Origin of the sequence: Amycolatopsis sp. NPDC051071, from assembly GCF_040682875.1 — a bacterium.
In the GTDB taxonomy this organism is placed as follows: domain Bacteria; phylum Actinomycetota; class Actinomycetes; order Mycobacteriales; family Pseudonocardiaceae; genus Amycolatopsis.
Window position 1 is genome coordinate 1 of the sequence record NZ_JBFBBY010000045.1, and the last position, 52,239, is coordinate 52,239.

Below are 52,239 nucleotides of genomic sequence, written 5' to 3' on the forward strand. Positions count from 1 at the left end.
GTACTTGGCGGCGCCCCGGGCCGCGGCTCCGGCGGGGCCCGGTTTCTCGTGTGTTTTTGGCGTCTTACCCCCCACCCAAAACACTCACGAGACAGGCCGCCTGCGAGTGGTGCGGCTGAAGTCGACCACGACGCTCGGGCCGCCTCCCGGCACTCGCCCCCTCTGTCGAACGAGGGGACCGCGGATCGACACGGCCACGGAGAACTCCTTCGTCGCGACGCGGCACAGTACCTCTCACACGGCCTCAGGACCCTCTACTTCGGCTGTTGCTTCTTGTCCTCCTCGGCCCAGGCGGCCTCCGCCTGCGACTGGATGTCGGTGAGGCCGCGGTCGACCTGGACGACGGTCTTGCCTCCCCAGCCGACGTAGTTCTTCGAGCTCTTGGCGTCGGAGAGGGCTTTCAGCATCGGGTAGTAGTCCGGTGCCTTCTTCTTCAGCCAGTCGTCGACCCACTTCATCTTCTTGTAGCTGTCACCGAATTTGGTCTTCAGCCAGTCTTCGTGCTTCTTGATCATCGGGATGTCGTAGTCGCTCAGGTACGACTTCGGCGGCGGCTTGGGAGCGGGTGCGGGCGGCGGGTCCGCGGGCTTCGGCAGTGGCCGTGAGAAGTTCGGGGTGGTGCCGTCGCCCGGCGGCCGGGTGCTGGGCGTGGGGCCCCCGGTGACGGGCGGGCCGTCGTGAGTGACCGCGGTGCCCGGTGGGGGCAGCGGCCGCGAGAAGTTGGGTGTCGTGCCGTCGCCCGGTGGCCGGGTGCCCGGCGGCGGTGGCAGCGGCCGGGAGTAGTTCGGCACGCCGCCGGGACGCGCGCCGCCGGGCAGGTTGGTCATCTCGTGGCCCGGGGCGCCTGCCTTCGGCTTGACCAGCTTCGACAGCTGGGTGAGCCGGGCGAGGGTCCGGCCGGCGTAGGCGACGACCTTGGCGAGTTTGGCCAGCATCGCCGCCACCTGCACCGAGACCGTCACGACGACCTTCCCCACCCCGACGACGATCGACGCGCCGAAGGTGAACGCGGCCATCGCGAGCGCGATCAGCATCGTGGCGATGATGTCGCCGAGGATCGTCGTGATGATGTCGCGGATCAGCGTGCGGACGGCGGCGATCAGGGCCCCGGTGGTCTCGACCAGGTAACCCGCGACGTCGGATGCCTTGGCGTTGGCGTCGATCCAGCCCTTCCGGTCGTTGATCGACTTCACGAAGCTGTCGTGGCCCTCGCCCTGCCACTGGGTGATCGTCGACTTGAGGGTGGCGTCGAGGTCGGAGCCGGTGTTACGCAGCCCTTCGCCGATCTTGTGCAGCTCGTTGGCCAGCTTCGTGACTTCCGCCGGGTTACCCGCGACCTGGTCCAGCGGCCACTTCAGGAACGAGACGTGCTCGATCAGCCAGCCGAGACCGGCCGCGATCAGCTTCGCGAACGGGTCCATGACAAACGCGACGGTGTCGAGTGCGGCGCTGATGATGTTGATGCCCAGCTCCACGCTGACGGCCGCGAGGTCGCCACCGTGCGCGTTCTGGACCTTGCCGATCGAGTCGGCCACCATATGCCAGCTGTCGAACACCCCGGCACCGGTCGTGGAGTTCGCGGACGTGATGGGAACGGTCACTGGCCCAGCTCCGTCTTGAAGGTGCTCAGGGTCTGGGCCGCGTCCGAGTCCTGGTTCGCGTACAGGTCGGCGGCCTTCTTCACGTCGGCGGCGGACTTCTCGATGTCCCCGGCGAGTTTGTTGATCTCCCCGGTGATCACGGCCATCGTGATCCGCGACGGCACCGCGAGCACCTGCGCGAGCAGGAAACCGAACGCGGCGTTGTCGAATCCGTTGGCGGCCTGCATCCGGTTCGCGGCGTCCTTCACCGCGGGCTGGGTGGTGCCGGACAAGAATTGGCTGAACTTCTGCAACTCGGCCGGGTCGACCGAGAAACCTGCTCCGGAAACCACTGGTTTCTCCTTCGTACTACCAGGGGTTGCTCTCGCCGTTGTCCTCTTCCGGTGTGGGCCGGGGACGACGACGCGGCTGACCATGCTGCGGGGACTGTGGGCTCGGCGGCTGGTTCGGCGGGGGAGTGGGTGGCCGCGGCGGGCGGTCCTGTGCCTCCTGTTCCGGTATGAACCTGCCGCCGTTGTCCGGAGGCGTTCCGTCGTCCTGTTCGGGCTCCGGCAGGAACTCGGAAAGCAGTTCACGGGCGGCCGAGCTCTCGCCGACCATGCCGCTGAACGCGTCCGCGACCTCGGTCGACACCTTTTGCTGCGCACGGCCGATCAGCTGCATCACCAGACTGGAAAGGGCTTGCGGGGAACGCTCGTACGCGCGGGGGCCGAACCGGAGATCCTGCAGGATCCCGCTCGGGCCGACGGTCACCGAGACCGCCCCGTCCGGCGCCTGCACGGTGGCGACGGCGGACCGGAGTCTTTCCTGTGCCGCCGCGGCCTTTGCCTGGATTCCCTCAAGCTCGGCGGTGAACGCGGCCAGCGGATCGCCGGCACCGCCGCCGGGAGGCACGGACTGTGTCAATTTGTCCTCATCGCGAGAAGGTGGTGAACGACCAGAGTCAATCAGCGCCCTTCAAACAACAGATGACCTGAACGGAGCCGCCAGCTGAACGTGATGCCTGCCCTGGCAAGGAATCAGGGGCTATTTCGCCAGACGCCCTGGCTACCCCTCGCCCCCGGCGGTGCGGTCGATGATGGCGGCCAGTGTCGTGGCGGCCTCTTCGGGAACCCAGTGGCTGACGCCGGTCAGGATCTCCAGCCGGTAGCCGCCATCGGCGTACTGTCCGGCGAGTTCGGCGCCACGACGGGAAAGTGCCGTGTCACCGTCACTCCAGACGTGCGTGGTCGGCACGGAAACCCGGGTACGCGGGGCCGCCGGGTTCTGCAGGAGCATCGCGCGATACCAGTTCAGCCCGCCGGTCAAGGCTCCGCCAAGGAGGATCTCTTGGTGGACCCGGTCGATCTGGGCCGTTGTCATCCCGGTTTTCGCGAGCATGCGGTCCACTACCCGCGGCCCGAGCCGGATGGCGAGTTCAGGCAGCCAGGGGATCTGGAAGAAGAACATGTAGTAAGACCGGATGAGCTGGTCGCTGGTCAGCATCGAGCGCAGGAACGCCGAGGCGTGGGGGACCGACACGCTGGTCAGTGACCTGACCAGGTCCGGCCGCTGTGCCGCGGTCGCCCAAGCGACGTTGGCGCCCCAGTCGTGCCCGGCCAGATGGACCGGTCCGGCTCCGATGGCGTGGATCAGCGCGACGGTGTCGGCCACGAGACGGCTCGACCGATAGGCGTAGCGGCCCCGTGGCCGCGCACGGGGTGAATAGCCGCGCTGATCGGGTGCGATCGTGCGGTATCCCCGCTCGTTGAGCAGCGCGGCGGTCTCGGCCCACGAAGCACTGGTCTGCGGGAATCCGTGCAGCAGAACGACGACCGTGCCGTCCAGCGGGCCGGTGTCACGCACGTCGAAGGTGAGCCCGTCGTGATCGAAAGAGCGGAGGCGGCGAGGCGTGGTCATGATCGGTCTCCTCGTTGGTCGTGGGAGTCGCGGTCGCCCGCACTCGCGACGATGCCGGACCGCGTCCGCATAGTCCCCAATAGGTGTTACCTGAAGTAACAGTTATTGGGTGGTAAGTCAACCGGGCGTGATGCCCGGCCTCGCCGTGACCGGCCTGGGCTCAAACCCGTAACTCGCGTGCTCGGGAACGGAACTCGCGTGCTTGAAGCCGGAACTCGGTGTGCGGAGTTTAAGCACGCGTGTTACGCCTTCAAGCACGCGAGTTACGCCTTCAAGCACGCGTGTTACGCCTTCAAGCACGCAAGTTACGTCTTTACGCACGCGAGTTACGTCTTTGAGCACGCGAGTACGGGTCAGGTGGTGAACCGGGCCGCTTGGTTGTCGATGAGGTTTTGCGCGCGTTCGAGGGTGTGTGAGCTGTAGGTGCCACTGGAGCGGGCGTCGAGGAGGGCGTTCTGCTGTGCGTCGATGAGGAGGCGTCGCAGTTCTCGTCGTTGGTGCAGCGGGCTGTCGGGGTCGCGTTCGTTCAGCGTCTTGTCGATGGCGTCGGTGGTGGCGAGCACGCGTTCGCGGGTCCGGTCGAGAATCGTTTCGTCGAAGGGGTCACCGTTGTCGCGGCGCAGTGCCGGACTGTCGAGGAGTGCCTGCGCGGCGCCTTGGATCTCGTTCGCCAGGCGGGCGAGTTCGCGATGTTCGTGTTCCGCGTCGGTGCCTTGGATACCGAGCCGTTTGACCAGGATCGGGAGGGTGCCGCCTTGCAGGAGCAGGGTGACGATCGCGACGGTGAAGGCGATCAGCACGAGCTCGGCCCGGTGGGGTACGTCGGTGGGGAGCGTCTGCGCGGCGGCCACGGTGACGACGCCCCGCATCCCGGACCAGGCGAGGACACCGCCGCCTCGCCAGCCGAGTCCTTCGCTGGCGTAGAAGGCGGAATCGGCGTGGCGACGGCGGAGGACGCGGTTCACCGTCGCGTATCTGCGTTGCTTGCCGGGGTGGGGTCCTCGTGCGGTGAGCCCGTCCAGCGCCGCCTCGATCCGGCCGGTGACCTCGCCCGCTCCGCGTTGTTGCCGCCGCAGGGCCGCGATGAGCGGGACGACGAACGTGGCACGCAGGAGGATGAGGGTGATCGTCGCGAGCAGGCCGAGGCCGACGGTGGCCTCTACACCCTGCCCCGACGCGTGGACGTCCGCGACGACCGCGGTGATCTCGAATCCCACCAGCAGGAAAACGCCGTTCTCCAGTAGCAGCTGGATCGTCCGCCAGTTGGTGCGTTCGGAGATGCGGTCGTGTGCGGTGAAGCGTTTCGCGCTCTGGTGGCCGGTGATGAGGCCGGTCGTCACGACCGCGATGACACCCGAGGCATGCAGTTCCTCCGCCGGGATGAAGGCCAGGAACGGGACCACAAAGGAGATCGCCGTCGTCAGGACGGCCTGATCGCGGATCCGGGAGCGGGCCCGGACCGACACGACGCCGACGACCACCCCGACCGCTATGGCGACGAACACGGCGAAGGCGAAGTCGCCGACCGCGCCCCAGAAGGAGACGGTGCCCGCGATCGCGGCGACCGCGGTCCGCAGCAGCACGAGCGCGGTGGCGTCGTTGACCAGCCCCTCGCCTTCGAGAATGGTGACGAGCCGGGGCGGGAGGCCGAGGCGTTTGCCGATCGAGGTCGCGGCGACCGCGTCCGGCGGGCTGATGACCGCGCCGAGCGCGACGGCGGTGGCGAAGCCGAGGTCGGGGATCAGCCACCAGATCAGCAACCCGGTGCCGAACGCGGAGACGACGACCAGCAGCACCGACAGCGCCCCGATCGTGCCGAGGTCCCGGCGGAAGTCCATGACCGGCACGTTCACGGCCGTCGCGTAGAGAATCGGCGGCAGCACGAGCACGAGGATCAGATCGGGTTCGACGGACAGCTCCGGGGCACCGGGAATCAGGCTGCACGCCATCCCCACCACCACCAGCAGTACGGGTGCCGCGACCCCGAGTTTCGGCGCGGCGTACGAAACCACGACGATGATCAACACCGCCACCACGGCGAGCAACGCCAATTCCTGCATGCCGTATCTCGCCTTCCTCGCACCTCGGTTCCGATCGAGTGCAGCTTGCCCGACCGCGACCGGTCGCGCCGCGTTCTACTCGATGGTGGGTGCGTCGCGATCGCCGGGTGCACGGCATACCGGAGTCTATTGTGGACGGTGTGGCGCCACGCCTCAGCCGTCGACCTTGACCTGCATGCGTACGGTGCCGCCGCGATGCGACCCGAAGTAGGTCTGGAGCTGGACACTGCTCGCCGTGCACCCGGCGCTGGTCCGGTCGTTCTCGGCGGCGGAGCGCAGCACGACGGAACACTTGGCCAGGTAATTGTCGCGGTCGGGCAGCAAAATGTAGAACGTCGCCGATCCGGCGCCCGCTCCTCCGGCGTTGAGGAAGACCGCGCTCATCGAGCACCAGCTGTCCCCGCACGGGCCGTCCCATTGCGAGGAACGCACGCGAAAATCGGGCTGTGAAGGCGGAGTCGTCTTGGTGGTCTCGGACGACTCGGTGGTTTCGGTGCTGGTCTTTGTCGACTTGTCCGCTTCCTCGGTGGCCGACGTCGTCCGGCGGGGCGCCTCCGCCTCCGAAACCCTCAAGCTCGACGTCGGCGGAGAATGCGACGTGGAACTGGCCGGGGGCATGATGTCCTTCAGCGGATTGAAGCCGGTCAGGGTGTTGATCGCGGCAAGGATGGCGAAAATGGCGCTGAACGCGCCGAGGACGACGGCCCATTTCTTGTAGTCGGGCTCGTCATCGGGCTTTTCCGGCGTGCTCCCCTCGCCTGCCATGGTTTCGATTCTACTGGGTGACTCACCGAGAGGGAGAACCAAATTCGGGCCAGGGCCTTCGCTGGATACCGGCCCGGCCGCAGGGCATTCCCCCGAACAGCCTAACTTCGCTATGAAAGCCACACACGCGGTTGGTGAAGGCCGCACTGTCGCGGCCGGGACGAACGCAGAGATCAGTCATGAGACAGGTCCGATGCGACCACTGCCGCGACGCACTCGATCTCGACCCGGACGCCCAGCGGCAGGGCGCCGGCCTGGACGGTGGTCCTCGCCGGGTAGGGCTCGCCGAAGTACTCCGCGTACACCTCGTTGACCGCGGCGAAGTCCGCGATATCGCTGAGAAAGATCCGGCACTGCACTACGAGGTCCGGCCGGGATCCGGCCCGCCGCACCAGGTCGGTCAGATTGTCCAGCGCCGCCTTGGTCTCCTCGGCCACCGTGCCCGGCCGGTATTGACCGTCCACAATGGAGCCTTGGCCGGAGACGAAGACGAACGATCCGGTCGCCACGACGGCTGGGGAGTACGGACCCACCTGGTTTCCGGTTTGGATCGCCCGGATGGTCATGACGTGGCCGCCGTGCGGTTCAGTGTCTCCCGGGTGAAGTGCCGCACGTACTCGTCCAGCCACTCCCGGAACGCCGCCTGATCGGTCAGCACGAGGGTGGCGTGGTCGGTGAAGTCGGCGTGCGCGGCGCGGAGGAACTCGTCGTCCGGCGCGCCGAGCGCCATCAGCTTTCCGGCCGCGTCGACCATCCGGAACGCGGCCAGGATCGGCGTCTCGTCCAGGCTGGTCGGCGCACTGGTCACCAGGTGGGTGATGACGGCGAACAGTTCCCGCGACTCTTCAGTCATCGGATTCCTCCCAGTCGATGCCGAACCGGTTGTGGTGCAAGGGGGTGGTGAATCCTCGGGGTGCTGGTGGTGGCGTGGGCGTCACGAAGCCCACCGCGACCGTCACGTCCGCGCGGAGCTGCGGCGGCAGGCCGACCAGCGTCTGCACCGCGGGCTCGGCCCAGCTGGTGATGGTGCAGATGCCGAGACCGGCGGTCTGGGCGAACAGCGCCAGATGCGCGCAGGCCGCGCCGACGTCGATCCGGGTGGCCACCTCGACACCTTTCGGGCCCAGCACCTGCTTCGCCCGCTCCAGGTCGGTGCCGAGTACGAGCATCGCCGGGGCGTTGGTCAGGAATCCGGGCAGCACCTGCCGGGCGGCGGCCAGTATCCGCGGGTCGTCGACGATCACGATGTGGCGGATACCGGACCGGGCCTGCTGTGCCCGCGCGGCGGCCCACGCCATCCGCCGCAGCAGTGGCCGGGGGACCGGGTCGTCGGTGAACTCGCGATGCATCCGGCGCCGTCGGATCGCGTCCTCCACGTCGAGGCTCACCATGACGTTCCCTTCGTCGGGGATGATCGCCTCAGCCTGCTTGCCAGGTGTGACGCGGACAATGTGCGATCCGCCAAACAGAGGTAGCCTCATTGGGCGTTTCGCCCAATGACGGGGCCTGCCGCCGCTGGTTTGCTCACAGCACATCGGAGGTGAGTCCATGACCCAAATCACCCTGGACGACGTCGAGGACCTGGCACTGGGTGCCGTCGTACTCGGCACCGGCGGCGGGGGAGACCCCTACCTGGCCAAGATCATGCTGCGAGAGGCGATCAGCAGGCACGGCCCGATCGAGGTGGTCGACGCGGCCGACCTCGATCCCGACGGCCTGTTGCTGCCGATCGCGCTGGTCGGCGCGCCCACCGTGATCGTCGAGAAGTTCCCGAACGGTGGCGAGGCGGAACAGGTGCTGCGGGCACTGGAAGGACATCTCGGCCGGACCGGCGTGGCGGTGCTGCCACTGGAGAACGGCGGGATGAACTCACTCTTCCCGCTGGTCGTCGCGGCCGAACTCGGATTGCCCTGTGTGGACGGTGACTCGATCCGCCGGGCGTTCCCGCAGATCGAGCTGACCCTGTTCACCCTGGCGGGCTTGTCCACGACGCCGATGACTCTCGCCGACGTCAAGGGGAACTACGTGTTCTTCGATACCGTCGACAACGCGATGGCCGAGAAGCTCGCCAGGGCCTGCGCGGTCGAGATGGGCATGATGGCGGTGATGAGCGCGTACGCCATCACCGCCGGGGAGTTCGTCGAGTACGGGGCGAACGGCTCGCTCACCTACTGCCTGGAGATCGGCAGGCGCGTGCGGGCCGTCCAGCGCGGCGAACCCGGCGCGTACGAGGAATTCCTGCGCTACTGCGAGGCCGAGGTCGTCTTCACCGGCAAGCTGGTGGACATCGAGCGGCACACCACCGGCGGCTGGGCAAGGGGAACGGTCACCCTGGAGCATCTGGACGATCCGGCGCGGGCGATGCGGGTGGAGATCCAGAACGAGAACCTGATCGCCTTCGAGGACGGCGAGGCCAAGGTGACCGTGCCCGACCTGATCACACTGATCGATACCGAGACCGCCGTGCCGATGACCACGGAGAACCTCGCCTACGGCCAGCGCCTGCACGTCCTCGCCATGCCCGCGCTGCCCCAGTGGCACACCCCGGCGGGACTCGCGTTGGCCGGGCCGAGGGCCTTCGGCTACGACCTCGACTACGTGCCCTTCGGAGGTGCCCGATGACCGGGCTTCGCATCGGAATCGACGTCGGCGGCACGAACACCGACGCGGTCGTGGTGGACAGCGGCGGCCTCGTGCTCGCCGTGCACAAGACCGCCACCACCCCGGACGTGCTGGACGGGATCCGCGCGGCGGTGGCGGCGGTGCTCACTGAGGTCGACCCGGCCGCGGTGACGCAGGTGATGCTCGGCACGACCCATCCGATCAACGCCGTCATCCGCCGCCAGGATCTGGCGAAGGTCGGCATCCTGCGGATCGCCGCACCCGCCACGCTGTCGGTCCCCCCGCTCGCCGACTGGCCGTCCGACCTCGCCGACGTGGTCCGCGGCCACGTGCGGATCATCCACGGCGGTCACGAATACGAGGGCAGCGAGATCAACCCGCTGGACGAGGTCGCTGTCCGGGCTTTCGCCGAGGAATGCCGGGACCAGGTGGCCGCCGTCGCCGTCACCGGCGTGACCTCACCGGCCAACCCGGACCACGAACTCCGTGCCGCGCGGATCATCACCGAGACGCTCGGCCCGGCATATCCGGTGACCATGGGGCACGAGGTCGGCGGACTCGGCCTGCTGGAACGCGAGAACTCCGCGGTGCTCAACGCCGCGTTGCGGTTCGTCGGCGAGGGCATCGTCAACGCGCTCGACCAGGTACTGAGGACCCACCGGCTGACCGCGGACATCTTCCTGACCCAGAACGACGGCACCCTGCTCGCCGCGGCCGAGGCGGCCCGCAAGCCGATCATGACCATCGGGTCGGGGCCGACCAACTCGATGCGTGGCGCGGCCCACCTGTCCGGCCTCGCCGACGCGATCGTGATAGATGTCGGCGGCACGTCGGCCGACGTGGGCCTGCTGGTGGACGGCTTCCCGCGGGTGTCCGCGATGGCCGTCGAGATCGGCGGGGTGCGGACCAACTACCGGATGCCCGACCTGATCTCGATCGGCCTCGGCGGCGGCACCGTCGTGCGCGCCGAACCGGAACTGGCCGTCGGCCCGGACAGTGTCGGCTACCAGCTGGTGAACCGGGCGCGGGTCTTCGGCGGTGACACGCTCACCCTGTCCGACATCTCGGTGCTGGCCGGTCGGGCCGACATCGGCGACCGCGACCGCGCGGCAGGCATCGCGCCGTCCCTTGTGGACGCGGCGATCGGCTGGGTCGACGACCGGATCCAGGTGCTCGCCGACCGGATCAAGGCCGCGCGCCGGGATCTGCCGCTGGTCGCCGTCGGCGGCGGGGCTCATTTGATTCCCGGCTCGATCCCCGGCGTGAGCCAGGTGTACCGGCACGAGCACGCCGGGGTGGCCAACGCGATCGGCGCGGCCATCGCGGAGGTCTCCGGCACCGTCGACCGTGCCTTCCAGTTCTCGGACAGCAGCCGCGAAGCCTGCCTGGACCAGGCGAAGAACGCCGCCATCGACGCCGCCGTCCGTGCGGGCGCGGATCCCGGCCGGGTGCGGATCACCCTCGTCAACGAAATCCCGATGGCTTACCTGCCCGGTGCCAGCGCACGGGTGCAGGTGAAGGCCGTCGGCCCACTGATGGAACGGAGGTGAGCGCCGTGAGCCGGATCGTGCTGCACGGTGGCAGGGTGTTCGACGGGAGCGGGGTGTCCGGCGCGGACGTCGTCGTCGAGGACGACCGGATCGTCGACGTGGGGTCCGGTTTGGACGGTGACATCGGGATCGACGTCACCGGGCTGACCGTCCTGCCGGGCTTCGTCGACTGCCACGTGCACGTCCTGATGTCCGGCGCGGACCGGCTGAGAATGATGCAGGAACCCTTCTCGTACCAGTTCTTCGCGGCCGCCGAGAACCTGCGTGCCCTGCTGGACTGCGGGATCACCTCGGCCCGCGACGCCGGTGGCGCGGATCTGGGGGTGAAGACCGCGCTCGCCGACGGCCTGCTCGACGGGCCGGAGCTCGCCGTCGCCATCACCGTGCTCGGCCAGACCGGCGGACATACCGACGGCTGGCTGCCGAGCGGGGAATGCCTGCGCCTGATGACGCCCCACCCCGGCCGTCCGGACATGCTGGTCGACGGACCGCACGACATGCGGGTGCGGGTTCGGGAACTGGTGCGCGCCGGCGCCGACGTGATCAAGATCTGCACGACCGGCGGCGTCCTGTCACCAAGGGACGATCCCCGGCACGCCCACTTCGACGACGAGGAACTGGCGGTCTGCGTCGCCGAAGCCGCGCGTGCCGGGCTGGCGGTGATGGCGCACGCGCAGGGCACCGCCGGGATCAAGAACGCGATCCGCGCCGGTGTCCGCAGCATCGAGCACGGCATCCACCTCGACGACGAGGCGATCGGCATGATGCTGGACGCGGGTACGTGGCTCGTGCCGACGATGCTGGCGCCGGTCGCCCTGATCGAGCAGATCGAGGCGGGCGCGGCCATCCCCGACTCCGTGGTGCGCAAGGTCCACGAGGTGGTCGGCGCGCATCGCCACTCCGTGCGGATGGCGGCCGAGGCGGGCGTCCCCATCGCCATGGGCACCGACAGCGGCGTCTTCGCCCACGGCGCCAACCTCCGCGAACTGGAGCTGTTGAACTCGGCCGGGATGAAACCCGGCGCCGTGCTCCGTGCCGCCACGTCGTCGGCCGCGGCGTTGCTCGGCCGGGAAGGGGAGATCGGTGCCTTGACCCCTGGTCACCGGGCCGATCTGGTCCTGCTCGATGGCGACCCGTTCGACTTCACAGATTACCGCTCTCGCGTCCGCGGAGTGCTCCAGCGAGGCCGTCTGGTGCGCTGGGACGGCGTCCGGGCACATCCCGGACAGGCGCTCGCACCCCCGCTGAACAGTGCGGAATGAACGAATGTGGATCAGCCTCGGGCAGTTGCTGGCATTGGGCCTGCTGCCCGGCCACGAACTGCTCGGCGGCGCCGAGGGCCTGGACACCCCGTTGCGGGCGGTGCTGCCCGGTACGTCGGCCCGCCAGGTCGGCGATCTCGGCCCTGGCACCCTCGTGGTGTTCGAACCGGGCCGCCTGGACGCCATCGACCCGGGAACCGATCTGGCGATCCGGTTCGGGAGCCGGGCCGAGATCGCCGGGCTGGTCCTGCAACGTCCGCCGACCCCGGTTCCGCTCGCGACCCGGCTCCTCGCTGACAAGCTGGGCGTTCCGGTCATCCTGCTGGACCGGGTCGACACCGCGGCGGTCATCGCGGCCGTCGACCCCCACGTCCGGCGCCCGGAAGTGGCGGGCGCGCGGCAGCTCAACGACGTGGCGAACCGCCTGCGAGCCGCCCGCCAGCACCCGGACGACCTGGTCCGGGTCCTCGCCGCGACACTGAACTGCCCGGTGGCTTTGGTGGACGGTGAAGGCCGCGTGGTCGGCGGTGACGAGGCGACCGGCGAGGCACTCACGGCACTGGAGCAACTACGGCACCGTCCGTTGCCGTTCCACCTCGACACGGGGGAACGGCAACGGCTTTTGCTCCAGCCGCTGGTCCTCACCCAGGACGGGCCTGCCAACCTCTGGCTCGTCGCCCGGCTGCCGTCCGGATCGCCGCTGACCGACTCGACCCGGAACGCGCTCGGGATCGGCGCGTGGGCGTTCACCGCGTACCTGGCGACGGAGGCGCTCACCGCGGAACGGGCCAGCAGTCAGCGTGCGCTGCTGCTCACCGAGATCCTCGAACACGCCGATGCGCCACCACGCCGCACGGTCGAGCGCGCGACCGCGGCGGGCTGGCGCCTGTCCGGCTGGCATACGGCCGTGCACGTGGCACTCAACCAGCCGTCGGGCCGCCCGCGTCCGCACGACCTGGCGACCAGGATCGAACAGGCGCTCGCGCACCACGGCGTCCGAGCGAGCCTCGTCGAGCGGCCGGAAGGATGGGCGTTCTGGCTCACTTCAGACACCGAACCCGACCCGTCCGGCGGTCCGGCGTTCGCCCGCACCATCCGCAGGGCACTGCTGGGAGAGGAACGCGCCGAACGTCGGCTGTGCGCGGGAATCGGGCATCCGTATCTCGGCACCGCCGGCCTGAAGGCCTCCCTGCACGAGGCGAACCAGGCGTGCGTGCTCGCCCGCACCCAGGATGTCGCCGGCGCTGTCGAGCATATCGACGCCATGAGCGTGAAACGCCTGCTGTCCGGTTGGTACGGCTCGGGACCACTCCGGGAGGCGGCGACCGGACTGCTCGAACCGCTGACGGCGGCGGACCCCGGCGGGGAGCTGGTGCGGACCCTCGGCTGCTATCTCGACCACGAGTCCTCGGCGACCACGACCGCGATCGTGCTTGGCGTACACCGGAATACCGTGCTGCACCGGCTCGAACGCATCAAAACCCTGCTGGACGTCGACCTTTCCCGGCCGGACGAACGGCTCGTCGCGCATCTGGCCACCCGGGTGGCCAGACTCGGTGACGGGGCAGCCGGTTGACTCGAAGTCCTTCTTCTCGAAGCCGGTCATCACGTCGGTGGCCGCACTGTCGGCGCCGTTGAGCCGGCGACGATGATCAGGTCACCTCGATCAGCAGCTCGGTGAGTGCGGCGGGCATGGTGATCATGCAGTCGTGGCCGGTCGGGAGTTCCCGTACTCGCTCGGCCGCCGGGACGGGACGTCGGATGATGCCCGCCGGCCGGCCTTCGAGGCAATGGATATGCGTGCGCGGGATCGTGCGTGCGGCCGGGTCGTCCAGCCGGACAGGCTCCTGAAGGCAGCGCACCGGCTGGTCCGACAGCATCGAGCGCAACCAGGCGACGTCGTCGGGATCGGTGACGCCGAACAAGCCGAGTGGCGGCGGCTGCTCCGGCATCGGCGGAACCCGCCAGCCGTCCACGGCGACGTCGATGAGCTGTTTGGTGACCGGGAGGACGTCGACAGCGGTTTCGCCGTCTTCGGGGACCATGGCGTCGAGGAAGACCAGCTGCGCGATTCTCTCCGGGACTCGGTTGGAGACTCCCGCGATGACCATTCCGGCGTAACTGTGCCCGACGAGCACGACGTCGTCGAGCTGCTCTTTTTCGATCAGGGCGGAGATGTCGTCGATGTGAGTGCCGAGACCGACCTCGGGGCCCAGCAGATGTGCCTTGTCGCCGTAGCCGGTCAGCGACGGAGCGAGCACCCGGTGCCCGGCCGACTCCAGCAGCGGGACCACCCGGTCCCAGGTCTGTCCGCTGTGCCAGGCGCCGTGTACCAGCAGAAATGTAGCCATGTCGTGCGGTTCCTCCTCGTGCCTCGGTACTCTTTGGTAACCGAAACCATCGTGGTCCCCACGACACGCACGGGGCAATACGGCACTTTTCGGTGCCCCGGTTCTCAGGAGGTAACCATGCAGGACCCGTGCCAGGCCCGTGAAGTCCTCGGCATAGTCGGGGACAAGTGGGCGTTGCTCATCGTGCGCATGCTCAAAGACGGGCCGCGGCGCTTCACCGAACTCAAGCGGGCCATCGACGGCATCAGCCAGCGCATGCTCACCGTGACGCTGCGCGACCTCGAACGCGACGGGATCTTGACGCGCACGGTTCGCAACGTCATGCCGCCGCACGTCAGCTACGAGCTGACCACGATGGGCCGGACGTTGCGCGAGGCGACCGCGCCACTGCTCGAGTGGAGCATCGCGCACCTGCCGCAAATCGACGCCGCCAGGACGGACTACGACAACCGCTAGGTCGGATCAAGTGTGGCGCCTCTCCAGGCTCGGCCGAGTACTTCATCGGCCGCGCCGGTGCGGTGCATGACATCCCCTTCAAGCACGCAAGTTCCGCCCCCAAGCACGCGAGTTCCGTCTTCAAGCACGCGAGTTCCGCCCTCAAGCACGCGAGATCGGCCCGGCAGACCGCCTCATTGGACGACGCGGACCGTACCGAGATCAGGATCAGCGGCGTCGTAGATGAACATGCCCGTCCGGACGCCGCTGTGGAGGTAGTCGATGATCGCGTCGGTGAAGACCTCGCCAGGAGCGATCGCCGGGACACCGGGCGGGTAGGGGCTGACCATCTCCGCGCTGACGCGTCCCTCGGCCTTGTCCAGCGGGATGTGCTCGGAGTCGGCGAAGAAGGCGTCGCGGGGCAGCATCCGCATCTCGAGGTCCAGTTCGGCCGCGGAAGGCAGGTCGACCGGTGGGCATCGGCCGAAGTCGTGGCCGACCAGTCCGCGCAGGCCACGCATCAGTGCCGAGACGGTGGTCTCGTCGTCGGCGTGGGTGATCTGCACGGCGATGCGCCGGTGGTCGGACAGGCCGGTGTGCAGATGGCGTTCGGCGAGGTGATCGGTGGCCTGATAGCCCGTGATGCCAAGCCCGGCGACGTCGATGACGATCTTGAGCGGGTCGTGTTCGAAAGCGAGCGGACGGAATTCGGCCGAGAGCGCGTGCAGGCCGGGGATGTCTTCGATTTCCTCACGGACGCGGGTCGCCAGCGACAGCGCCCGGCTCAGGAGTTCGTCGCCGCGCTCGACCATCTGACGGCGCCATCCGTCCAGGGAAGCGAACAGCAGCGCCGAAGTGCTGGTGGTGCCGAGGAGGTCTTCGCGAGCCTTGAGTACATCTGGCGAGACCCGGTCACCCTGCAGGTGGAAGACGGAAGCCTGTTCGAGGCCGCCACCCATCTTGTGTGTGCTGGTCACGCACAGGTCCGCTTCGGCGTCCATCGCCCAGGACGGCAGATCGTCGTGGAACGGGTAGTGAGCACCCCACGCCTCGTCGACGATCAGCGGCTTGTCGGCGTCGTGGAGTACCCGGGCGACACCGCGGATGTCGGCGCAGGTCCCGTAGTCGGTCGGGGTGATCAGCAGCATGCCCTTGACGTCCGGGGCTTCGGCCAGCGCCGCACGGACTTCTTCGGGGCCGGGAGGATGCGCGATGTGGTGTTCGGCGTCGTAGCGGGGCCGGACCCAGACCGGGCGCACGCCGCTGATCACCAGTCCGGCGACGACCGATTTGTGGGCGTTGCGCGAAACCAGGAGTCGCTCGCCCGGCCCGGCCACGGCGAGCATGGCGCTTTTGACCGACAGCGAACTGCCGCAGGTGGAGAAGAACGTATGTTCCGCGTCGACGGCGTCGGCCATCAGCTTCTGCGCCTGTTCGAGGACCCCGCGCGACATCCGGCGGTCGTCCAGACCGTTGAGCGTCAGCAGATCCGACTCGAAGGCGTCCCGGCCGAGCAAGGCGAGCACTCGTGGATCCGCGCCGCGGCCTTGTTTGTGACCCGGAGGGGTGAACGCCAACCCGCCCGCCCGGCGGTAGGCCTCGATGGCTTCCAAAATCGGTGCGCGCGAGTGGTCCATCCTGCCTCCTGTCAGCGGCCGAGTGCGTTCTCAAGCTCCTTCTTGGTCATGCTGGAGCGGCCTTTGATGTTGTGTTTCCTGGCTTCGTTGTAGAGCTGGTCCTTGGTCGGCCCGCCGGGCCCCTGCCTGTTCCCGGACCGTTTGCCGCCGCGCTTCTGCGGTGAACTGCCGCGGGTCGAACTCTTGCTCGCGGACTTGGCTTCCCCGGACCGTGCACGGTTCTTGTTGACGGTCCGCGCGGCGATCTCCTCGGCCCGGTCCGTGCTCGCCCCGCGTTTCTTCTGCGAGGACTTGATCTCCTTGTACTGACGTTCGCGCTTGTCGCTCCAGCTTTGTTCAGGCACGGCTCCTCCTTCGTCGTCACCTGCGGATACCCGTTTGGATCACCGGCAAAACCGAGCGGTCACCCGCCCAGGGCTGGGTGTCGCGAGCCGAAGTTCGTGCCCCAGGTGTGCTCGAACTTCGCACTCGCGTGCTTGAAGGGGGATCTCGCGTGCTTGAAGGCGGATCTCGCGTGCTTGAACCCCGCACACGCCGCTAAGCCTGGCGTTCTGTCTGCTTTGCCGGGCTTGCACGCCGGGTGGACGCCAAGGCGATGCCGAGTGCGGCGATCGAGGCCAGACCGTGGAGCACGTTGTCGGCCCAACCGAAGTTCACCGCGTCACCGGACATAGTCGTTGCCGCGGAGAGCACGCCGAAGGCCGTCAAACCCGCGTAGGCCACGAAAACGACCCAGGCGTAGGCCCGGACAGCGGAGGGTTTCAGCATGGCAGCCAAGCCGAGAACGCCGGTGACCGTCCGGATGATGTCGAGCATCCCGGTGGCGCTGAAGATCCACAGGGTGTTTTCGCCTGCCTGATTGTTCTCTGGGAGGAAGAAGAACCCGAGGACACCGACCACGAGAAGGATCAGCGCGAGCAACAGCACCGCGGGCCGTAAGGACGATTCGTTCATGGGACCACCTCCGTTCGCCGGTGAAGCCCGGGTACCCTTGGATCAAGCTGTGAAACCGGCCTGCCCGCCGCCTGAGCCGTCGGGATATATCGACCGATCGTGGTCGGTCTTGATTTGACCGGTTACAGACAAGCTCTTATCGTCGATGGCGATGTCTGACTTCGAGGCACAGTTGCGGGCGGTCTCGTTACGTGTGACGCGGCCGCGGCTGGCCGTGCTCCGCGCCCTGCGTGAGCACCCGCACGCCGATACCGAAACGGTGATCGCACGGGTGCGGTCCGACCTCCCCACGGTTTCCCACCAGGCGATCTACGACGTCTTGCGGGCCCTCACCGAAGCAGGCTTGGTGCGGCGCATCCAGCCCGCCGGTGCTCTCGCCCGCTACGAGTCCAGGGTCGGGGACAACCACCACCATGTCGTCTGCCGCTCCTGCGGCGCGATCGAGGACGTCGACTGTGCGGTCGGCCCCGCCCCCTGTCTTACCGCCTCGCATGACCACGGCTACGTGATCGACGAGGCGGAGGTCGTTTTTTGGGGCGTCTGTCCCGATTGCGCGGCCGAAAGTGTTTCGAAATGATTCGCCGCTTTGGAAGGAAGTAGATGAGCGACAACCAGGACAACGTCTCGTCGAGTGCGCAGGGCGTGGACGGCAAGGCGGCGGCGGGCTGCCCGGTCGCCCCCGACTCGGTGACGTCGCACGGCAGTGAGAGCGAGAATCCGGCGATCGACTCGCCGAAACCGAAGTCGGGCGGCCGCCCGCGCACCAACAAGGACTGGTGGCCCAACCAGCTCGACCTCTCGGTACTGCACGCCCACTCGTCGAAGGCCAACCCGCTGGGGGAGAACTTCAGCTACGCCAAGGAGTTCTCCCAGCTCGACGTCGAGGCCCTCAAACGTGACATCACCGAGGTACTCACCACCTCGCAGGATTGGTGGCCCGCGGACTTCGGCCACTACGGCGGGCTGATGATCCGGATGAGCTGGCACGCCGCGGGTACTTACCGCATCCACGACGGCCGCGGCGGGGCCGGTGACGGTGGGCAGCGCTTCGCGCCGCTCAACAGCTGGCCCGACAACGCCAACCTCGACAAGGCTCGCCGTCTGCTGTGGCCGGTCAAGGAGAAGTACGGCCAGCGGATTTCGTGGGCCGACCTGCTCGTGCTCGCGGGCAATGTCGCGTTGGAGTCGATGGGCTTCAAGACGTTCGGCTTCGGTTTCGGCCGTGAGGACATCTGGGAACCCGAGGAAATCTTCTGGGGTCCGGAAGACACCTGGCTGGGTGACGAGCGCTATGCCGGTGATACCGAGATGGTGGCCGACGTCGGCGCGACCGAAATGGGCCTCATCTACGTGAACCCCGAGGGGCCCCGCGGCAACGCGGATCCGGCCGCGGCGGGCCACTTCATCCGGGAGACCTTCGCCAGGATGGCGATGAACGACGAGGAAACCGTCGCGCTCATCGCCGGCGGCCACACCTTCGGCAAGACCCACGGTGCGGGCATCGCCGACGACCACGTGGGCCCGGAACCCGAAGCCGCCCCGATCGAGGCACAGGGCCTCGGCTGGCTGAGCAGCCACGGCAGCGGCAAGGGCGGCGACGCGATCACCAGCGGTCTCGAGGTGACGTGGACCGACGTGCCGACGCAGTGGAGCAACCGCTTCTTCGAGATCCTTTTCGGCCACGAGTGGGAGCTCACCGAGAGCCCTGGCGGCGCGAAGCAATATGTCGCCAAGGACGCCGAGGCGATCATCCCGGATGCCCACGACCCGGCCAAGAAGCACAAGCCGACCATGCTCACGACGGATCTGGCGCTGCGCGTCGACCCGGCGTACGAGAAGATCTCACGCCGTTTCCTGGAGCACCCGGACGAGTTCGCACTGGCGTTCGCCAAGGCCTGGTACAAGCTGCTGCACCGCGACATGGGCCCGGTCAGCCGCTTCCTGGGACCGTGGGTCCCCGAGCCGCAGTTGTGGCAGGACCCGGTGCCGGAGGTCGACCACGAGCTCGTGGTCGACACCGACATCGCCGCGCTCAAAGCGAAGGTGCTCGAATCCGGTCTGTCGGTCGCCGAGCTGGTCGGCACCGCGTGGGCGGCCGCGGCGAGTTTCCGGTCCACCGACAAGCGTGGTGGCGCGAACGGCGGCCGGATCCGGCTGGACCCGCAGCGCTCCTGGGAGGTCAACGAGCCTGAACAACTCGCCGGTGTACTGGAGGTACTGACGGGCATTCAGCGGGAGTTCAACGACGCCGGCGGCGCGAAGATCTCGCTGGCCGACCTCATCGTGCTGGCCGGTTCGGCCGCCGTCGAGAAGGCGGCGCGCGACGGGGGCAACGAGGTGACCGTGCCGTTCCACCCGGGCCGTACGGACGCCACGCAAGACGACACCGACGTCGAATCGTTCGCGCTCCTCGAACCACGCGCCGACGGGTTCCGCAACTACCTGCGTTCCGGCGAGAAGCTGCAGCCGGAGGTCCTGCTCGTCGAGCGCGCGTACATGCTCGACTTGGCCGCACCCGAGATGACCGTCCTCGTCGGCGGCCTGCGCTCCCTCGGCATCAACGCCGGCGGTACCCGGCACGGCGTCTTCACCGACCGGCCCGGTGTGCTCACCAACGACTTCTTCACCAACCTGCTTTCGCCGGGTACGCGGTGGAAGGTGTCGGAGTCCGAGGAGAACGTGTACGAGATCCGCGACGTGGCCTCGGACAAGGTGAAATGGACGGCCACCGCGGTCGACCTCGTCTTCGGCTCCAACTCCCAGCTGAGGGCGCTTTCCGAGGTTTACGCGGGACAGAGCGCCCGTGCGCGGTTCGCCGCCGACTTCGTGAAGGCGTGGACCAAGGTGATGGAACTCGACCGGTTCGATCTCGCCTGAGCGAGCTTCGTCGACGGGCCCGGCCGAGCTACGAGCGATCGGCCGGGCCCGGGCGATCTCGTCAGGGGACGGTGGCTCCATGTTCAAGAGCGGGATCACTCGGGTAACCGAGCGGAAAGCACCCGACGGGAGGAGCCCCGATGCCAGACAAGTTACGACCGCCGCAACAGCAGGATCCGCCGGGTGTGACGTCCAAAATGGATCCGCCGCCCCGGGACTCCATGGAGGACTACGAGGGCCGCGATCTGCTGCTCGGCAAGCGTGCGCTGATCACCGGTGGCGATTCGGGAATCGGCCGTGCGGTGGCCATCGCGTTCGCGAAAGAGGGCGCCGACGTCGCGATCGCTTACCTCAACGAGCACGAGGACGCGAAATACACAGAGGAGCGTGTTCGGGCTGAAGGGCGCGAATGTCTCCTTCTACCGGGTGATCTGGCCGGGGCCGCACAATGCCGTGAGATCGTCGATCGCACCGTGGGCGAACTGGGCGGGCTGGACATCCTGGTCAACAACATCGCCACCCAGTGGCCGGTCGATTCGCCGGAAGAACTCACCGACGAGCAGTGGACACATACGTTCGACGTGAACATCCACAGCTACTTCCGGGTGACGAACGCCGCGCTGCCGCATCTGGGCGAAGGCGCGGTGATCATCAACACCGGCTCGGTGAACGGCCTGCGGGGCAACAAATCCCTCATCGACTACTCCGCGACGAAGGGTGCCGTGCACGCCTGGACCTACGCGATGGCGCAGGCGCTGGCCGATCGCGGCGTCCGGATCAACTGCGTCGCACCGGGACCGGTGTGGACACCGCTGATCCCGTCGACGTTCCCGCTCGAGAAGGTCGAGAAGTTCGGCCTCCAGGTTCCTTACGAGCGCGCGGCGCACCCTGACGACCTTGCCCCGTCGTATGTCTTCTTGGCTTCCAACAGGCTTTCGTCGTACTACAGCGGTGAGGTCATCGCGGCGCTGGGAGGCGAGACGACACCTGGGTGAGCCCAGTCACCCTGTCGGGGTGCCGTAACTCGCGTGCTCAAACGCGTAACTCGCGTGCCTGGATGCCGCACTCGGTGTGCGACGTCTAAGCACGCGAGTTACGTCTTTAAGCACGCGAGTTACGTGTTCAAGCACGCGAGTTACGTGTTCAAGCACGCGAGTTACGTCTTTGAGCACGCGAGTTACGGGTTTGCTGCTCGGCGACCGGCTACTCGACACCGCGACGCGTAAGTAGTAGCTTACGCGTCATGGTGACCGCGACCGCCGATCCCTGGCAAGCACTGGCCGATCCCACCCGGCGCAGGGTGTTCGCCCGTGTCGCCGGTGGACCGTGTTCGGTCACCGAAATCGCGCAGGACCTGCCGGTGAGCAGGCCTGCGGTGTCGCAGCATCTGCGCGTTCTGCTGGACGCGCGGCTGGTCGACGTTCAGCAACAGGGCCGGATGCGGCTGTACGCGATACGCGCGGGCGGTCTCGACGAGATGCGCCAGGAGCTCGACTTCTACTGGCGCAAGACCCTGACCAACCTCAAAGACGTGGCCGAGCGGACCTACTCGCCGGCCGAGGAAGGGAAATCGCCCCGATGAGCACCACGCCACAGGACCAGACCGCGCTCCAGCTCGACATCGTCGTCGACGTGCCCGTGGAGCACGCCTTCCGCGTGTTCACCGAGCGGTTCGACGAGATCAAGCCTCGCGACCACAACCTCCTCCCGGTACCGATCGAGCGGACGGTGCTGGAGCCGAGGGTCGGCGGGACCGTGTACGACGTCGGCACCGATGGCAGCCGCTGTACCTGGGCACGGGTACTCGCTTACGAGCCTCCGGGCAGGCTGGTCATCAGCTGGGACATCAGCCCGCGCTGGCAGGTCGAGACCGATCCGGAGCGCACCAGCGAAGTGGAGATCCGCTTCACGGCCGAAGCTCCCGAACGCACCCGGGTGCGGCTCGAACACCGGCACCTCGACCGCCATGGCGAAGGCTGGGAGGGCTTCACCACTCTCGGCGCCGGTCAGGGCTGGCCGCTCTACCTCGAGCGGTACCTCGCCGCGACGCGACGGCATGCCGAAGGCGCCTGATGCGGCTACCGTCCACAACGGACAGCAGCGAGGAGGTCCGATGAACGCGGAAGCCTTGCGTGCCGCGGTGGCGGGCGCCGCCGGAGTCACCGAGGCGTCGCTGCGGACCGCCGTGGCGGCGCGAGCCGCGGGCGGACCGCCTGTCGACGAGCCGTACGACGATCTCGCCCGGAAGATCGGTGAAGCCTCCTACCGGGTCACCGACGCCGAGGTCGAAACCGTCCGGCAAGCCGCGGGCAGCGACAAAGCCGCGTTCGAGGTCGTCATGTCCGCCTGCGTCGGGGCGGGGCTGACGCGCTGGGACGCCGCCACCCGTGTCATCGAGGAGGCGACCGATGCGCCTGGCTGAGGTCGAGCGCGGCGAAAACCTCCGCGGCCGGGCACTGATCCGGATCATCTCGATGGCACTGGGCGCACGGCTTCCCGATGCGGCCCGGGTTGCCTTCTACCACAAGGGTTTCGTCGGCTCCACCCTCGGCGCTTGGACGCACGAGGCCATGCGCGGACCGAGTGCGTGGTCCGTGGCCGAGCGGGAGCTGATGGCCGCGATGGTCGCCCAGTGGAACTCGTGTCCTTTCTGCGTTGGCGCCCATCGGGCCATCGCGGTGCGCGGTATGGACAAGACGATCGCGGACGCCTGCCTCGCCGACTACCACACCGCGCCCATCTCGGAGCCGCTGCGCGCGACGCTCGCCATGCTCGAAACGATGACCTCCCGCCCTGACGAACTGCGAGCCGCCCAAGCCCGAGCGGCGATGGCGGCCGGGGCAACCCGGCAGCAGCTGACGGATGCGGCGGCGGTCGCGGCCGTGTTCAACATCGTCACCCGCTACGCCAACGCCTTGGACTTCGCCATCCCGACCGACGCCGAGTTCGACAAGGCGGCGGTCATGATGCTCAAACGCGGCTACGCATGAGCCCGCCGTGCGCAAAACTGCCCAAGTGATCACCGTCGCGCTCCTGTCCCGCTACCACGGGTAAGCCTTTTGGAGTGCTGCTGAGATCGGTTCGAGGTCGGTGACAAGGCGGTCGAGTTCGCTCGGATGCAGTGCGTTGTACGGCGCCTCCGCGAGTCGGTCGGTCAGAGCCTCGACTCGTTCCTTCGTGGCCCGGCCGGCGGCGGTGAGCCAGCCGTCGGTCCCGACAAGGTCGCGGGCGCGCATACCGTCTATGACCGCGGTCAGCTGCGCGGCAGGCAGATGGTGAACGCGGCCGAACTCCTCCGCGGGTATGTCGACGGACAGGGCGTGGAGCACGTGGGCCTCGGTCCCGCCGACGCCCTCGGCCACCAAAGCGACGGTGTGGCCGTCGCCGCGGTGCTCGCGCAGCAGGGTGGCCGCATGCCACAGCCGGGCCACGGCTCCTGTGGGACCGGGAGCGTGCGGACGGCGGCGTAGAGGGCGCGTCCCTCCACAGGTGCGCTGGTCGCCGCTCTCAGCAGGAGGTCCCCGGCGCGCGCGACGCCGGGGTCGTCGGCGAGGTCACCGAGGATCCGCCGCATCCCCGCGACGCATCCCCGTTCGCGGGCGGCCAGCGCCGCCTCGGGTGTGGTCAGGTCCCAGACCCGCGGGAGGTGGCGTGCCACCTCGCCTGGGGCGAAGTTGTAGAAGACCGCGTGGACCACCTCGGCCGGCACCGTCCGGCCGAACGGCGCGGCCCGTCCGGCGAAGTAGGCATCCCACTGATTACGCAGGCCCAGCGCCATCAGGGCGTCATCCGACTCGTCGGCGAAATAGGGCACCATGCCGATCGGCTCGACCAGGTCGAACATGCGGCGGGCTACGGGCTCCGGGTGAGACATCTCATCCCCTGTGATCCTGGCGGTGCCCTCGTGGCGGCCGCTCACCTGCTCCACGAACGGATCACCCGGAATCCGACACCAAGGTCTCCCCAGTGACTGGGCCGCTCGGCCGGACAAACGACCCAAGGCGTCAGGGGGTCGGCGCGGCCTCTTCGGCACCAGCCCCGACACATCGATGACCGTGATCGCACTGTTATCGAAAATCACGACAGGAGGTGTCGTGATTCGGTGAGAACTTGATCTCGACGACCACCGGGAAGCCGAGGGGTCATCCAACGAGAGGGATTCAAGTGGGATCGCAGGTCAATCCGTGCATCACGTTCAACGGCAACGCGCGGCAGGCAATGGAATTTTACCGGCAAGTCTTCGGCGGCGAGTTGGAGCTGGGAACCATCGCGGACTTCGGTTCACCGGACGCGCCCAACGCCGACAAGGTCATGCACTCCCGCCTCGATACTCCTGCCGGCTACACGCTGATGGCATGGGACTTTCCCGACGACAGGCCAGGCCACCCGCCATACCGGCCGGGAAACAACGTCGCGATCTTCCTTGGCGGCGACGGCATTGAACTGCGCGAGTACTTCCAGAAGCTGTCCGAAGGTGGCACCGTCACCCTGTCGCTGGAAAAGCAGGCCTGGGGTGATGAGGCGGGATCGGTCGTCGACAGGTTCGGGATCACCTGGATGTTCAACATCAGCACGCAGCTTCAGTGATCGACAACCCAGTCAGCCTGTCGTAAACGACGCCACAACGTGCCTGGAGGCACGTTGTGAGTTGTGGGCGAGCACGGTGACCGGCCCGTTCGCCGGAGGCGCGGTCAGCACGAGGACGTGACTCGGCGTGCTTGAACTCCGCACATGCGTGCTCAGACACCGCACATGCGTGCTGGAACTTCGCACATGCGTGCTTGAAGCCGTCACTCGCGTGCTTGAACTTCGCACTCACGTGTGCGGGGTCTGAGCACGCGAGTTACGGCTTTAAGCACGCGTAATACGGCTTTGAGCACGCCTGGCACGCCTCGGTGACGCAAGATTTCGCCGCCTGTCCTGCTGGGTGTCGAGTGCCGTGCTTCCGGCGATGATCGGCAGGTGGGACACCGCGGGGCGATTGGCGGCGGGGGTGTCTCGGTGACGCTAGGGTGTGGGTGCTGAGGGTTTTCGTGCGTATCGGTCCGGCGGTGCGTCGCCTTCGCGGGTTGTTGACCTGTGGCGAGCGGTAGTGGGTCTTGTCGCCGGAGGAGGGCGTGGCGCGTCCGGTTCTTCGGTGTGCGGGCTGTGTCGTTCGGTGCGGCCGAAGGACGATGCGGCGTGAATGACATGCGGGATGGTGAGTGGCCTGAGGTGTTGGATGAGGTCACTGGCGCGCTGGAGACGTTGACCGCGACGTTGGGCAGTGGTGATGATTTCGCGGTGTTGTTGCGTCAGGTGTGTACGCAGGTGGTGCGTGCGGTGCCTGGGGTCGACGAGGCCACCATCACGCTTCTGACTGATGGTGCGCCGATCACGATCGCTACTACGAGTGAGGTGGTGGCGGCGTTGGATCGGGACCAGTACGCGGTGGGGGACGGGCCTTGTTTGCAGGCGGCGCGGACTCGGTCGTTGGTGCGGGTGTCGGTCAGTGAGGCTGGTCAGCGGTGGCCGGTGTTCGCGCGGGATTCCGCGGCGGCGGGATTTGGGAGTTTTTTGTCTTCGCCGTTGGCGATTGATGACGGGTACGCGGGTGCGGTGAATTGTTATAGCGCTTTGGGTCATGGTTTTGTCGAGCTGGATGAGAAGTTGCTGGAGCTTTATACCAGCGCGACTACCGCGGCGTTGCGTGCTTATAGTCGTTATATGCGGGCGCATGGCACGGTGGAACAGTTGCGTGAGGCGTTGGTGAGTCGTGCGGTGATTGATCAGGCCAAGGGCATTTTGATGGCGTTGCACAAGATTTCGGCGAAGGATGCTTTTGCTTTGCTGGTGGAGCGGTCGCAGCGGGAGAACATCAAGTTGCGTGAGCTGGCGGCCCGGTTCGTGACGCACGCCACCGGTGGTGAAGGCGCGGCCTGACCAGCCGGCGTTCCCGCCCCCGCCCCGCGCCGTTCTGCCGACGGTGGGGTGGTGGAGGGTGATCATCGGGGTTATGGTCAGGGTGCCGGTTGAGCCCGAGCCGACGTGCCGCCTGACTTATCCGTCCAGGCGAGCCGCCGCTCCCGGGGCGCTGCCTGCTCGCGGCGGCTGTCGCCGCGAGCAGCGCTGGAGCGTCGCAATGACACCAGACACCACATTCCAACCCGATCGCGTCTCCACCGATCCGCGAGGAACGCTGACCGTCCACCGCACCCGGTATCCCGGCGATATCGAAGTGCTCACCGTGTCCGGGGACCTCGACCTCGGTACGGTGCGGATCCTCGAACACCAGCTGTGGCTGGAGACTTCGCCCGGATTGGTTCTCGACCTCGGCGGAGTCATGTTCCTGTCGACCGCGGGAATCGGCTGCCTGCTGCGGGCCGCCGAACGCGCTCGCGCCGAACGGCGCCGGTTCGCGCTCGTGGCTTCCACCCATTCGGTGTCCAGAGTGCTACGGCGGCTCGGGGTCGACACGGCGCTACCGCTCTATCCCGGTCTCTGTGACGCTGTCCGCGAACTGTCCCAGGTGGGGTAGAGGAGGACAACAAGAGTGGGGGAGCCCGAGGTCTGGGGGCTCTATTGAGCGCGGAAACCCTCGGCTGCAGCCGAGACGGCCGCCGCTGGCCTACAAGGCTCCTAGGGCTGAACCAAGTGGGTTACCTCTATTCTACGTCCTTCGGTGTTCGACGGCGCGCCGGAGGGGACCCACTCTGGGTTGGTGGTGGTACCGCGGCGAGTCCGTCCACAACGACCAGCGCGGGCCGCCTCTACGCGGGAACCGAGTCCGTCTTCCGCACCCACGAGCGATGTTCGCCCAGCTGCGCGAGGAACGACGCGAAGAAGCCGTCGGGGAGGGTCTGCTCGGCCGCGGTGGTGGTGACGACTCCCTGGTCGATAAGGGTTTCCGCGCCATCGGCCAGTTTCGCCGTCACCCCGGCCCGGCGCAGCAGGTCCAGGCCCGAACCGAACCCGGCCACCGGCTTGCCGTGCTTGTAGGCCTCGCTGACGAAGTGCACCGCGTATCCGTCCCGTTCGAGGACGTTGATCGCGGCCGGACCACAAGGGACGACGACGGCGTCGTAGAGCACCGAAGCCATGGTGTTGAGCTGCCGGTCGGGCAGCAGTGAGTCCCCTTCGCCGCCAGGGCGGAGCTCGCGCTCCTCGGGGGCCAGTACCTCGACGATCGCGCCCTTTCCGGTCAGGACCTCGGCCAGGCGGCGGACGCCGATCGTGTCGACCCCGTCGGCGGCGAGGACGGCGATCTTGCGGCTGGTGACGTCGCCGGAAGGCTGGTTCAGCTGCGAAAGGGCGGGCGAGGTCCGGTCGTGATGCGGCGTGACCGGGGCGGCGGGCACGCTGACCCCGACACCCTCGGCCACCCGGGTCGCCAGTTCGTGGTCGACGTTGGTGAGCTCGGTGATCGTCCTCGCCCGGATCTCGCGGTCTTCGACCTTGCCCAGCTCGAACCGGAACGCCGCGACGATATGCTCACGTTCCACCGGGGACATGCTGTTCCAGAACAGGGTCGCCTGGCTGTAGAAGTCCTTGAAACTTTCACTGCGTTCGCGGATCTTGTGCCCTGAAACGGCTTCGGTGTAGTGCCGGAACACGCCCGAGTCGGCGATCGCCGGGCAGCCGCCGCCGAGTGAGTTGGGGAAGTAGCTCGTACGTCCCTTGTGGACGTTCTGCTGACCGTGCCCGTCCCGCTGGTTCGTGTGCACCTGCGCGATCGGCCGGTTCACCGGCAGCTGGGAGAAGTTAGGGCCGCCGAGGCGGATGAGCTGGGTGTCGAGGTAGGAGAAGTTGCGCGCCTGCAACAGCGGGTCGTTGGTGAAGTCGATACCGGGTACGACGTTCGCGGTGTGGAAGGCGATCTGCTCGGTCTCGGCGAAGAAGTCGTCGGGGTTGCGGTCCAGGACCATCCGCCCGACCGGCTGTACGGGCACCTGCTCCTCGGGGATGATCTTCGTGGCGTCCAGCAGGTCGAAATCGAAGTCGTGTTCGGCGTCCTCGTCGACCAGTTGCACCCCCAGTTCCCATTCCGGGAACTGCCCGGCTTCGATGGAATCCCACAGGTCACGCCGGTTGAAGTCGGGATCCTTGCCGGCGATCTTCTGGCATTCGTCCCACACCAGGGAATGCGTACCGAGGACGGGCTTCCAGTGGAACTTCACGAAAGTGCCCTTGCCTTCGGCGTTGACCAGCCGGAAGGTGTGCACGCCGAACCCCTGCATCATCCGGTAGCTGCGTGGTAGCGCGCGGTCGGACATCAGCCACAGCACCATGTGCAGGCTTTCCGGTTGCAGCGAGACGAAGTCCCAGAACGTGTCGTGCGCCGACTGCGCCTGGGGGATCTCGTTATGCGGTTCGGGTTTGACCGCATGCACGAAATCGGGGAACTTGATACCGTCCTGGATGAAGAACACCGGCATGTTGTTCCCGACCAGGTCATAGTTCCCTTGCCGGGTATAGAACTTCGTGGCGAACCCGCGAACGTCGCGCACGGTGTCGGCCGAACCGCGTGAACCGGCGACCGTGGAGAACCGCACGAACACGGGGATCTTCTCGCCGCTGGTGAGAAACTCGGCGACCGTGCGGTCGGCCAGCCAATCGTCGTAGGCCTCGAAATACCCGTAGGCACCGGCGCCGCGGGCGTGGACGACGCGTTCCGGGATGCGCTCGTGGTCGAAATGCGTGATCTTCTCGCGGGCGTGGAAGTCCTCGAGCAGCGTCGGGCCGCGGTTCCCGGCGGTCAGCGAGTCGTTCGTGTGGTCGACGCGGACGCCTTGCTGCGTGGTCAGCACGGAGTCACGGGGATCGACCCGGTCACCCTGGAGTTGCTCGTCCTTCGCGTCGTCTCGGTGCTGTGCCACAGGGCTGCCTTTCTCGGTGGTGGTGGTCGTCTTCCCACGGCTACCCCCGGGCCGCACCGGTAAACGGCGGACGCGAGGTGTCAGGAGACTCGTTCGGGGTATCCGAGTGCGAAGACTGCGAAGGAGGCGCGAATGACGGGGACGGCCGGGAAAGCGGAGCGGACGTCGCTGTTCGCCTGGATCGGCCGCGTGGTCCGGGTTCCGGGGGAGGAACGGCGAAATCTCGTCCAGATCACCAAGGCGGCGGTGGCGGCCGTGATCGCGTGGATCGTCGCGACCTCGGTCCTCCGGCTTCCGCAACCGTTTCTGGCGCCGTACGCGGCCGTGTTCCTGGTGCAGGCCACCGTTTACCGGTCCCTGCGTGGCTGGGTGCAGCAGGTCGGCGCGGTCACCGTGGGGGTGCTGCTCGCCGCGGGCGCCGGCCAGGTGATCCCGTCGGTGACGGTGGCCCTCGGGCTGGTCATCTTCGTCGGCCTGCTGATCGGCTCGTGGCGGGGCTTCGGCGACTCGGGGGTCTGGGTCGGGATCACCGGCATGCTGCTGATCTCCTATGGGAACGCGACCGAGCCCGTGCTGCTCGCCGACAGGTTGCTGGAAACCGCGCTGGGCGCGGCGATCGGCGCGGTGCTGAACGCGGTGGTCCTGCCACCGTTGCACGGTGAACGGCTGCGGACGGCGACGTCCCGGCTCGCGTCCGCCATCGGCGACGTCCTCGATGAGACCGCGGCCCTGGCCCGAGGCGGCGGGCCACCCGAGGCGGCCGACCGCCTACGTGACCGCCTGAACGACGTCCGCAGCCTGGCAACGGAGGCGGAGGACGCGATCGGCTGGACCAGGGAAGGCCGGTACCTGAACCTCCGGCGCCGCCGTGAGACCCGAGAAGAGCCGCTGGTCGATCTCGTCTCGCTGTGGCCGCTGCTCGCCCAGCTGATCGACGCGGTGAGCGCGGCCGTCCAGAGCGAACAGCCGTTCGGGCAGCCCGGGGAGTATGCGCACCGGGTAGTCGGCGAGTTGCTCGAAGCACTCGCCGAGGTAACCCGTTCAGGTGATCCCGAGAAGCTGGACCGGTGCCGGAAGCTGGTCGAGGAGGTCGACCAGCTGCTCGTCACGCCCAGGGACGAGGCCGCGACGTCGATTGGGCTCGGAGCGATGGCTCTGCCCGCCCGCCGCCTTGTCCAGCGGCTGGACGCGGATTAAGCCACCTCGACGGTGGGTAATCGTACCCATGGCCAGAAGCGGGAAGCGGATCGTGAGCACCGGTGCTACCGGGGAGAAGCCGTGAACGAGAAGGAACTGCTGCACACCTTGACCAAGGTAGTGTCTACTTTGGACGGTACGTCGGCACGGTTCGCGGTCGCGGGTGGGCTTGCCGTGTATGCGCGAGGCGGACCTCCGTCCCACCACGATGTCGACATCTTCCTCAAACGCGAGGACATTCCCGAAGCGGTGGAAGCGCTGGAAGCCGCCGGGCTGAGGCGGGTGCGTCCGCCGGAGGACTGGCTCACGAAGGTCTACGACGAAGACCGGCTGGTCGACCTGATCTTCCGGCCCAACCACCGGCCGGTGACCGACGAGATGCTCGACCGCGCTTCGCTGATGCGGATCGGGGCGACCGCCGCGCCCGTGCTCAACGGGACGGACCTGCTCGTCGACAAGGTTCTCGTGCTCAGCCCGCATCGCTGCGATTTCGGACCGCTGCTGCGGATCGCCCGCGACCTCCGCGAACAGGTCGATTGGCACCGGGTGGCCGAGGAGACGGCCGAATCGCCCTACGCCTGGTCGTTCCTGACTTTGCTCGCGGCACTGTCCATCATCGACGGAAAGGAGCTTCCCATGCCAGCGGAAGCACCCCAGTATCTGGTCGCCAGGCTGACCAGGGCGCTGGCCGAGGACCCCAGGACCGCCGAACTCGGCGTGCACGTGACGGTGCGCGGCGACCAGGTCCGGCTCAGCGGCGAGGTCGCCTGCGCGAACCGCAAGGCCGATCTCGAAGCGGTCATCTGCGAACACATCGCGGCCGAGCTGGTGCACAACGACGTCCGGCTGGCCGACGTCCGGGAACCGTCGCGCGCTGAGGAGATCCGATGATCAGGGTGGCCGCGGTCGGGGACGTCCATCTCGGTGAGGACAACCGCGGTCTGCTGCGGCCGTCACTGGACAACATCGCCGAACACGCCGACGTGTTGCTGCTCGCGGGTGACCTCACCCGGCACGGCACGCTCGAGGAGGCCAAGGTGGTGACCGACGAGTTCGCCGGCCTCGACGTCCCGGTGGTGTCCGTGCTGGGCAACCACGACTATCACTCCGACTCCGCCGAAGCGATCAGCGCCATGCTGGAGGACAGCGGTATCACCGTCCTGGAAGGTGCCGCCACCACGGTGAAACTGGAGGGCGGGACGGTCGGTATCGCGGGGGTGAAAGGCTTCGGCGGCGGGTTCGCCGGCAAATGCGGGAGCCGTTTCGGGGAGCGCGAGATGAAGGACTTCATCGAGCACACCATGGCGGCGGCGGGACGACTGCGGGCGGCGCTGGAAGGGCTCGAACACGAAGAGCCGGACCTGATCGTCGCGTTGACGCACTACTCGCCGATCCCCGGGACCCTGCACGGCGAACCACCGGAAATCCACCCGTTCCTCGGTTCATATCTGCTGTGCGAACCGATCGACGACGTCCACGCCGCGCTCGCGGTGCACGGGCACGCGCACTACGGCACCGAACAAGGCGTCAGCCCGGGCGGGGTCCCGGTGCGCAACGTCGCCCAGCCGGTGATCAGGGCCGCCTATACGACGTATGTCCTCGAACCGGCGAAGGCCTTGGCATGAGGGAACGATTCCGCGGCCAGCTGAGTGTGCTCGGCGAGCGGTTGTCGGATATGTGCGGCATGGCGTGTGAAGAGCTGCGCCTGGCCAACCGGGTCTTTCTCGACCGAGACGCGTCGGCCGTCGCCGAACTCGCGACGGTCGAGGCGCGGTTGAACGCGGCACGGACCGAATGCGAGGCGGACGCGCAGAAGCTGCTCGCCCTGCAGGCGCCGGTCGCGGGGGACCTGCGGACCGTGCTGGCGACGGTGTATTGCGCTGAGCGGCTGGAGCGGATGGGCGACCTCGCCCAGCACATCGCCGATCAAGCCGCGCGGGCGCCGGAGTTCGCGGTCCCCGAGGCACTCTCCGGGCAATTCGGAGAGATGGCCGGACTCGTCTGCTCGATGGCGGAAGACCTCGGCGCCGCGATCGCGGGCTCGACGGCCGAGGTCTTCCACTCGCTCGCCCGGTCCGATCAGCGCGTCGACGCGCTCTACGAGGAACTGATGGAGCTGGTGACCGGGCGCGAATGGACCGAGGGCGTCGCGCCCGCCATTTCGGTGACATTGCTGGCGCGGTTCTACGAGCGGTTCGCCGACCAGGTCGTCTCCGTGGCGCGGCGGGTGGATTTCGCGCTCACGGGGGAACTGCCCGCATCGGCTGAGCGAGACGCTCACGCCGGTTCCTGAGCCGTCTGGTGAACCGGGGCCGGGTGACCTTGCCTATGGCCCTGTCCGGCTCGGGTCGGGCAACTGGGACTTCCTCCGCTTCGAAGGACGGCGGGGTGTCCACGCAACGGAAGGAGCCCTCTTACGCCGACATCGACCCCTTCCGAAAGAGCGTCGATCGCAGCCAGCGTCAGGGACACACTGAGCCGAGCCGGTCGATCCGACGCCGCTTCGAGGTCCGGGAGTCCGATGTGGACGGAAGGCCCTGCTACACGATCCGGCCGCACGACGCCGGGATCGGCAGGCAGGTGCTGTACTTTCACGGCGGCGCCTACGTGCATCAGATCCAGCACGACCACTGGAAGTTCTTCGGGCGGTTGATTTCCCGCACCGGGTGCACGGTGACCGTCCCGATCTATCCGCTGGCGCCCGCTCATCAGTGCCCGGAGACCGTCGAGTTCGTCAGGCGGGCCTACGACAAGTTCGCCGCCGGACTCCAGCCCGAAGACCAGGTCGTGATGGGCGACTCGGCCGGTGCCGGGCTCGCGCTCGAACTCGTCAAGTCGTTGCGGGACGCCGGGCGCCCCGTGCCGAAGGAAACCGTGCTGCTGTCGCCTTGGCTGGATCTCACGATGAGCCATCCGGCGCAACCAGCGCTGGAGCGGCGCGATCCGTATCTCGCGCTCACCGGTCTGGATGAGGCCGCACGGCTCTACAGCGGACCGTTGCCGCGTACGGATCCCCGTCTCAGTCCTCTTTCCGGTGATCTCACCGGTCTCGGGAACTTGACGGCCTACACCGGGACCCGCGATGTGCTGCTCACCGATGCCCGGCGGCTCCGGACGCTCTGTACCGAACAGGGCGTGCGGCTCGGGTACCACGAATTCGAAGACATGATCCACGCCTGGATGATCGCCGCGATTCCCGAGGCGACAATCGCCGTCGAGGAGATCGCCCATCTCGTCGATCGCCCCTGAAAGCCGTCGCCCCTCCCGCTTCCGCGCGGAGGTATCGATCTCCAGTACTGGGCCCAAGATCAGGGCCGGAACAGTACTTTCACCGCGCCGTCTTGCTTCTTCTGGAACATCTCGTACGCCTCAGGAGCCTCGGTGAGTGGCACGTGGTGCGTCGCGAAGGTGTCGACGCCCAGCACGTCGTCGTCATCGAGCAGGGGCAGGATGTCGGGTACCCAGCGGTGGACGTTGGCCTGCCCCATGCGCAGCTGGATTTGCTTGTCGAACATCTGCAACAGGGGCATCGGGTCGGCCATGCCACCGTAAACGCCCGAGAGGGAGATGGTGCCGCCGCGGCGAACGATGTCGATCGCCTGGTAGAGCGCCTGCATCCGATCGACGCCTACGGTCTGCATGAGTTTCGCGGCCAGCGGATCGGGCAAGAATCCGGTCACCTGCTGGGCCAGTTTGCCGATGGGGGAGCCGTGGGCCTCCATGCCGACCGCGTCGATCACGGAGTCAGGTCCGCGGCCACCGGTCCGTTCGCGGATCGCGTCACCGAGTTCGTCGTGCTCGCTCAGGTCGAGTGTTTCGACGCCGCGAGCCTTGGCCCGGGCCAGACGTTCGGGGACGCGATCGACGCCGATGACGTGCCCGGCGCCGCGATGAAGCGCGATCCGCGCGGCCATGTCCCCGATGGGGCCGAGGCCGAGCACCACGACGGAGCCGCCGTCCGGTACATCGGCGTATTCCACGGCCTGCCAAGCCGTCGGCAACACGTCGGACAAGAACACGAACCGATCGTCCGCCGGCCCTTCCGGCACCTTGATGGGCAGCTTGTTGCCGAAGGGCACTCGCAGGAATTCTGCTTGCCCGCCCGGAACCTGGCCGTACAGCTTCGTGTAACCAAAGAGGGAACCACCCATTCCCTGATCGCGCACCTGGCTCGTTTCGCACTGCGAATGCAGGCCCTGGCCGCACATGAAACAGGAGCCGCACGACACATTGAACGGCACGACCACCCGGTCACCCGGCTTGACCGCCGTCACCTCGGAGCCCACCTCCTCGACGACACCCATCGGCTCATGGCCCAAGATGTCGCCCGGTTCGAGAAAAGGGCCGAGGATCTCGTACAGATGAAGGTCGGAACCGCAGAGGCCGCTCGAGGTGATCCGGACGATCGTGTCGTCCGGCTTGTGCAACCGCGGGTCCGGCACGGTCTCGACCCGTACGTCCCGCTTGCCCTGCCAGGTCAGCGCCTTCATTTCTCCTCCTTGAACTCAACGCGTGAGGCTCCCTTTCCCGGTATTCCCGGTGAGGGGCGCCCCAAACAGGCCGGAGACGGCGACAGGAGAAGCATCGCAAGGGACCCTGGACGCCTCGAGGCGTCCAGGGTCCCTGGGTCGGGTTCATCATTGTCAACCGGCCGTGAGGCCGACCTCATGTATCCGCGATACCCCGTCCGAGAAAAGGACGACGCGGAGATCGCTTATCCGTAACCGAGAACCACCTGCCAATCTGATGGGACTGCGGTACCCGCGCGGCGCTCTTTCCCGGCCGCTGCGGGCGATCCAATGATGTGCCGTTCCCTTCTTCCGGTATTTCCTTACCCTTGCATCACTTCTACCGCCGCGGCCGTCACCGGCCGGAACCCTTTCACTGATCGGCCCCAGCACGCGTCACGCCGCTGATCACTGCCCGGAGCCCTGTTCGTGATCGGCTCCGGCCACCTGACCGGTCTGACTTACCACTGAACTTGACTTACCACTTGCTGACTTGCTTGGTGCGGTACAACACTTCTGCGCCGGGACCGTCTTGCCTGCTTCGTCTTCACTGCCCGATCCCGGGGTACTGCTCCGGCCACCAGTCGAAACCTGTTCACAGATTGGCTTCGTCCTGCCTGGCCGTCTTGTCTCACCTCACGGGTAGTTCCGTCATCTCCCGTGCCTGCTTGACGTTGTCTCTCTTGGTATGAGCAGAACACTACACACAGCCGCGGGCGAATGTCTACCCCCGCCGTCATAGATTTGCTTGGGTTCCGACGGGAAGCTTCTTCGGAGACCTGAAACCGCAGGTCGGCGGCGATCGGCAGGCGAAGAAGACACTTGTTCCCTCCCCTGTGGGGGTGATGTCACACGATGGGGTCGTGACGATCTTCTCGGGCCCGGGTCTGAGTGGTGTGGGAGCGAGGATGGAACACCGAGAGCTTCCGACGAGACCAGGAACCAATCCGAGGAGACGTCATGACGAATTCGACCGCTACCAAGGCTTCCGAACAGTCGACCGCAGTCGAGAAAACCGGCACGGGCGCGTTGGAGTCGAGCAAGGGGGCAACCACCATCGCCGACACGGTGGTGGCGAAGGTGGCAGGCTTGGCCGCCCGTGAGATCTCCGGTGTCTACGACCTTGGCGGTGGTGCGGCCAGGGCGTTCAGCGCGATCCGTGAGCGCATCCCCGGCGCCACGGCGTCGGCGAGCCAGGGTGTGTCGGTCGAGGTCGGCGAGAAGCAGGCCGCGGTCGATCTGCAGATTCTCGTCGAGTACGGCGTGTCCATCGCCGACCTGTCGCGCGCGGTGCGCAGGAACGTGATCGGCGCGGTCGAGCAGATCACCGGGCTCGAGGTGGTCGAGGTCAACATCAACGTCTCCGACGTGCACATCCCGGGTGACGACGAGGACGACGACAGCAAGAACGACACCGGCCGCGTTCAGTGAGCCTCGGCGTCGAGATCGACGCCGACCGCATCGCCACCGCTGTGCAGGCCCTGCCCGTTGTCGCGGGTCTGCACAGCGGCCGGTTCGGCGAGATCGCCACCCTGCTGCGCGGACGCAGGATCCCGGGAATCCGCGTCCGCGACGACGAGATCACCATCGGTGTCATCGGCCGCTACCCGGCGACCGCCGTCGAGATCAGCGACGACGTCCGTGCCGCGGTGGGTCCCCTCGACCGCCCGATCCATGTGCGGATCGGCGATATCGCCGCTCCGGCCGGTGCCACCGCCGAAAATCCGGACACGATCGCCCTTGCCAAGGAGTAACCATGAATTCCACGCATCTCGGTCTTCTCTCCGGTCTCGCCCTCGGCCTCGCGGCCGCGTTCGGCGGGTTCGGCGCCTTCCTCGTCGTCCTGGTCCTCGGCGCCCTCGGGCTGCTGGTCGGCCGTGTCCTCGACGGCAAGGTCGACCTGTCGCAGCTCACCGGCCGTGATCGGGGCTGATCACCATGACCGCCACCCTGCCGAGCCCGGCACCCAGAACGGCTCCAGCCGCTTCCGGTGACCGGGGTGCCCTCACCATTTCCGACAGCACCGTCGAACGGATCGCGGCGCACGCTGTGACCGAGGTCGACGGCGTCGGCGGCGCCGCGAGCCGCGTGCTCGGTGTCGCCGTCGGACGGGAAGACCTCGACAACAGTGCCAAGGTCACCGCGAAGGTCGACGGTGCGACCGCCACGCTCGACGTCAGGATCTCCATCAGCTACCCGATGTCGGTTTCACGTACCACCGAGAACGCCCGGCGGCATTTGACGCGCCGTGTCGAAGAGTTCACCGGGCTCACGGTGTCGCGGGTGGACATCACCGTCACCGCGCTGGGCACCGCCACCGCCGATACCAGGAGGGTGCGATGAAACGCCGTCCACGCCGGAGTGTCCCCGCGACTCTCACCGCGGTCGTCCTGCTCGCCGCCTGCGCCCTCGTCGCGGTCGTCGCGATTCAGCTGCTTCTGGGTGAAACTCCCTGGATTCGCTACGACACCGTCGCCGGTGCCTTGCACGACCTGCGCTGGACCGACGTCGTGACGGCCATCGCCGGCGCGGGCGTGGTAGTGCTGGGGCTGGCACTGGTACTGGCGGCGATCCTGCCGGGCAAGCCCACCGTCCTGCCGCTGCGGGGTGATCCGGACTCCGGCGCCTCACGCCGGAGCTACCGCTCCACCCTGCGTGCCGCGGCCTCCACTGTGGACGGTGTGTCCGGCGCGACGGTGAAACTCAAACCCCGCACGGTCTTCGCGAAAGTGAGCACCGGGCGGACGACCACCGATGGTCTCGCCGACGCCGTCCGCGGGGCGGTCGAGCACCGGCTCGACCAGATCGATCCTGTCGTCCGCCCGGCCGTCAAGGTCAAGGTCCGTGCCGTCAGGAGCCCGTCATGACCAGTCTCAATCGCCCCGCACGCCTCAACCGCACGGTGCTCGCCCTGTTCGGGCTTGTCCTGATCGCGGCCGGTGCCTTCGCGCTGCTGACCCATTTCGGCACGGTCACCGTCTTGCGCCCCGGATCCGCGTTGGTGGCCGGAACGGCGCAGCCGCCTACCTGGACGCTCTACGTCACCGCCGCCGTCGCCGTCGTGCTGGGCCTGCTCCTGCTGCGATGGCTCATCGCACAGCTGACCCGCAAACCCAAGACCCACACCTGGCGTCTTGAGGACGACCCCGACGCCGGTCGTACCGAGCTGGCCGCGAGCACCGCGATCGAGCCGTTCGTCAGCGAGGTGACGACCTATCCCGGCGTCCACGCCGCGCACGCCACACTCGCGGGGACCCGTGAGACACCGGCCGTGGCGCTGGTGATCAGCGCCGAACAGGACGGCGATCTCACCGAGATCCGCCATCGGATAGACACCGACGGCCTCCCCCGGCTGCGTCGAGCACTCGACCTTGACACACTGCCGACGACCGTCGAGTTCCGTTTTTCCACCAAGACGGGCGCTCGCGCGAAGTAGGGCGCGATCGTCTGCCCCCGATCGATCATGAGGTGAAGAGATGTTTTGGACCATTCTCGGCTGGATCCTGTTCGGCCTGATCGCCGGTTTCATCGCGCGAGCCCTGGTGCCGGGCAAGGACGACATCGGCGTGCTGCGGACGATTGTCCTCGGCGTCGTCGGCTCGGTGGTGGGTGGCTTCCTGTTCGGTCTGCTCACCGTCGGCTTCCGCGGCTTCCAGCCTGCCGGATGGATCGGATCGGTCATCGGCGCGATCATCGTCCTGGTCATCTACAACAAGGTGACCGGCCGCAAGAGCCGCTCTCGCGCCTGATCACCCGTTTGCGACGGCAGTCGCTGATCCTGGTCGCGGAGGTCAGTAGAGCAGGTGCGTGCACCCGTGATGCTCGCGGACGCCCTGGAGGTACTCACCGGGGTGGTCCGTGCGGATTCGGTTCCAGAACGGCCGGGATGCCGGTGTTTCCGCCGGTGATGGACCAGCGGTAGCCGGGGAGGCCGTGGCGAAGCCGGTCCAGGACGTGGGTGCCGATGCCGCGCCGACGGTGGTCGAAGAGCCGGATCTCGCCGAGCAGGACCGCCCGGCAGGCGTGGCAGACGTGGCAGTCGACGCGGCCGATCTCGACTCCGCCCAGGTAGAAGCGGCCCAGGTAGATGCGGCCCAAGTAGATGCGGCCCAGGTAGATGCGGTGGCCGTGGAAGGTGACCGTGTCGCCGTCATGGCGGCGGCGATCCGGGCCCAGCCACACCTCGCTACCGAGACCGGCGCCATGCGCGCCCGGCGTGGCGGTTTCCCGGGCTTTGTCCACGAGTGCCAGCGTCCGCCGCCCGTGCACCACTGTCCACTCGGGACACTGTCCTGGGTGACAGCGCCACGCGGTGCGGAGCCGTCCTTCGCCGGAAAGTGCGTGCCCTCGGTTCGACGGGTTTCCGCGATCACCAGGCTGGGTAAGCGCAGGTTGTGCGGATCGTGATCACCGGGGCCACCGGAAATGTCGGGACGGCGTTGCTCCATGCCCTTGAGCCCGGCGAAGACGACTTGGCCGGCGTGGCGAGGAGGCTGCCCGACACCACGACCGAGCCTTATCGCGCGGCGAGCTGGTCGGCACTGGACGTCGGGGACGACGTCGGCGGCACGAAGCTGACCGAGCTGATGGAGGGAGCGGACGCGGTCGTTCATCTCGCCTGGGCGATTTCGCCGGAGCGTGGAGACCCGCCGATGTGGCGGACCAACGACCATGGCACCCGGAACGTGCTCGCCGCGGTGGCGGCGGCCGGAGTACCGCATCTGATCGCCTTGTCGTCCGTCGCCGCCTACGGGCCGGCGCCACGGTGGGAGAAGATCACCGAGGAATGGCCGTGCGACGGCATCGCGACCAGTGCCTACAGCAGAGGCAAGGCCGGTTTGGAGGCTTTGCTCGACCGCTTCGAGAAAAGCCATCCGGAGATCGGGGTGGCGCGGTTGCGGCCATGCGCGATCCTGCAGCGACGGGCGGCGGGGGAGTTCGAGCGCTGGCTGCTGGGGCCGGCCATCCCCGCCGGGGTCGTGGGCCGCCGATGGCTGCCGATTCCGTTGTGGGCGGATTTGCGAGCGCAAGCGGTACACAGCGCGGACGTCGCCGAAGCCATCCGGCTGGTCCTCGAGAAGGGCTTCACCGGGGCGGTGAATCTCGCCGCCCCGGGTGTCCTTTCCGCCGACGCGCTGACCGGCCTGCTCGGCGGGATCCGGGTTCCGGCGTCGCGATCACTCGTACGTGTGGCCGCGCACGCGGCCTGGCGCACGGGAGCCCTGCCGCTGCATCCCGGTTGGCTGGATCTCGCCGACCGTGTGCCCCTGGTGGACACCACACTCGCCGAGACCGCGCTGGGCTGGCGACCCCGGTACGACGCCGCCGGTGTGGTCGCGGAACTGGTCGCCGGACTCCGATCGGGTGAAGGCGCGGCGAGCCCGCCGCTGGCCCCGCCGCGCGGGCACGGTTTCCTGTCCCGGCTCCGCTCGCTCACCCGTGGCAGACCAAGCCATCAATCGCAATCCTGACGACCTGACAATGTGACGATCGAGAGGCCCGGATGAGCACGGAAGTCTTCGACGCGATCGTCATCGGCGCCGGCCACAACGGCCTGGTCGCGGCGAACCTGCTGGCCGACGCGGGCTGGTCGGTACTGGTGCTGGAGCAGGCGGAGAAACCGGGTGGCGCGGTGCGGACCGAAGAGGTCACCGCGCCGGGCTTCCGCAACGACCTCTGCAGCGCCTTCTTCCCGCTCACCGCGGTGTCCCCGGTGATCAGGGCATTGCGCCTCGAAGACCACGGTCTGCGCTGGCGGCACGCTCCCGAGGTGCTCGCGCATGTACTGCCCGACAACAAATGCGTTGTGCTCTCACGGGACATCGAGCGCACCGCCGCTTCCGCCGACGAGTTCGCGCCAGGAGACGGCCTCGCCTGGAAACGGCTTTTCGCCCAGTGGCAGGACATCCGAGAGCCGTTGCTCGACGCCTTGTTCACGCCTTTCCCGCCGGTCCGTCCGGCTCTGCGGTTGTTGCGGCGCACGGGGTCCGCCGATGCCCTCCGCCTGGCCCGGATGCTCACGTTGCCCGCGCGTCGTTTCGGCGAAGAGCATTTCGACGGCGAAGGCGCGCGGTTACTGGTGGCCGGGAACGCCGCGCACAGCGACCTTTCCGTGGACAACGCGGGTAGCGCCGTATTCGGCTGGCTGCTCGCGATGATCGGCCAGGACGCCGGTTTTCCCGTGCCCATCGGCGGGGCGGGGGAGTTGACCGCGGCGTTGACACGGCGGCTGACCGCTCGCGGTGGTGTGATCCGGTGTCGTTGTCCGGTAACGGAGGTACTGGTCGCCGGCGGACGGGCGATGGGAGTACGCGACGGCGACGGCGACCCGATCCGGGCCCGCAAGGCGGTGCTCGCGGACGTACCGGCGCCGGCTTTGTACGGCAAGATGGTGGCGCCGGAATGGTTGCCCTCCCGGCTGCTCGACGATCTCGGCCGGTTCCAGTGGGACAGCGCCACGGTGAAAGTGGACTGGGCGCTCTCCGGGCGCGTTCCCTGGACGGCGGAAGCCGCTCGCGGGGCGGGAACGATCCACCTCGGCGCGGATCTGGACGGCCTGTCGGCGTTCGGCGGTGATCTCGTCCGGGGCCGGAGTCCACGTGATCCGTTCCTGCTGTTCGGGCAGATGACGACGAGCGACCCGGACCGCTCGCCGCCGGGCACCGAGTCAGCGTGGGCGTACACCCACGTGCCGCGAGGGGTGATGGAGAACCGCGAGGCGCTGGACCGGCAAGTCACCCGGATCGAGAAGGCGGTCGAGGCGAACGCGCCGGGGTTCACCGACCTGATCCAGGGCCGGTACGTGCAGGGACCGCTCGAATTGGCCGCCCACGATCCCGGGTTGGTCGGCGGCGCGATCAGCGGCGGGACAACGGCCATTCACCAGCAGTTGTTTTTCCGGCCGGTCCCCGGCCTCGGCCGCGCGGACACCCCGGTGGACCGGCTGTTCCTGGCGGGCTCGGCGGCGCATCCGGGAGGAGCCGTCCACGGCGGTCCCGGGGCCAACGCCGCCCGCGCCGCACTGGCACGGGCGGGTCGGCTCGGCGGGGGCTACGCGGCGGTCATCCGCGCGGCGAATCGGGCCGTCTACGACTGAGTGGTTGGTTAAGGACTTCCGAAACCACTAAGTGCCCTTGCGGTTCGCGTACTTCCCGGTCACCAGATCGGCCAGCCGGAGGAGGGCTTCGTTGTTGCGCGGCTTGGCGATCAGCGCTTGGACCGCCTCCGGCAGCACCTTGCCGGGACCGCGCACGATGCGTTCCGCCATCCGGACCTCGGTCCTGCCGTCGCCGTGGGGAACAAGGGTGAGCTCGACCGTCGCCGCGCCCAGCGGCCAGCCCCTCGCCTCCAGCGAAAGATGAACGCCGGGCTGCACGGCCTTCACCACCGTGACGTCCTTGATGTGCAGAGGCCACGGCCCGACGCTGTGGTGAATCCGGGAACCGACCGACGGCCAGCCTTTGTCAACGTCACGAATATGGGAACTGCCGACCACCCAGCTCGCATAGAGCCAGCCGTCGGAGAGCACGGCGAATACGGCGTCCGGTGGTGCGTCGACGACTCGGCTGACGACTTCGCTCACGGTTTCCTCCTCGATTACGCGACGCTCCCCGGTTACCCGTCGTGTGCGGACTCAATCGGCGAGAGCGGTTTTCAAGCGCATCGTGCCTTCGACCCCCTTGGAACCGGCATGGCTTGGGGGGCGTGCCTTGCGCCATTCGGGCATCGTGGGAACTGGTGTGGGCAGGAAGGATTAACGAGCCTGCGACCGGGCAACCGACGATCTCGCGGCCGGTGAGCCACCGGCCTCAGCTCGACGGAAGGCCCAGACCCGATGTTCCGACACACGAAACTGCTCCAGTTCGAAGCGAAGCCGGACAAACCCGACGCCGTCTACGCCCGCAAGCTGCAGGAGCTGATCGGTGGTGCGTACGGCGAGATGACCGTGACCATGCAGTACTTGTTCCAGGGATGGAATTGCCGGATCGAAGGCAAGTACAAGGATTTGATCATGGACACGGCGACCGAGGAGATCGGCCACGTCGAAATGCTCGCCACGATGGTCGCCCGGTTGCTCGAAGGGGCTCCCGCGACGGTGACCGCCGAGGCGGTGAAGGACCCGGTGATGGCGGCGACGCTGGGCGGGATGGATGTCCAGCAGGCCATTGTCGCGGGTGGCGGCGCCTTGCCCGCGGATTCCAACGGCTATCCGTGGAATGGGCGGTACATCGTGGCGAGCGGGAACCTGCTCGCCGATTTCCGGGCGAATGTGGCCGCCGAAGCGCAGGGCAGACTGCAAACGGCCCGGTTGTACAACATGACCGACGACCCCGGCGTCAAGGCGATGCTGCAATTCAACCTCGCCCGGGACACCGTGCACCAGAAGCAGTGGCTGGCGGCCATCGAAGAACTCGAAGCGGACGGCCTGGAAGGCGCTATCGCGCCGACCGCGTTGTTCGATGAAGAGAACCAGGAGCACAACAACACCGTGTGGCGGCTGTCCGACGGTGCGGACGGTGCGAAGGGTGGCTGGAGCTTCGGTGACGAGGGGATCGAATACCTGACCGACCCCGAAGCCCTGGGTGGCCCGGGCACCGCCCCCAAGCCCGATCCCGCGCTCTACGGCACCTACGCACCGCTCCAGGACGCCGTCGGCACGGTCAAGGGCAAGGCCAAGGAGGCGAAGGTCAAGGCAACCAAGAGCGCCAAGAATTCCAAGAAGTAGACCGCTCGCCGTCGCCAGTCACAACGGCAGTACGGGAAGGCCCCCTTCCTTGCACCAGGCGCAAGCAAGGGGGCCTTCACGTACTTCAGCCGGCCACCGCTTCGACGTGTTTCCCGCGTTTGGATGGTGGTGACGGAGGGTATGGCGCTTGCATGACGGACCGAACCGAGCACGTGTGGGGGACCCGTACTCCTTACGCACGGGACAAGTCCTGGCCGCGACGGTCCGACCTTCATCTGGGGGACGGCCTTGCCGAGCCCGATGTGGACCAGTGGGTCCAATCGGCCTGCGTGTTGTGCAGCAACGGATGCGCCTGCGACATCGCGGTGAAAGACGGCCGGATGGTCGGCGTCCGCGGTCGCGACGGCGATCGGGTCAATCACGGGCGGCTGGGGCCCAAAGGCTTGTACGGATCGTGGCAGTGGAACGGCGAGGACAGGTTGACCCGCCCGCTGATCCGTCGCGACGGGGAGCTGGTGGAGTCCGATTGGGACACCGCGATGGACCTGATCGTGCGGCGCTCCCAGGACCTGCTGGCTGAATCGGGACCTCTGTCGCACGGGTTCTACACGAGCGGGCAACTGTTCCTCGAGGAGTACTACACACTCGGGGTCATCGGAAAGGCGGGGCTGGGCACGCCCCATATGGACGGCAACACCCGGTTGTGCACGGCGACCGCCGCCGCGGCGATGAAGGAGAGCTTCGGCTCCGACGGGCAACCCGGCACTTACGCCGATATCGACCATTGTGACGCGTTGTTCCTGTTCGGCCACAACATGGCCGAGACGCAGACCGTGTTGTGGTCGCGTGTGCTGGACCGGCTGGCCGGGGCCGAGCCGCCGAGGGTCGTCGCTGTCGATCCGCGCCGGACGAAGGTCGCCGAGGCCGCGGAAACGTCCGGTGGGGTGCACCTGGCCCCGTTGCCAGGGACGAACCAGGCGTTGATGAACGGCCTGTTGCGTGAAGTGATCGCCAACAAGTGGATCGACGAGGACTACGTCGCCGCACATACGCTCGGCTTCGAAAACCTCGAAGCGACTGTCGAGCCGTACACGCCGGAACGGGTGGGCGAAGTGTGTGGGATCGACCCCGCGGGGCTGGTGCGCGCCGCGGAGATCTTCGGTACCTCGGGGCGGGTGGTGTCGACGGTGCTGCAGGGTTTCTACCAGTCGCATCAGGCGACCGCGGCGTCCTGCCAGGTCAACAACCTGCACCTGGTGCGGGGGATGATCGGGACACCCGGTCGGGGCGTGCTGCAGATGAACGGCCAGCCGACCGCGCAGAACACCCGCGAGTGCGGTGCCGACGGCGACCTGCCCGGCTTCCGGAACTGGGACAACCCGGACCACGTCCGGCAACTGGCCGAACTGTGGAACGTCGATCCGATGACCATCCCGCATTGGGCGCCGCCCACGCATGCGATGCAGATCTGGCGGTACGCCGAACAAGGCTCGATCCGGTTCCTCTGGATCTCGGCGACCAACCCCGCGGTCTCGATGCCCGAACTACCGCGTATCCGCCGGATTCTCGCCGGAAAAGACTTGTTCGTCGTGGTGCAGGACGGCTTCCGCACGGAGACGGCCGAGTTCGCCGATGTCGTTTTGCCCGCCGCGTTCTGGGGTGAGAAGCAGGGAACGTTCACCAACGTCGACCGCACGGTGCACCTGTCGGAGAAGGCCGTCGAACCGCCCGGCGAGGCGCGCAGCGACCTGGACATCTTCCTCGAATACGCCCGGCGTATGGGGTTCCGTGACCGCGACGGTGCCTCGTTGATCGGCTGGCGGACGCCCGAGGAGGCCTTCCGCGCCTGGCAGGAGTGCAGCCGCGGGCGTCTGTGTGACTACGGTGGACTGTCCTACGAGAAGCTCCGCGGCGATAGCGGGATCCCATGGCCTTGTGACGAGCAACGTCCGGATGGGACGGAACGGCTCTACCCGGACGGCGTGTTCTCCACGGATCCTGAGGTGTGCGAGGACTATGGCCACGATCTGCTCACCGGCGGCACGACTTCACCCGAGAAGTACCGGGCCCAGCAGCCGGCGGGGCGGGCGTTCCTCAAGGCCGCGGAGTACACGCCGCCACCGGAAGAACCGAGCGAGCGGTATCCCTTCATCTGCACGACAGGACGCACGGTCTACCACTTCCACACGCGGACGAAGACCGGTCGAGCGCCGAAGCTGCGTCGCGCGGCACCGCAACCATGGGTGGAAATCGCCGCCGACGACGCCGACACACTCGACGTCAGGAAAGGCGATCTCGTCCGTGTCGAGTCGGCCCGAGGCGCGGTCGAAGTGCCGGCTCGGATCGGCAAGGTCCGTCCCGGCGTGGTGTTCCTCCCGTTCCACTATGGCTATTGGGACACCGGCGAGGACGGTCATCGCCGCGCCGCGAACGAGCTGACCCTGACCGAATGGGATCCGGTGTCCAAACAGCCGTTGTTCAAGATCAGCGCCGTCCGGATCACCAAGGTGGAGGGCTGAGCAATGCATTTGGCGACCTACCTCGGTCTGCTGCACACGTCGCTGGGCACCCTCGCGGAAGCCTTCCGCGAGGTCGGCCGCGGCCACGGAGAAGAACCCGATGTCGAGCAGACGTGCTCGATGCTCGCCGGGCGGATCGACCGGCAGGCCGACGCCCTCGCGCCGATCGTCGACCGCTATGGCGAACACCGTGAACAGGAGCCCGAACGACTCCATGCCGCGGCACTGGAGACCACTCGAAGCGGTGCTGTCGGGCTGCTGCGGGACCTGCAGGACCTCTACGCACTCGCCTCGTTCACGGACGTGACCTGGATCGTGGTCGGCCAGGCCGCTCAAGGGCTGCGCGACCGGGAACTCCTGGACGTCGCCGAAGGCCACGAGCAGGAAACCGCTCGCCAGCTGACCTGGCTTCGCACCCGGATGAAGCAGAGCGCTCCGCAAGCACTGATCGTCGCTCGATAGGTGGTCAGGCAGAGCTGGGCAAGCTGTCCTGGCTCGTGGCCGTCACAGAGCGCAGGTAGCCGGTGAGGCGTTCGGTGAGAGTCACCTCGCTTTCCCCGCTCCCGGTCGGAGCCAGGCCGGAACGACCGACGGCCCCGCTCGCGCAGACCTCACGCGCGAAAGCGGCGACCGCCGACGGCGAGGGAAGAATCTCGCGCCCGTGATAGGCCACCGTGATCAGGTCTTCGCTGCTGTCCGTTTCGAGTGCCACGGACCAGCCGTACCGCTCGTCCCACACCAGTGCGACGTCTCTGTCCGGGTACTCGGGCAGTTTCCGGTCCAGCGCGATGTACGCGCCGGCCGTCGGTTCGAGTTGAGCGTAGAAGGCATCGCCGTGCAGCCCGAGTTCTTCGATCACCAAACGCACATAACGGTGAAGGCCCTGGAGGACCGCTTCGCCGAATCCCGTTTCCATCATGAACGCCACCTCGAACTAGTCATTTCGCGGCGCCGGCTGCTTGACGCGGAACTGGGGAAGTCCCCTTCACCCAGAATGACCACCGGGTGATCGCTTCAAACCTCGGTGACCCGCGGTTCGACGCCGGATACGCGGGTACTCCTGGAGATCAACCTGCCATCGGACAAGAGGAGTAGGCCGCATGGGGCGGACTGGCCAGGAGACGATCGAGGTGCTCGGTGTCCCCTTCCCGGAGCCGGTGCGGGCACTGGGCCGGATCGCCCGTGGACTGGCCGGGTTGGCACTTGTGCCATGGGAAGGAATGCCAGGTCGAGGTCGGCGCGCGGTCTGGTCGTGTCCAGGCAGGCTTTACATCGAGACGCACGGGGTCAAGGGGCAAGACCGCGCCCGCGTGGCCCGGCGGATCGAGCAGGCAGTGCGAGCCATTCCGGGAGTTCAGTGGGCGGAGGTGAACGCCCCGACGTCCCGGGTGGTCGTCGCCGTCGGGGATCCGGCACCGCGGCGTCTGGACCTGGTCCGCGCGGTCGAACGGGCCGAAGCGGAGCCGTCCTGCGAGGCCGAACGGATCGAGGAGGAAGAACTCCACCATCCCGCCGACGGTGTGGCGGCGACCCGGCTTCCGTCCACGATGGCCGCTGACGTCGCGGGTCTGGTCCTGTCGGCGGCGTCGAAACTCATGCCATGGGCCCCCCTGCCGACCGAGGTCACCGCACTGGCATCACTGATCGACCTGCATCCGCGGCTGCGTGCTGTGGTGGACCGGAAGCTTCGCGGGCACGAGCGGGCGGATTCGGCGACGTCGATCGGGGCGGCCTTGGCCCACGGCTTGGCGGCCCGGAGTGAAGGCACCGTGCTCGACATCATGGTGCGCGGCACGCAATGGCGGGAGGCCAAGGCCCACAAACGGGCGTGGTGCGAAGCCGAGTCGCGGCTGGTCCGGCAGCGCGATCACGCCGGCGCGGAATCGGCGGTGAGCGAACGGCCGCGGCCACTGCCGGAGGGCGCCGCGGATCGTCACGCACGGCGTTCCATCACGGTCGGGGCCGTGGCCGCGGCGGCGACGCTGCCGTTCGCCGGGCCGAGACGCGCCGTCGCTGTCGGGATCTCCGCGCTGCCCAAGGCGCCGTCGAACGGCGTCGCGGCCTTTTCCGCCCAGCTGGGTCAGGTACTCGCGAGGCGGGGCACGCTGGTGATGGACCGGGCCGTTTTACGGAAGCTGGATCTTCTCGACACGCTCGTCATCGACACGACCGCGCTGGGGGCAGGGGCCCACGTGCTCAGCGATCTCGTCCCCCTGCCCGGTGGCGACGCGGCGAAGATGGCCGCGGTCGCTTTCGACTTGTTCGATCCGGACAAACCCATGGTGGTCCGGCGCGACGGTGACTGGACGCTCGGGCCGGTGGATGACCTCGCCCTCAGCGGCCGCAAGGGAGTGCGGGAACAGAAACGGCTACTGGACCGTGGCGCGGGCGTCGTCCTCGGTCTGGCGCGCGCAGGGCATTTGAAGGGCCTGCTCGCCGTCACCGAGGAGGTCTCACCCGATGTCGGCGCTCTCTCCTCCGCGGCCGAGTCAGCCGGGATGCGAGTGGTGCGGATCGTCAGTGATGACGGAGCGCTCGATCTCGTCCGCCAACTCCAAGGCGACGGCAAGGCCGTCATGCTGGTCTCCGGTGACCGCCGGGCGCTGGGAGCCGCCGACTGCGGGATCGGGGTGCACGACGAGGGCGCCCCGCCGCCGTGGGGCGCGCATTTGCTGATCGAACGCGATATCGACACGGCCGTCCTGCTCGTCGAGGCGATCACCGCGGCCAGGTCCGTCGTGCGTGACTCCATCATGTTCGCGACGGTGGCCAGCGGCATCGGCGGCGTGACCGCGCTCAGCGCCCGCCGCAGGCCGGCCGCGAGCAGCCTCCGAACGGTGAACGCCGGTGCGCTCATGGCCTTCAGCGACGGGATCTGGCGGGCCCGCACCCTCTCCGGTACGCGGAAAGCCGCTCCTGCGGGCCGCGTCGCACCCCCGTGGCATCTGATGCCCGCGAACCTCGTGCTCGACCGCCTTGAATCGGACCTGAGTGGACTGGATGACGCGGAGGTACGGCGGCGCGCTTCCGCGGACCACACCGGCAGGCCGGGGAGCGCCGGACCGAGCTTCGCGAAGGCGTTCCTCGCGGAGCTGGCCAATCCCTTGACCCCGGTTCTGGCCGGTGGGGCGGCGGTCTCGGCCGCGGTAGGTTCCCCGGTCGACGCCGCGCTGGTCGCCGGGATCGTCGGGGTGTCCGCGTTGATCGGCGGCGCGCAGCAGGTGCATACCGAACGCGCCCTCGCCGGACTCCTCGAGCGGTCGGCGACGGTGACCACCGTCGTGCGGGCAGGCGCGGAGCGGCAGGTCGTGGCCGACGCGCTGGTATGGGGAGACATCGTGTCGCTGCGCTCCGGCGACGTCGTCCCCGCGGACTGCCGGGTGCTTGACGCGACCGGTGCGGAACTCGACGAATCGTCGCTGACCGGTGAGTCGCTGCCGGTGGCCAAGGGGCCGGTGCCGGTGGTGGCCGCGGACGTCGCCGAGCGGGCGTCGATGCTCTACGAGGGCACCACGGTCGCCGCGGGGAAGGTGACGGCCGTGGTGGTCGCGACCGGCGATCAGACCGAGGTCGGCCGGGGGATGGCGGCGGCACGGGGCGCCGCTCCCGAAACCGGTGTCGAAGCACGGCTCGCGTCGCTCACCGAACAAGCCCTGCCCCTCGCGGCCGGTTCGGCCGCGGCCGTCGCGGGTGCGGGACTGCTTCGGGGTGTTCCACTGCGGCAGAGTCTCGGCGCGGCGGTGAATCTCGCCGTGGCGTCAGTGCCGGAAGGCCTGCCGTTCCTGGTCAACGCCGCCCAGCTGGCCGCCGCCCGCCGGCTCGCCGACCATGGAGCGCTCGTCCGCAATCCCCGCACGATCGAGGCGCTCGGCCGGGTGGACGTCCTCTGCTTCGACAAGACCGGCACGCTCACCGAAGGCAGGCTCACCGTCACCCGGATCGACGACGGGCGCAGCAACTCCGCCGTCTCGCAGATGCGGAAGAGTCACCGTGCGGTGCTGACCGCCGCCGTCCGGGCGACGCCTCGCGCGGAGAAACCGGAGGAACTCCCGCATCAGACGGATCAGGCGGTCCTCGAAGGCAGTCGCGCGGTGGGTGTCGGTGCCGACGGCTGGGAGAAGACCGGGGCCGTGCCGTTCGAGCCGTCGCGAGGTTTCCACGCCACCAACGGGAAGCTCGGGAAGCGAAACCTCTTGTGCGTCAAGGGAGCGCCGGAGATCGTCCTGCCACGCTGTACGAGTCATGGTGACCGGCCGCTCGGCCCCGGTACACGCGAACGGCTGCGAAAACGGATGGAACGGTTGGCCGCCTCCGGGCATCGCGTACTCGCCGTCGCCGAACGCCCGGTGTCCACACAGGACATTTCCGAGGACGACGTCACCGAACTCCGCTTGCTCGGGTTCGTGGCACTGGCGGATCCTGTGCGGGAAAGCGCCGCGCCCGCCGCGGAACGGCTGCGTGAGGCCGGGGTGCGCACGGTGATGATCACCGGCGACCACCCGGCCACCGGCGAAGCGGTGTCGGAGGAGATCACCGGACGCAACGGCGACACCAAGGTGCTCACCGGCGCCAGGATCGACGAACTCGGTGACGAGGAACTCGAAGGCGAACTTGACGGCGTCGACGTGATCGCCCGGTGCAGTCCGGCGCAGAAGGTCCGGATCATCCAGGCGTACCAGCGCAACGGCCGCGTCGTCGCGATGACCGGTGACGGCGCGAACGACGCGCCCGCGATCCGGCTGGCCGACGTCGGGATCGCGCTCGGCCAACGAGGGACACCCGCGGCGAAGGCGGCCGCGGATCTCGTCGTGACCGACGATCGGCTGGAGACGATCGTCGCCGCTTTGGTCGAAGGGCGGGCGATGTGGGCGTCGGTCAGGGAAGCGCTCGGCATCCTGCTCGGCGGAAACCTCGGGGAGATCGCGTTCACCGTGCTCGGTTCCGCGGTCACCGGGCGGTCGCCGCTGACCGCGCGGCAACTGCTGCTGATGAACCTGCTCACGGATTTGGCGCCTGCCCTCGCGATCGCGTTGAGCAGGCCGGACAGCCAAGCCGTCCCGGACCTGCTCCGCGAGGGGCCCAGCGCCTCGCTCGGTGATGCTTTGCGGCGTGACATCACCACGCGAGCGGTGACGACGACACTCGGGGCCTCCACCGCCTGGACCCTCGCCCGGCTGACCGGCAGGCAACGGCGAGCGAGCACCGTCGCGCTCGCCTCCTTGATCGGAACACAACTCGGGCAGACGATCCTCGTGGGCCGACGTGACGCCACCGTGCTGGCAGCGGGCTTGGGCTCCGCCGTTCTCCTGGCGGTGCTGATCCAGACACCCGGTGTCAGTCACTTCTTCGGGTGCACGCCACTCGGGCCGGTCGGGTGGGGAATCGCGCTCGGCAGCGCGAGTGCGGCCAGCGTCGGCGGCTTGCTGCTCGGACGACGAGGAGTAGCGGAGTAGCAAGATCTCAGCGGTGTCCGGTGGTCTTTGTGGTACAAGAAAAGAGTCCTGCTTGTGCCCTGCGCCGAAGTGCTCCGGGCGGGGTGCGTGCGTAACCCGATTGGACCACCGATCGCGCGGTCACGGGACCGCGGTGCGCACACGATGGTGGATCGGCGTGGAAAAGAGTGGGCGGTCTCAGTACGTTTCCGTGTCACAGGACGAAAAACACACTTTTATCCGTCCTGTTCGATGCAATCGCTTTCAAGGAGAATCCATGCTGAAGAAGATCGGCTTCGTCGCGGCCGCCATGGCCGCCGGCGCCTTCATCGGCGGTGGGGTCGCGTCCGCCGACACCCCTGACGACATCTACGACCACGGCTATGACCTGAGCGACCAGGTCGGGCTGGCCAACGTCAACAACACCGACATCCTGCACAACGTCAACGCCGTGGTCGGCGTCTGCGGCAACGACGTGAACGTGCTTGGTGTCCAGGTCCCGATCCGTGACTCGCTCAACGGAATCGGCGTGCCGATCCTGTCGCCGGGTGAGCACGAGGCCAGCGGCGCGTCCCCGTACAACTGCGCCAGCGGTGGGGTCACCGACGGCGGAACGTCCCAAGGTAACTAGTAGCTCCTCTGCCGAGGCTGCCCGTTGTGTGTGCGGACGCCGGCCGAGGCAGGGGATCCGGCGAGGCGCATCGAAGTCGTGTGGCTTGCCCGGAACACGGAGAAGAGATGCACACTCCGCTGCGTGTTCCGGGCTCGCTGCGACGCGAAGCGACGCCGGCACGGATGGGGCCGGTTCATCCTGCCCAGGAGTTGACCGGCCCCATCCAGCGTGAAAGGCACGATAGTCGATATCCCTGGGCGCGGCGAATCGAAGTTTCGTCGCCCAAGTTCCCCATACCGGGTTCGTCCGGTGGGTTCCTCGCTAGGAGTTTGTCTGTGATCAAGCAGCTTGGTTTTGTGGCTACCGCGTTGGCGGCTGGGATGGCGATCGCGGGTGGGTCGGCGTCGGCGGCTGGT

Annotated in this window: 52 protein-coding genes and 1 pseudogene; 34 read left to right on the forward strand and 19 right to left on the reverse strand. The window is 67.9% G+C overall.

All coding sequences use genetic code 11. The annotated features are described in order from the left end of the window. Positions 1-254: 254 nt before the first annotated feature. The 9 genes from AB0M65_RS17020 to AB0M65_RS17060 all read right to left on the reverse strand — a co-directional run bounded on the left by AB0M65_RS17020 (position 255) and on the right by AB0M65_RS17060 (position 7,716). On the reverse strand, positions 255-1,601 hold the full coding sequence (locus AB0M65_RS17020) for a hypothetical protein (RefSeq protein ID WP_364028159.1): 1,347 nt from the start codon (positions 1,599-1,601) through the stop codon (positions 255-257). Then, on the reverse strand, positions 1,598-1,933 hold the full coding sequence (locus AB0M65_RS17025; protein WP_364028161.1) for a hypothetical protein: 336 nt from the start codon (positions 1,931-1,933) through the stop codon (positions 1,598-1,600). The genes AB0M65_RS17020 and AB0M65_RS17025 overlap by 4 nt, the downstream gene beginning before the upstream one ends. A gap of 16 nt (positions 1,934-1,949) precedes the next feature. Then, on the reverse strand, positions 1,950-2,507 hold the full coding sequence (locus AB0M65_RS17030; protein ID WP_364028163.1) for a YbaB/EbfC family nucleoid-associated protein: 558 nt from the start codon (positions 2,505-2,507) through the stop codon (positions 1,950-1,952). Positions 2,508-2,648: 141 nt separating this feature from the next. Continuing rightward, positions 2,649-3,500: an alpha/beta fold hydrolase gene (locus tag AB0M65_RS17035; RefSeq protein ID WP_364028165.1), complete on the reverse strand. Its 852-nt coding sequence runs from the start codon at positions 3,498-3,500 to the stop codon at positions 2,649-2,651. 353 nt (positions 3,501-3,853) lie between these two features. Further along, positions 3,854-5,560 carry a sodium:proton antiporter gene (locus AB0M65_RS17040; protein ID WP_364028167.1) on the reverse strand — a complete coding sequence of 569 codons (1,707 nt, stop codon included), beginning with the start codon at positions 5,558-5,560 and terminating at the stop codon, positions 3,854-3,856. A gap of 153 nt (positions 5,561-5,713) precedes the next feature. Further along, positions 5,714-6,325, reverse strand: coding sequence for a hypothetical protein (locus tag AB0M65_RS17045; protein ID WP_364028169.1), 612 nt, complete (start codon positions 6,323-6,325; stop codon positions 5,714-5,716). A gap of 173 nt (positions 6,326-6,498) precedes the next feature. Continuing rightward, positions 6,499-6,891 carry a Rid family detoxifying hydrolase gene (locus AB0M65_RS17050; RefSeq protein WP_364028171.1) on the reverse strand — a complete coding sequence of 131 codons (393 nt, stop codon included), beginning with the start codon at positions 6,889-6,891 and terminating at the stop codon, positions 6,499-6,501. Beyond that, a complete protein-coding gene (locus AB0M65_RS17055; RefSeq protein WP_364028173.1) occupies positions 6,888-7,178 on the reverse strand; it encodes a DUF6092 family protein in 291 nt (96 codons plus the stop codon). Before AB0M65_RS17055 ends, AB0M65_RS17050 begins: the two co-directional genes overlap by 4 nt. Next, positions 7,171-7,716 (reverse strand): nitroreductase family protein, encoded by a 546-nt coding sequence (locus AB0M65_RS17060; RefSeq protein WP_364028175.1) that lies wholly within the window; start codon positions 7,714-7,716, stop codon positions 7,171-7,173. The genes AB0M65_RS17055 and AB0M65_RS17060 overlap by 8 nt, the downstream gene beginning before the upstream one ends. A 157-nt stretch (positions 7,717-7,873) precedes the next feature. Here AB0M65_RS17060 and AB0M65_RS17065 point away from each other — a divergent pair, with 157 nt between their 5' ends. Genes AB0M65_RS17065 through AB0M65_RS17080 form a run of 4 tightly spaced genes read left to right on the forward strand, consistent with a single transcriptional unit; the run spans position 7,874 to position 13,335 of the window. Beyond that, the gene (locus AB0M65_RS17065; RefSeq protein ID WP_364028176.1) at positions 7,874-8,947 is read left to right on the forward strand and encodes a DUF917 domain-containing protein; all 1,074 of its coding nucleotides are present in this window, start codon (positions 7,874-7,876) and stop codon (positions 8,945-8,947) included. After that, positions 8,944-10,497 (forward strand): hydantoinase/oxoprolinase family protein, encoded by a 1,554-nt coding sequence (locus AB0M65_RS17070; protein ID WP_364028178.1) that lies wholly within the window; start codon positions 8,944-8,946, stop codon positions 10,495-10,497. The genes AB0M65_RS17065 and AB0M65_RS17070 overlap by 4 nt, the downstream gene beginning before the upstream one ends. 5 nt (positions 10,498-10,502) lie before the next feature. Continuing rightward, positions 10,503-11,759, forward strand: coding sequence for an amidohydrolase family protein (locus AB0M65_RS17075; RefSeq protein WP_364028179.1), 1,257 nt, complete (start codon positions 10,503-10,505; stop codon positions 11,757-11,759). 4 nt (positions 11,760-11,763) lie between these two features. Then, positions 11,764-13,335 (forward strand): helix-turn-helix domain-containing protein, encoded by a 1,572-nt coding sequence (locus AB0M65_RS17080; RefSeq protein WP_364028181.1) that lies wholly within the window; start codon positions 11,764-11,766, stop codon positions 13,333-13,335. Positions 13,336-13,411: 76 nt separating this feature from the next. On the opposite strand, the gene AB0M65_RS17085 is transcribed toward AB0M65_RS17080, so the two are convergent. Then, positions 13,412-14,110, reverse strand: coding sequence for an alpha/beta hydrolase (locus AB0M65_RS17085; RefSeq protein WP_364028183.1), 699 nt, complete (start codon positions 14,108-14,110; stop codon positions 13,412-13,414). A gap of 117 nt (positions 14,111-14,227) precedes the next feature. Between AB0M65_RS17085 and AB0M65_RS17090 the strand changes: the two genes are divergently transcribed. Beyond that, entirely contained in the window at positions 14,228-14,566 is a 339-nt protein-coding gene (locus AB0M65_RS17090) for a helix-turn-helix domain-containing protein (protein ID WP_364028185.1), read from the forward strand. 173 nt (positions 14,567-14,739) lie between these two features. Here AB0M65_RS17090 and AB0M65_RS17095 read toward each other — a convergent pair whose 3' ends face one another. From AB0M65_RS17095 to AB0M65_RS17105, 3 genes are all read right to left on the reverse strand, one after another. Next, entirely contained in the window at positions 14,740-16,182 is a 1,443-nt protein-coding gene (locus AB0M65_RS17095) for an ornithine decarboxylase (protein ID WP_364028187.1), read from the reverse strand. 11 nt (positions 16,183-16,193) lie between these two features. Further along, on the reverse strand, positions 16,194-16,526 hold the full coding sequence (locus AB0M65_RS17100) for a plasmid stabilization protein (RefSeq protein ID WP_364028189.1): 333 nt from the start codon (positions 16,524-16,526) through the stop codon (positions 16,194-16,196). A 193-nt stretch (positions 16,527-16,719) separates the two neighbouring features. Then, positions 16,720-17,136 (reverse strand): DUF4383 domain-containing protein, encoded by a 417-nt coding sequence (locus AB0M65_RS17105; protein WP_364028191.1) that lies wholly within the window; start codon positions 17,134-17,136, stop codon positions 16,720-16,722. Between the two features lie 151 nt (positions 17,137-17,287). On the opposite strand from AB0M65_RS17105, the gene AB0M65_RS17110 reads away from it, so the two are divergent. The 7 genes from AB0M65_RS17110 (at position 17,288) to AB0M65_RS17140 (ending at position 23,003) form a co-directional block, all read left to right on the forward strand. Further along, positions 17,288-17,713: a Fur family transcriptional regulator gene (locus AB0M65_RS17110; RefSeq protein ID WP_364028193.1), complete on the forward strand. Its 426-nt coding sequence runs from the start codon at positions 17,288-17,290 to the stop codon at positions 17,711-17,713. Positions 17,714-17,736: 23 nt separating this feature from the next. Beyond that, positions 17,737-20,013, forward strand: a complete 2,277-nt coding sequence (gene katG / locus AB0M65_RS17115) for a catalase/peroxidase HPI (protein ID WP_364028195.1) — start codon at positions 17,737-17,739, stop codon at positions 20,011-20,013. 140 nt (positions 20,014-20,153) lie between these two features. After that, on the forward strand, positions 20,154-21,008 hold the full coding sequence (locus AB0M65_RS17120) for an SDR family oxidoreductase (protein ID WP_364028197.1): 855 nt from the start codon (positions 20,154-20,156) through the stop codon (positions 21,006-21,008). A 248-nt stretch (positions 21,009-21,256) separates the two neighbouring features. Continuing rightward, positions 21,257-21,595, forward strand: coding sequence for a metalloregulator ArsR/SmtB family transcription factor (locus AB0M65_RS17125; protein ID WP_364028199.1), 339 nt, complete (start codon positions 21,257-21,259; stop codon positions 21,593-21,595). Further along, entirely contained in the window at positions 21,592-22,086 is a 495-nt protein-coding gene (locus AB0M65_RS17130) for an SRPBCC family protein (protein ID WP_364028201.1), read from the forward strand. Before AB0M65_RS17125 ends, AB0M65_RS17130 begins: the two co-directional genes overlap by 4 nt. A 40-nt stretch (positions 22,087-22,126) precedes the next feature. Beyond that, positions 22,127-22,435 carry a hypothetical protein gene (locus AB0M65_RS17135; RefSeq protein ID WP_364028203.1) on the forward strand — a complete coding sequence of 103 codons (309 nt, stop codon included), beginning with the start codon at positions 22,127-22,129 and terminating at the stop codon, positions 22,433-22,435. After that, positions 22,422-23,003: a hypothetical protein gene (locus tag AB0M65_RS17140; RefSeq protein WP_364028205.1), complete on the forward strand. Its 582-nt coding sequence runs from the start codon at positions 22,422-22,424 to the stop codon at positions 23,001-23,003. The genes AB0M65_RS17135 and AB0M65_RS17140 overlap by 14 nt, the downstream gene beginning before the upstream one ends. Before the next feature lie 51 nt (positions 23,004-23,054). Here AB0M65_RS17140 and AB0M65_RS17145 read toward each other — a convergent pair. Continuing rightward, positions 23,055-23,887, reverse strand: a pseudogene (locus AB0M65_RS17145) (MarR family transcriptional regulator). A gap of 290 nt (positions 23,888-24,177) precedes the next feature. On the opposite strand from AB0M65_RS17145, the gene AB0M65_RS17150 reads away from it, so the two are divergent. The 3 genes from AB0M65_RS17150 to AB0M65_RS17160 all read left to right on the forward strand — a co-directional run bounded on the left by AB0M65_RS17150 (position 24,178) and on the right by AB0M65_RS17160 (position 26,530). Next, positions 24,178-24,600 carry a VOC family protein gene (locus AB0M65_RS17150; RefSeq protein ID WP_364028207.1) on the forward strand — a complete coding sequence of 141 codons (423 nt, stop codon included), beginning with the start codon at positions 24,178-24,180 and terminating at the stop codon, positions 24,598-24,600. Between the two features lie 603 nt (positions 24,601-25,203). After that, positions 25,204-25,935 (forward strand): GAF and ANTAR domain-containing protein, encoded by a 732-nt coding sequence (locus AB0M65_RS17155; RefSeq protein WP_364028259.1) that lies wholly within the window; start codon positions 25,204-25,206, stop codon positions 25,933-25,935. Between the two features lie 199 nt (positions 25,936-26,134). Further along, positions 26,135-26,530, forward strand: a complete 396-nt coding sequence (locus tag AB0M65_RS17160) for an STAS domain-containing protein (protein WP_364028209.1) — start codon at positions 26,135-26,137, stop codon at positions 26,528-26,530. 232 nt (positions 26,531-26,762) lie between these two features. Here the strand turns inward: AB0M65_RS17160 and AB0M65_RS17165 are convergent, their stop codons facing one another. Next, positions 26,763-28,868 carry a catalase gene (locus AB0M65_RS17165; protein ID WP_364028211.1) on the reverse strand — a complete coding sequence of 702 codons (2,106 nt, stop codon included), beginning with the start codon at positions 28,866-28,868 and terminating at the stop codon, positions 26,763-26,765. Positions 28,869-29,000: 132 nt separating this feature from the next. Between AB0M65_RS17165 and AB0M65_RS17170 the strand changes: the two genes are divergently transcribed. The 5 genes from AB0M65_RS17170 to AB0M65_RS17190 all read left to right on the forward strand — a co-directional run bounded on the left by AB0M65_RS17170 (position 29,001) and on the right by AB0M65_RS17190 (position 33,314). Then, a complete protein-coding gene (locus tag AB0M65_RS17170; RefSeq protein WP_364028213.1) occupies positions 29,001-30,065 on the forward strand; it encodes an aromatic acid exporter family protein in 1,065 nt (354 codons plus the stop codon). 81 nt (positions 30,066-30,146) lie between these two features. Further along, complete coding sequence (locus tag AB0M65_RS17175) at positions 30,147-30,956, forward strand: hypothetical protein (protein WP_364028215.1); 810 nt, start codon at positions 30,147-30,149, stop codon at positions 30,954-30,956. Next, positions 30,953-31,690 (forward strand): metallophosphoesterase, encoded by a 738-nt coding sequence (locus tag AB0M65_RS17180; protein WP_364028217.1) that lies wholly within the window; start codon positions 30,953-30,955, stop codon positions 31,688-31,690. Before AB0M65_RS17175 ends, AB0M65_RS17180 begins: the two co-directional genes overlap by 4 nt. Then, complete coding sequence (locus AB0M65_RS17185; protein ID WP_364028219.1) at positions 31,687-32,358, forward strand: phosphate uptake regulator PhoU; 672 nt, start codon at positions 31,687-31,689, stop codon at positions 32,356-32,358. The genes AB0M65_RS17180 and AB0M65_RS17185 overlap by 4 nt, the downstream gene beginning before the upstream one ends. 95 nt (positions 32,359-32,453) lie before the next feature. After that, positions 32,454-33,314 (forward strand): alpha/beta hydrolase, encoded by an 861-nt coding sequence (locus AB0M65_RS17190; RefSeq protein WP_364028221.1) that lies wholly within the window; start codon positions 32,454-32,456, stop codon positions 33,312-33,314. Positions 33,315-33,373: 59 nt separating this feature from the next. On the opposite strand, the gene AB0M65_RS17195 is transcribed toward AB0M65_RS17190, so the two are convergent. Beyond that, positions 33,374-34,555, reverse strand: a complete 1,182-nt coding sequence (locus tag AB0M65_RS17195) for a zinc-dependent alcohol dehydrogenase (RefSeq protein WP_364028223.1) — start codon at positions 34,553-34,555, stop codon at positions 33,374-33,376. A gap of 978 nt (positions 34,556-35,533) precedes the next feature. Between AB0M65_RS17195 and AB0M65_RS17200 the strand changes: the two genes are divergently transcribed. From AB0M65_RS17200 to AB0M65_RS17230, 7 genes are read left to right on the forward strand one after another with little or no spacing between them, the layout of a single operon-like run. Then, positions 35,534-36,004, forward strand: coding sequence for an Asp23/Gls24 family envelope stress response protein (locus AB0M65_RS17200; RefSeq protein ID WP_364028225.1), 471 nt, complete (start codon positions 35,534-35,536; stop codon positions 36,002-36,004). Beyond that, complete coding sequence (locus AB0M65_RS17205; protein ID WP_364028227.1) at positions 36,001-36,327, forward strand: hypothetical protein; 327 nt, start codon at positions 36,001-36,003, stop codon at positions 36,325-36,327. Before AB0M65_RS17200 ends, AB0M65_RS17205 begins: the two co-directional genes overlap by 4 nt. 2 nt (positions 36,328-36,329) lie before the next feature. After that, complete coding sequence (locus AB0M65_RS17210; protein ID WP_364028229.1) at positions 36,330-36,506, forward strand: hypothetical protein; 177 nt, start codon at positions 36,330-36,332, stop codon at positions 36,504-36,506. A 5-nt stretch (positions 36,507-36,511) separates the two neighbouring features. Next, on the forward strand, positions 36,512-36,916 hold the full coding sequence (locus AB0M65_RS17215) for an Asp23/Gls24 family envelope stress response protein (RefSeq protein ID WP_364028231.1): 405 nt from the start codon (positions 36,512-36,514) through the stop codon (positions 36,914-36,916). Continuing rightward, on the forward strand, positions 36,913-37,440 hold the full coding sequence (locus AB0M65_RS17220; protein ID WP_364028233.1) for a DUF6286 domain-containing protein: 528 nt from the start codon (positions 36,913-36,915) through the stop codon (positions 37,438-37,440). Before AB0M65_RS17215 ends, AB0M65_RS17220 begins: the two co-directional genes overlap by 4 nt. Then, the gene (locus AB0M65_RS17225) at positions 37,437-38,009 is read left to right on the forward strand and encodes an alkaline shock response membrane anchor protein AmaP (RefSeq protein WP_364028235.1); all 573 of its coding nucleotides are present in this window, start codon (positions 37,437-37,439) and stop codon (positions 38,007-38,009) included. The genes AB0M65_RS17220 and AB0M65_RS17225 overlap by 4 nt, the downstream gene beginning before the upstream one ends. Before the next feature lie 40 nt (positions 38,010-38,049). Continuing rightward, positions 38,050-38,322: a GlsB/YeaQ/YmgE family stress response membrane protein gene (locus AB0M65_RS17230; RefSeq protein WP_364028237.1), complete on the forward strand. Its 273-nt coding sequence runs from the start codon at positions 38,050-38,052 to the stop codon at positions 38,320-38,322. A gap of 94 nt (positions 38,323-38,416) precedes the next feature. On the opposite strand, the gene AB0M65_RS17235 is transcribed toward AB0M65_RS17230, so the two are convergent. Further along, a complete protein-coding gene (locus AB0M65_RS17235; protein WP_364028239.1) occupies positions 38,417-38,815 on the reverse strand; it encodes a hypothetical protein in 399 nt (132 codons plus the stop codon). A gap of 152 nt (positions 38,816-38,967) precedes the next feature. Between AB0M65_RS17235 and AB0M65_RS17240 the strand changes: the two genes are divergently transcribed. Together AB0M65_RS17240 and AB0M65_RS17245 are read left to right on the forward strand one after the other, a co-directional pair. Further along, on the forward strand, positions 38,968-40,044 hold the full coding sequence (locus AB0M65_RS17240; protein WP_364028241.1) for an NAD-dependent epimerase/dehydratase family protein: 1,077 nt from the start codon (positions 38,968-38,970) through the stop codon (positions 40,042-40,044). 32 nt (positions 40,045-40,076) lie between these two features. After that, entirely contained in the window at positions 40,077-41,669 is a 1,593-nt protein-coding gene (locus tag AB0M65_RS17245; protein WP_364028243.1) for an NAD(P)/FAD-dependent oxidoreductase, read from the forward strand. 27 nt (positions 41,670-41,696) lie between these two features. Here AB0M65_RS17245 and AB0M65_RS17250 read toward each other — a convergent pair whose 3' ends face one another. After that, a complete protein-coding gene (locus AB0M65_RS17250; protein WP_364028245.1) occupies positions 41,697-42,155 on the reverse strand; it encodes an SRPBCC family protein in 459 nt (152 codons plus the stop codon). A gap of 252 nt (positions 42,156-42,407) precedes the next feature. Here AB0M65_RS17250 and AB0M65_RS17255 point away from each other — a divergent pair, with 252 nt between their 5' ends. From AB0M65_RS17255 to AB0M65_RS17265, 3 genes are all read left to right on the forward strand, one after another. Then, positions 42,408-43,298: a manganese catalase family protein gene (locus AB0M65_RS17255; protein ID WP_364028247.1), complete on the forward strand. Its 891-nt coding sequence runs from the start codon at positions 42,408-42,410 to the stop codon at positions 43,296-43,298. Between the two features lie 152 nt (positions 43,299-43,450). Continuing rightward, entirely contained in the window at positions 43,451-45,778 is a 2,328-nt protein-coding gene (locus AB0M65_RS17260) for a nitrate reductase (RefSeq protein ID WP_364028249.1), read from the forward strand. A gap of 3 nt (positions 45,779-45,781) precedes the next feature. Beyond that, positions 45,782-46,240, forward strand: a complete 459-nt coding sequence (locus AB0M65_RS17265) for a hypothetical protein (protein WP_364028251.1) — start codon at positions 45,782-45,784, stop codon at positions 46,238-46,240. Between the two features lie 4 nt (positions 46,241-46,244). On the opposite strand, the gene AB0M65_RS17270 is transcribed toward AB0M65_RS17265, so the two are convergent. Beyond that, positions 46,245-46,697: a DUF6292 family protein gene (locus tag AB0M65_RS17270; protein WP_364028253.1), complete on the reverse strand. Its 453-nt coding sequence runs from the start codon at positions 46,695-46,697 to the stop codon at positions 46,245-46,247. Positions 46,698-46,878: 181 nt separating this feature from the next. Between AB0M65_RS17270 and AB0M65_RS17275 the strand changes: the two genes are divergently transcribed. Further along, entirely contained in the window at positions 46,879-51,231 is a 4,353-nt protein-coding gene (locus AB0M65_RS17275) for a cation-translocating P-type ATPase (RefSeq protein ID WP_364028255.1), read from the forward strand. Positions 51,232-51,487: 256 nt separating this feature from the next. Further along, complete coding sequence (locus AB0M65_RS17280) at positions 51,488-51,841, forward strand: hypothetical protein (protein ID WP_364028257.1); 354 nt, start codon at positions 51,488-51,490, stop codon at positions 51,839-51,841. Positions 51,842-52,239: the final 398 nt, after the last annotated feature.

Excerpts from the sequence above, each read along its gene's own strand:
- AB0M65_RS17210 (WP_364028229.1), top strand. The coding sequence starts at position 36,330 with ATGAATTCCACGCATCTCGGTCTTCTCTCCGGTCTCGCCCTCGGCCTC.
- AB0M65_RS17185 (WP_364028219.1), top strand. The coding sequence starts at position 31,687 with ATGAGGGAACGATTCCGCGGCCAGCTGAGTGTGCTCGGCGAGCGGTTG.
- AB0M65_RS17110 (WP_364028193.1), top strand. The coding sequence starts at position 17,288 with ATGTCTGACTTCGAGGCACAGTTGCGGGCGGTCTCGTTACGTGTGACG.
- AB0M65_RS17280 (WP_364028257.1), top strand. The coding sequence starts at position 51,488 with ATGCTGAAGAAGATCGGCTTCGTCGCGGCCGCCATGGCCGCCGGCGCC.
- AB0M65_RS17140 (WP_364028205.1), top strand. The coding sequence starts at position 22,422 with ATGCGCCTGGCTGAGGTCGAGCGCGGCGAAAACCTCCGCGGCCGGGCA.
- AB0M65_RS17180 (WP_364028217.1), top strand. The coding sequence starts at position 30,953 with ATGATCAGGGTGGCCGCGGTCGGGGACGTCCATCTCGGTGAGGACAAC.
- AB0M65_RS17260 (WP_364028249.1), top strand. The coding sequence starts at position 43,451 with ATGACGGACCGAACCGAGCACGTGTGGGGGACCCGTACTCCTTACGCA.
- AB0M65_RS17080 (WP_364028181.1), top strand. The coding sequence starts at position 11,764 with ATGTGGATCAGCCTCGGGCAGTTGCTGGCATTGGGCCTGCTGCCCGGC.
- AB0M65_RS17125 (WP_364028199.1), top strand. The coding sequence starts at position 21,257 with ATGGTGACCGCGACCGCCGATCCCTGGCAAGCACTGGCCGATCCCACC.
- AB0M65_RS17105 (WP_364028191.1), bottom strand. The coding sequence starts at position 17,136 with ATGAACGAATCGTCCTTACGGCCCGCGGTGCTGTTGCTCGCGCTGATC.
- AB0M65_RS17060 (WP_364028175.1), bottom strand. The coding sequence starts at position 7,716 with ATGGTGAGCCTCGACGTGGAGGACGCGATCCGACGGCGCCGGATGCAT.
- AB0M65_RS17055 (WP_364028173.1), bottom strand. The coding sequence starts at position 7,178 with ATGACTGAAGAGTCGCGGGAACTGTTCGCCGTCATCACCCACCTGGTG.
- AB0M65_RS17220 (WP_364028233.1), top strand. The coding sequence starts at position 36,913 with ATGAAACGCCGTCCACGCCGGAGTGTCCCCGCGACTCTCACCGCGGTC.
- AB0M65_RS17040 (WP_364028167.1), bottom strand. The coding sequence starts at position 5,560 with ATGCAGGAATTGGCGTTGCTCGCCGTGGTGGCGGTGTTGATCATCGTC.
- AB0M65_RS17155 (WP_364028259.1), top strand. The coding sequence starts at position 25,204 with ATGCGGGATGGTGAGTGGCCTGAGGTGTTGGATGAGGTCACTGGCGCG.
- AB0M65_RS17050 (WP_364028171.1), bottom strand. The coding sequence starts at position 6,891 with ATGACCATCCGGGCGATCCAAACCGGAAACCAGGTGGGTCCGTACTCC.
- AB0M65_RS17265 (WP_364028251.1), top strand. The coding sequence starts at position 45,782 with ATGCATTTGGCGACCTACCTCGGTCTGCTGCACACGTCGCTGGGCACC.
- AB0M65_RS17095 (WP_364028187.1), bottom strand. The coding sequence starts at position 16,182 with ATGGACCACTCGCGCGCACCGATTTTGGAAGCCATCGAGGCCTACCGC.
- AB0M65_RS17085 (WP_364028183.1), bottom strand. The coding sequence starts at position 14,110 with ATGGCTACATTTCTGCTGGTACACGGCGCCTGGCACAGCGGACAGACC.
- AB0M65_RS17120 (WP_364028197.1), top strand. The coding sequence starts at position 20,154 with ATGCCAGACAAGTTACGACCGCCGCAACAGCAGGATCCGCCGGGTGTG.
- AB0M65_RS17135 (WP_364028203.1), top strand. The coding sequence starts at position 22,127 with ATGAACGCGGAAGCCTTGCGTGCCGCGGTGGCGGGCGCCGCCGGAGTC.
- AB0M65_RS17045 (WP_364028169.1), bottom strand. The coding sequence starts at position 6,325 with ATGGCAGGCGAGGGGAGCACGCCGGAAAAGCCCGATGACGAGCCCGAC.
- AB0M65_RS17170 (WP_364028213.1), top strand. The coding sequence starts at position 29,001 with ATGACGGGGACGGCCGGGAAAGCGGAGCGGACGTCGCTGTTCGCCTGG.
- AB0M65_RS17130 (WP_364028201.1), top strand. The coding sequence starts at position 21,592 with ATGAGCACCACGCCACAGGACCAGACCGCGCTCCAGCTCGACATCGTC.
- AB0M65_RS17270 (WP_364028253.1), bottom strand. The coding sequence starts at position 46,697 with ATGATGGAAACGGGATTCGGCGAAGCGGTCCTCCAGGGCCTTCACCGT.
- AB0M65_RS17070 (WP_364028178.1), top strand. The coding sequence starts at position 8,944 with ATGACCGGGCTTCGCATCGGAATCGACGTCGGCGGCACGAACACCGAC.
- AB0M65_RS17200 (WP_364028225.1), top strand. The coding sequence starts at position 35,534 with ATGACGAATTCGACCGCTACCAAGGCTTCCGAACAGTCGACCGCAGTC.
- AB0M65_RS17225 (WP_364028235.1), top strand. The coding sequence starts at position 37,437 with ATGACCAGTCTCAATCGCCCCGCACGCCTCAACCGCACGGTGCTCGCC.
- AB0M65_RS17255 (WP_364028247.1), top strand. The coding sequence starts at position 42,408 with ATGTTCCGACACACGAAACTGCTCCAGTTCGAAGCGAAGCCGGACAAA.
- AB0M65_RS17195 (WP_364028223.1), bottom strand. The coding sequence starts at position 34,555 with ATGAAGGCGCTGACCTGGCAGGGCAAGCGGGACGTACGGGTCGAGACC.
- AB0M65_RS17275 (WP_364028255.1), top strand. The coding sequence starts at position 46,879 with ATGGGGCGGACTGGCCAGGAGACGATCGAGGTGCTCGGTGTCCCCTTC.
- AB0M65_RS17160 (WP_364028209.1), top strand. The coding sequence starts at position 26,135 with ATGACACCAGACACCACATTCCAACCCGATCGCGTCTCCACCGATCCG.
- AB0M65_RS17090 (WP_364028185.1), top strand. The coding sequence starts at position 14,228 with ATGCAGGACCCGTGCCAGGCCCGTGAAGTCCTCGGCATAGTCGGGGAC.
- AB0M65_RS17245 (WP_364028243.1), top strand. The coding sequence starts at position 40,077 with ATGAGCACGGAAGTCTTCGACGCGATCGTCATCGGCGCCGGCCACAAC.
- AB0M65_RS17215 (WP_364028231.1), top strand. The coding sequence starts at position 36,512 with ATGACCGCCACCCTGCCGAGCCCGGCACCCAGAACGGCTCCAGCCGCT.
- AB0M65_RS17230 (WP_364028237.1), top strand. The coding sequence starts at position 38,050 with ATGTTTTGGACCATTCTCGGCTGGATCCTGTTCGGCCTGATCGCCGGT.
- AB0M65_RS17035 (WP_364028165.1), bottom strand. The coding sequence starts at position 3,500 with ATGACCACGCCTCGCCGCCTCCGCTCTTTCGATCACGACGGGCTCACC.
- katG (WP_364028195.1), top strand. The coding sequence starts at position 17,737 with ATGAGCGACAACCAGGACAACGTCTCGTCGAGTGCGCAGGGCGTGGAC.
- AB0M65_RS17065 (WP_364028176.1), top strand. The coding sequence starts at position 7,874 with ATGACCCAAATCACCCTGGACGACGTCGAGGACCTGGCACTGGGTGCC.